This is a genomic window from Paenibacillus sp. SORGH_AS_0306 (assembly GCF_030819345.1).
GTDB classification, from domain to species: Bacteria; Bacillota; Bacilli; order Paenibacillales; family Paenibacillaceae; genus Saccharibacillus; species Saccharibacillus kyungheensis.
This window is the reverse complement of record NZ_JAUTBP010000001.1, coordinates 3282501-3340171: the sequence shown is the minus strand read 5'-3', so window position 1 is coordinate 3340171 and position 57671 is coordinate 3282501. Positions and strand designations below refer to the sequence as shown.

Annotated in this window: 53 protein-coding genes, 2 tRNA genes, 2 pseudogenes and 2 other annotated features (2 of these 59 cut by a window edge); of the genes and pseudogenes, 52 read left to right on the top strand and 5 right to left on the bottom strand. The window is 39.8% G+C overall.

Features of this window, described 5'->3' with window-relative positions:
• Positions 1–489 carry the 5' portion of a phosphatidylglycerophosphatase A family protein gene (locus tag QE450_RS14515; protein ID WP_273613405.1) on the bottom strand. The gene continues 96 nt to the left of window position 1, outside the view, so the window shows 489 of its 585 coding nt (coding positions 1–489); the start codon lies at positions 487–489; the stop codon falls past the left edge of the window.
• Between the two features lie 165 nt (positions 490–654).
• Between QE450_RS14515 and rph the strand changes: the two genes are divergently transcribed.
• The 7 genes from rph to QE450_RS14480 all read left to right on the top strand — a co-directional run bounded on the left by rph (position 655) and on the right by QE450_RS14480 (position 7593).
• Positions 655–1413 carry a ribonuclease PH gene (rph, locus tag QE450_RS14510; RefSeq protein ID WP_274172011.1) on the top strand — a complete coding sequence of 253 codons (759 nt, stop codon included), beginning with the start codon at positions 655–657 and terminating at the stop codon, positions 1411–1413.
• Between the two features lie 5 nt (positions 1414–1418).
• Positions 1419–2042, top strand: coding sequence for an XTP/dITP diphosphatase (locus QE450_RS14505; RefSeq protein WP_373462045.1), 624 nt, complete (start codon positions 1419–1421; stop codon positions 2040–2042).
• A 126-nt stretch (positions 2043–2168) separates the two neighbouring features.
• Positions 2169–3020 carry an STM4015 family protein gene (locus tag QE450_RS14500; RefSeq protein ID WP_274172012.1) on the top strand — a complete coding sequence of 284 codons (852 nt, stop codon included), beginning with the start codon at positions 2169–2171 and terminating at the stop codon, positions 3018–3020.
• A gap of 10 nt (positions 3021–3030) precedes the next feature.
• Complete coding sequence (locus QE450_RS14495) at positions 3031–4389, top strand: STM4014 family protein (protein ID WP_307300055.1); 1359 nt, start codon at positions 3031–3033, stop codon at positions 4387–4389.
• A 19-nt stretch (positions 4390–4408) separates the two neighbouring features.
• Positions 4409–5197: an STM4013/SEN3800 family hydrolase gene (locus QE450_RS14490; protein ID WP_307300052.1), complete on the top strand. Its 789-nt coding sequence runs from the start codon at positions 4409–4411 to the stop codon at positions 5195–5197.
• Positions 5198–5395: 198 nt separating this feature from the next.
• Entirely contained in the window at positions 5396–6706 is a 1311-nt protein-coding gene (locus QE450_RS14485; protein ID WP_307302716.1) for an STM4012 family radical SAM protein, read from the top strand.
• A 2-nt stretch (positions 6707–6708) separates the two neighbouring features.
• A complete protein-coding gene (locus QE450_RS14480) occupies positions 6709–7593 on the top strand; it encodes an STM4011 family radical SAM protein (RefSeq protein ID WP_307302714.1) in 885 nt (294 codons plus the stop codon).
• A 74-nt stretch (positions 7594–7667) separates the two neighbouring features.
• Here the strand turns inward: QE450_RS14480 and QE450_RS14475 are convergent, their stop codons facing one another.
• Positions 7668–9542 (bottom strand): flagellar assembly protein A, encoded by a 1875-nt coding sequence (locus tag QE450_RS14475; RefSeq protein WP_307300049.1) that lies wholly within the window; start codon positions 9540–9542, stop codon positions 7668–7670.
• Positions 9543–9834: 292 nt separating this feature from the next.
• Between QE450_RS14475 and QE450_RS14470 the strand changes: the two genes are divergently transcribed.
• A tRNA-Arg gene (locus tag QE450_RS14470) sits at positions 9835–9908 on the top strand.
• A 105-nt stretch (positions 9909–10013) separates the two neighbouring features.
• Here QE450_RS14470 and QE450_RS14465 read toward each other — a convergent pair.
• Positions 10014–10361 carry an aegerolysin family protein gene (locus QE450_RS14465; RefSeq protein WP_204826715.1) on the bottom strand — a complete coding sequence of 116 codons (348 nt, stop codon included), beginning with the start codon at positions 10359–10361 and terminating at the stop codon, positions 10014–10016.
• 249 nt (positions 10362–10610) lie between these two features.
• Between QE450_RS14465 and psiE the strand changes: the two are divergent.
• From psiE to QE450_RS14450, 3 genes and pseudogenes are all read left to right on the top strand, one after another.
• Positions 10611–11019 (top strand): annotated as a pseudogene (gene psiE / locus QE450_RS14460) (phosphate-starvation-inducible protein PsiE).
• Positions 11020–11057: 38 nt separating this feature from the next.
• Positions 11058–11501: a hypothetical protein gene (locus tag QE450_RS14455; protein WP_301263276.1), complete on the top strand. Its 444-nt coding sequence runs from the start codon at positions 11058–11060 to the stop codon at positions 11499–11501.
• 276 nt (positions 11502–11777) lie between these two features.
• Entirely contained in the window at positions 11778–12320 is a 543-nt protein-coding gene (locus tag QE450_RS14450; protein ID WP_301263275.1) for a GNAT family N-acetyltransferase, read from the top strand.
• A gap of 119 nt (positions 12321–12439) precedes the next feature.
• On the opposite strand, the gene QE450_RS14445 is transcribed toward QE450_RS14450, so the two are convergent.
• Positions 12440–13321, bottom strand: a complete 882-nt coding sequence (locus QE450_RS14445) for an AraC family transcriptional regulator (protein ID WP_307300043.1) — start codon at positions 13319–13321, stop codon at positions 12440–12442.
• A gap of 225 nt (positions 13322–13546) precedes the next feature.
• Here QE450_RS14445 and QE450_RS14440 point away from each other — a divergent pair, with 225 nt between their 5' ends.
• The gene (locus QE450_RS14440; RefSeq protein WP_307300039.1) at positions 13547–14845 is read left to right on the top strand and encodes a Gfo/Idh/MocA family protein; all 1299 of its coding nucleotides are present in this window, start codon (positions 13547–13549) and stop codon (positions 14843–14845) included.
• 217 nt (positions 14846–15062) lie between these two features.
• Positions 15063–16298: a DUF438 domain-containing protein gene (locus tag QE450_RS14435; protein WP_307300036.1), complete on the top strand. Its 1236-nt coding sequence runs from the start codon at positions 15063–15065 to the stop codon at positions 16296–16298.
• A 99-nt stretch (positions 16299–16397) separates the two neighbouring features.
• On the opposite strand, the gene QE450_RS14430 is transcribed toward QE450_RS14435, so the two are convergent.
• Positions 16398–16471 (bottom strand) — tRNA-Arg (locus QE450_RS14430).
• A gap of 276 nt (positions 16472–16747) precedes the next feature.
• Here QE450_RS14430 and QE450_RS14425 point away from each other — a divergent pair.
• From QE450_RS14425 to pheA, 39 genes and pseudogenes are all read left to right on the top strand, one after another.
• Entirely contained in the window at positions 16748–17638 is an 891-nt protein-coding gene (locus tag QE450_RS14425; protein WP_373461983.1) for a hypothetical protein, read from the top strand.
• Positions 17639–17777: 139 nt separating this feature from the next.
• Positions 17778–19094 carry a trigger factor gene (tig, locus tag QE450_RS14420; RefSeq protein ID WP_273613393.1) on the top strand — a complete coding sequence of 439 codons (1317 nt, stop codon included), beginning with the start codon at positions 17778–17780 and terminating at the stop codon, positions 19092–19094.
• A gap of 214 nt (positions 19095–19308) precedes the next feature.
• Positions 19309–19899 (top strand): ATP-dependent Clp endopeptidase proteolytic subunit ClpP, encoded by a 591-nt coding sequence (gene clpP, locus QE450_RS14415; protein WP_069325532.1) that lies wholly within the window; start codon positions 19309–19311, stop codon positions 19897–19899.
• Positions 19900–19913: 14 nt separating this feature from the next.
• A complete protein-coding gene (gene clpX, locus QE450_RS14410) occupies positions 19914–21170 on the top strand; it encodes an ATP-dependent protease ATP-binding subunit ClpX (protein ID WP_069325531.1) in 1257 nt (418 codons plus the stop codon).
• 126 nt (positions 21171–21296) lie between these two features.
• Positions 21297–22415: a flavodoxin-dependent (E)-4-hydroxy-3-methylbut-2-enyl-diphosphate synthase gene (ispG, locus tag QE450_RS14405; protein WP_204826707.1), complete on the top strand. Its 1119-nt coding sequence runs from the start codon at positions 21297–21299 to the stop codon at positions 22413–22415.
• A gap of 192 nt (positions 22416–22607) precedes the next feature.
• Positions 22608–24965 carry an endopeptidase La gene (lon, locus tag QE450_RS14400; RefSeq protein ID WP_273613392.1) on the top strand — a complete coding sequence of 786 codons (2358 nt, stop codon included), beginning with the start codon at positions 22608–22610 and terminating at the stop codon, positions 24963–24965.
• A 318-nt stretch (positions 24966–25283) separates the two neighbouring features.
• The gene (yihA, locus tag QE450_RS14395) at positions 25284–25973 is read left to right on the top strand and encodes a ribosome biogenesis GTP-binding protein YihA/YsxC (RefSeq protein ID WP_301263272.1); all 690 of its coding nucleotides are present in this window, start codon (positions 25284–25286) and stop codon (positions 25971–25973) included.
• 197 nt (positions 25974–26170) lie between these two features.
• Entirely contained in the window at positions 26171–26752 is a 582-nt protein-coding gene (locus tag QE450_RS14390; protein WP_273613390.1) for a non-ribosomal peptide synthetase module, read from the top strand.
• A 317-nt stretch (positions 26753–27069) separates the two neighbouring features.
• Entirely contained in the window at positions 27070–27474 is a 405-nt protein-coding gene (gene speD, locus QE450_RS14385; RefSeq protein WP_204826703.1) for an adenosylmethionine decarboxylase, read from the top strand.
• A gap of 278 nt (positions 27475–27752) precedes the next feature.
• Entirely contained in the window at positions 27753–29138 is a 1386-nt protein-coding gene (gene hemA / locus QE450_RS14380; RefSeq protein WP_273613389.1) for a glutamyl-tRNA reductase, read from the top strand.
• A gap of 140 nt (positions 29139–29278) precedes the next feature.
• A complete protein-coding gene (ccsA, locus tag QE450_RS14375; protein ID WP_273613388.1) occupies positions 29279–29980 on the top strand; it encodes a cytochrome c biogenesis protein CcsA in 702 nt (233 codons plus the stop codon).
• Complete coding sequence (locus QE450_RS14370; RefSeq protein ID WP_307300023.1) at positions 29977–30687, top strand: precorrin-2 dehydrogenase/sirohydrochlorin ferrochelatase family protein; 711 nt, start codon at positions 29977–29979, stop codon at positions 30685–30687. The genes ccsA and QE450_RS14370 overlap by 4 nt, the downstream gene beginning before the upstream one ends.
• A 26-nt stretch (positions 30688–30713) precedes the next feature.
• Entirely contained in the window at positions 30714–31664 is a 951-nt protein-coding gene (gene hemC, locus QE450_RS14365; protein ID WP_273613386.1) for a hydroxymethylbilane synthase, read from the top strand.
• Positions 31665–31668: 4 nt separating this feature from the next.
• Positions 31669–33219, top strand: a complete 1551-nt coding sequence (gene cobA / locus QE450_RS14360; protein WP_274172027.1) for a uroporphyrinogen-III C-methyltransferase — start codon at positions 31669–31671, stop codon at positions 33217–33219.
• Positions 33220–33341: 122 nt separating this feature from the next.
• Complete coding sequence (gene hemB / locus QE450_RS14355; RefSeq protein ID WP_307300019.1) at positions 33342–34346, top strand: porphobilinogen synthase; 1005 nt, start codon at positions 33342–33344, stop codon at positions 34344–34346.
• A gap of 39 nt (positions 34347–34385) precedes the next feature.
• The gene (gene hemL / locus QE450_RS14350; RefSeq protein WP_273613383.1) at positions 34386–35693 is read left to right on the top strand and encodes a glutamate-1-semialdehyde 2,1-aminomutase; all 1308 of its coding nucleotides are present in this window, start codon (positions 34386–34388) and stop codon (positions 35691–35693) included.
• On the top strand, positions 35690–36634 hold the full coding sequence (locus QE450_RS14345) for an RluA family pseudouridine synthase (RefSeq protein WP_307300012.1): 945 nt from the start codon (positions 35690–35692) through the stop codon (positions 36632–36634). Before hemL ends, QE450_RS14345 begins: the two co-directional genes overlap by 4 nt.
• An 82-nt stretch (positions 36635–36716) precedes the next feature.
• Positions 36717–36977: a binding site (T-box leader), on the top strand.
• Between the two features lie 62 nt (positions 36978–37039).
• Positions 37040–39709: a valine--tRNA ligase gene (locus QE450_RS14340; RefSeq protein ID WP_307300009.1), complete on the top strand. Its 2670-nt coding sequence runs from the start codon at positions 37040–37042 to the stop codon at positions 39707–39709.
• Between the two features lie 10 nt (positions 39710–39719).
• Positions 39720–41097: pseudogene (locus QE450_RS14335) on the top strand (bifunctional folylpolyglutamate synthase/dihydrofolate synthase).
• Positions 41098–41102: 5 nt separating this feature from the next.
• Positions 41103–42488 (top strand): UDP-N-acetylmuramate--L-alanine ligase, encoded by a 1386-nt coding sequence (gene murC / locus QE450_RS14330; RefSeq protein ID WP_307300007.1) that lies wholly within the window; start codon positions 41103–41105, stop codon positions 42486–42488.
• 171 nt (positions 42489–42659) lie between these two features.
• Complete coding sequence (locus QE450_RS14325) at positions 42660–42902, top strand: DUF4321 domain-containing protein (RefSeq protein WP_273613378.1); 243 nt, start codon at positions 42660–42662, stop codon at positions 42900–42902.
• Between the two features lie 41 nt (positions 42903–42943).
• On the top strand, positions 42944–43546 hold the full coding sequence (locus tag QE450_RS14320) for a Maf family protein (protein ID WP_274172033.1): 603 nt from the start codon (positions 42944–42946) through the stop codon (positions 43544–43546).
• 28 nt (positions 43547–43574) lie between these two features.
• Positions 43575–44264, top strand: coding sequence for a RadC family protein (gene radC, locus QE450_RS14315; protein WP_204826691.1), 690 nt, complete (start codon positions 43575–43577; stop codon positions 44262–44264).
• Positions 44265–44304: 40 nt separating this feature from the next.
• Positions 44305–45339 carry a rod shape-determining protein gene (locus QE450_RS14310; protein WP_069325512.1) on the top strand — a complete coding sequence of 345 codons (1035 nt, stop codon included), beginning with the start codon at positions 44305–44307 and terminating at the stop codon, positions 45337–45339.
• Between the two features lie 60 nt (positions 45340–45399).
• Positions 45400–46272: a rod shape-determining protein MreC gene (gene mreC, locus QE450_RS14305; RefSeq protein ID WP_274172034.1), complete on the top strand. Its 873-nt coding sequence runs from the start codon at positions 45400–45402 to the stop codon at positions 46270–46272.
• Positions 46272–46802 (top strand): rod shape-determining protein MreD, encoded by a 531-nt coding sequence (gene mreD, locus QE450_RS14300; RefSeq protein WP_273613375.1) that lies wholly within the window; start codon positions 46272–46274, stop codon positions 46800–46802. Before mreC ends, mreD begins: the two co-directional genes overlap by 1 nt.
• 111 nt (positions 46803–46913) lie before the next feature.
• Positions 46914–47588 (top strand): septum site-determining protein MinC, encoded by a 675-nt coding sequence (minC, locus tag QE450_RS14295; protein WP_274172035.1) that lies wholly within the window; start codon positions 46914–46916, stop codon positions 47586–47588.
• Positions 47589–47591: 3 nt separating this feature from the next.
• Positions 47592–48386 (top strand): septum site-determining protein MinD, encoded by a 795-nt coding sequence (minD, locus tag QE450_RS14290; protein WP_273613373.1) that lies wholly within the window; start codon positions 47592–47594, stop codon positions 48384–48386.
• A gap of 6 nt (positions 48387–48392) precedes the next feature.
• Positions 48393–49538: an FtsW/RodA/SpoVE family cell cycle protein gene (locus QE450_RS14285; RefSeq protein ID WP_274172036.1), complete on the top strand. Its 1146-nt coding sequence runs from the start codon at positions 48393–48395 to the stop codon at positions 49536–49538.
• A gap of 145 nt (positions 49539–49683) precedes the next feature.
• Positions 49684–50931: an Rne/Rng family ribonuclease gene (locus QE450_RS14280; protein ID WP_307299998.1), complete on the top strand. Its 1248-nt coding sequence runs from the start codon at positions 49684–49686 to the stop codon at positions 50929–50931.
• A gap of 56 nt (positions 50932–50987) precedes the next feature.
• Positions 50988–51073: a sequence feature (ribosomal protein L21 leader region), on the top strand.
• Between the two features lie 14 nt (positions 51074–51087).
• On the top strand, positions 51088–51399 hold the full coding sequence (gene rplU / locus QE450_RS14275) for a 50S ribosomal protein L21 (RefSeq protein WP_204826684.1): 312 nt from the start codon (positions 51088–51090) through the stop codon (positions 51397–51399).
• 13 nt (positions 51400–51412) lie between these two features.
• The gene (locus QE450_RS14270) at positions 51413–51748 is read left to right on the top strand and encodes a ribosomal-processing cysteine protease Prp (protein WP_301263264.1); all 336 of its coding nucleotides are present in this window, start codon (positions 51413–51415) and stop codon (positions 51746–51748) included.
• 16 nt (positions 51749–51764) lie between these two features.
• Positions 51765–52076, top strand: coding sequence for a 50S ribosomal protein L27 (rpmA, locus tag QE450_RS14265; protein ID WP_069325503.1), 312 nt, complete (start codon positions 51765–51767; stop codon positions 52074–52076).
• A 179-nt stretch (positions 52077–52255) separates the two neighbouring features.
• Complete coding sequence (locus QE450_RS14260) at positions 52256–53107, top strand: Spo0B domain-containing protein (protein WP_307299989.1); 852 nt, start codon at positions 52256–52258, stop codon at positions 53105–53107.
• 10 nt (positions 53108–53117) lie between these two features.
• The gene (gene obgE / locus QE450_RS14255) at positions 53118–54428 is read left to right on the top strand and encodes a GTPase ObgE (RefSeq protein WP_273613368.1); all 1311 of its coding nucleotides are present in this window, start codon (positions 53118–53120) and stop codon (positions 54426–54428) included.
• A 225-nt stretch (positions 54429–54653) separates the two neighbouring features.
• Positions 54654–55091: an ACT domain-containing protein gene (locus QE450_RS14250; protein WP_204826679.1), complete on the top strand. Its 438-nt coding sequence runs from the start codon at positions 54654–54656 to the stop codon at positions 55089–55091.
• A gap of 111 nt (positions 55092–55202) precedes the next feature.
• Positions 55203–56492 (top strand): homoserine dehydrogenase, encoded by a 1290-nt coding sequence (locus QE450_RS14245; RefSeq protein ID WP_301263262.1) that lies wholly within the window; start codon positions 55203–55205, stop codon positions 56490–56492.
• A gap of 47 nt (positions 56493–56539) precedes the next feature.
• Complete coding sequence (gene thrB, locus QE450_RS14240) at positions 56540–57535, top strand: homoserine kinase (RefSeq protein WP_307299982.1); 996 nt, start codon at positions 56540–56542, stop codon at positions 57533–57535.
• Positions 57532–57671 carry the 5' end (the start) of a prephenate dehydratase gene (gene pheA / locus QE450_RS14235; RefSeq protein ID WP_307299980.1) on the top strand. Its footprint extends 739 nt past the window's final position, so 140 of the gene's 879 nt are visible here — the first part of the coding sequence; the start codon lies at positions 57532–57534; its stop codon lies off the right edge, out of view. Before thrB ends, pheA begins: the two co-directional genes overlap by 4 nt.

Sequence of the window (57671 nt, the reverse complement as noted above, 5' to 3'; positions counted from 1 at the left end):
ACTACTTGCTGCCGCTGCAATCGCACCTACAATATCGTCAAAAAACGTATGGATGGGCCCGATACTTTTATCATTTAATCGTCCCAATACACCTGGTTTTAATTTATCGACATATCCATAATTGGTAAAGCCGATACTTCCATATACATTTACAATCGCAAATGCCAAAATTTCATCGACACCATACAATCCTTCATCATTTTCAATCATTTCTTGTAATGGAGAGATCAATTTACCTTCTTCTGCCAGAATATCTAATTGGATACCGGTCAGAACAGCATTTTGCACTTCACGCTTTAATAGTACTTTTTCGACACTTTCTACGCACTCTTCTATCGTAAGCGAAGGATAGTAACTTTTTTGAAGAAACATTACAATGTCTGCTATTTCCAAAATCGTAACCCCACGTTTGAGCAACCATTCTCTTGTCGCTTGTTCTACATTTAGACTGCTTAGATTATAAGGAACTTTGCTTGGTTGGGATTCCATAGATAGCCACCTCTTTCATAAATAACGTTATACAGTATTAACCGATTTTTTATGAAAAACTCACATATCCGCTGTAGCATCATAATCAATCGTCAGATAAGGATGCTTTTACAAGTTAGGTTTGTTAGAATAAGAAGGTGAATATGACGCAGGAGGCAACCATTTATGAGAACAGACGGACGACAACCGAATGAATTACGCCCGTTAACAATAACACCGAACGTGAACAAATATGCAGAAGGTTCTGTCTATATTGAAGTAGGCGATACCAAAGTATTATGTACTGCTTCTGTAGAAGAACGTGTACCGCACTTTATGAAAGGTCAGGGTAAAGGCTGGGTAACAGCAGAGTATTCGATGCTACCTCGTGCTACACATACCCGTAACCAGCGTGAAGCAGCAAAAGGTAAATTGGGCGGACGTACGATGGAAATTCAACGTCTGATTGGACGTGCACTTCGTTCAGTTATTGATCTACAAGCATTAGGAGAACGTACGATTACAGTCGACTGTGATGTGATTCAAGCGGACGGTGGCACACGTACAACATCGATCACCGGTTCTTTTGTTGCGTTAGCAATCGCTATGAACAAATTATCGACCCAAAATAAACTAACTAAATTCCCTATTACAGATTATTTAGCTTCTGTTAGTGTGGGTGTAGTCGGAGATCGTGCTTTACTTGATTTGAACTATGAAGAAGATTCCAAAGCCAAAGTAGATATGAACGTGGTAATGACAGGCGCAGGACAATTCGTAGAACTTCAAGGCACAGGGGAAGAACGTCCATTTTCTCGTGAAGAGCTAGATCAATTGCTAGTACTGGGTAGCGAAGGTATTGAGAAAATGATTGCGATGCAAAAAGAAATTCTTGGCCCGATCGCTTTGAAAATTGGTTCCGGTCAAGCTGGTACACAAGTATGAATCTGATGAGTAGCTCTATTGTCGTTGTTGCTACTCAGAATAAAGGGAAAGTTAGAGAGTTTGCTCATGCTCTAGCTCCTTTCGGCAAAGAAGTGCGCAGCATGTTTGATTATCCTGATCTGCCTGAAGTGGTAGAAGATGGAGCCACATTTGCTGAAAATGCACTCAAAAAAGCCAAAACTGTCGGCGATGCTTTAGGTGTTCCTGTACTTGCTGACGATTCAGGTCTATGTGTGGATCGTTTAGATGGAGAACCTGGAGTGTATTCGGCAAGATATGCAGGCGAATCGGCTACAGATGCTGATAACAATGCCAAATTGCTAGATGCACTTGAACGTTTACAAATGGGTGAAGATACCGATCAGACATTGCTCAGTACAGCGCAGTTTGTATGTTGTCTGGTATTGTATGATCCTGCTACAGGCTTAGCAGTAACAACAGAAGGATCAGTAGATGGTTGGATTACATCTCAACCTTCTGGCAACGCTGGCTTTGGGTATGATCCATTATTTTATTTACCGACTCACGACAAAACGATGGCAGATATTACGATCGAAGAAAAGCAAGCGATTAGTCATCGTGGTGAAGCGTTACGTAAATTAGTTGATCAATTGAATCTTAATTCTTAAAGTAGAAACAGCTTAACCTGAACAATAGAGGTTAAGCTGTTTTTATATCAATAAGCATTCTTTTTTTGATTATAGAGAGATTTCTATTGTAAAATATAACAAATAGAATTGAAGGAGGGTTTAATAATGGAAGTGAAATTATCGGTTGATTATGATCAGAATGAAAATGGGGTCAAGCTAAAAGATTTGATCACAGAACTCGTTGCTGATGTAGAAGCTTGCAAAGCCATTACCAGCTTGATTATAGGGGATTGGGGCGCAGCTTATGAAGATACGATGGATGATGCTATTCCAGCTCTGATTGAAGCAAGCCCGATATTGCCGAATTTAAAAAGCCTTTATATTGGCGAGATGTCTTCAGAAGAATGTGAAGTTTCGTGGATCAATCAGACCAATCTAGGGCCTGTACTTGCTGCTTATCCACAGATCGAATCGTTTACGATTCAAGGAAGTACAGATTTATCGTTAGAACCTTTACATCATGATAAATTACATACATTAACTATTATTTGCGGAGGATTGCCCAAATCCGTTTTGAATGAGATTTATAACGCGCATTTACCTGAATTAACTACACTTACTTTATATCTAGGAGTAGAAGATTATGGATTTGATGGTTCTATAGAAGATATTTTGCCATTTTTGAATCAGAATCCTTTTCCTAAATTAAAATATCTAGGTCTAACTGATAGTGAAATTCAAGACGAGATCGCTATCGCAGCGGCAAATGCGCCTGTACTTGAGCAACTAGATACACTCGACTTATCGAATGGAACACTATCTGACAAAGGGGCAGAGGCACTTATCAATAGTGATGCGGTCAAAAAGCTTAAACATTTGAATTTAAATTATCATTATATGTCTGACAAGATGATCAAGCGCTGGAAAGATACAGGCTTGTCTGTTGATACAGGTGACCAACAAGAAGTAGATGAAGATGGCGAGTACGAATGGCGTTATCCTGCACTTACGGAGTAATGAATTTGATATGAATAGATCTACATCGACTTCTTATCAACAATGGCTAGCTTCTGCGTCTGCTTGTATTTTGTTTGGTAATCCTAATAACAAGCGGACAGCAGGCTGGCAACAAGCAAGAGAACAATATGATCTGTCTTCTGCATTGGTCGTTCCTTATATTCGTTTATTGCATAGTATTCGTGCAGGAGAATCGCTGGATGATCTGTTACAAGCAGTATTTCAAAGACAGACTCATCATCAGCATCCTATTCGTGTGAGTGAACCCAAAATCGGTATTGATGGATGTTCAACATCCTCTGGTGTAGAGTCATCTTCGTTCTATCCATCTTCATTATTATTGCGTCTGGATGCACCTGGTGATCATTTTGCGGTCGAACGTGAATTGATTGCATTAGGTGCAGTAGATGCAGAAGGCGATATAGATGATGCGTTAGTGCCGTTAGATGCTTATACAGTAGGTTCTTCAATCTCAGCAACAGCAGCACGTCGATTGCAACCTCAACATGGACGTATCTGGTATCCTGCTCAGTGGTTTCGCGGGTATTGCCGATTGTTATCGTGGCTTCAGCGTGAAGTATCATTGTTATTACCACACGCAAAATGGATGAATGATCCTGCTGATATTGCTATCATGTTTGATAAAAGGCGCTGTCATCAGTGGCTACATACAGCAGGTGTAGCGGTACCTCCACTTGTACCTGATCTGCTAGGAAAGCATACTGGTTATGAACAACTTCGGCAAAGTATGAAGCAACACCGAATTCATCGCGTATTTATCAAATTATTTTGTGGATCTGCGGCTTCGGGTGTGATCGCTTATCAATACAATCCCCGTACAGGGGCAGAGATTGCGACCACTACAATCGGAATAGATAACAGTGGCAACGAATCTTATTATTATAACTCTGGCAAATTACGTCGTTATACAGACTCTGCAACTATAGCGCAGATTATCGATTGGGTAGGGCAAGAAGGTATGCATGCCGAACGATGGATCAGTAAAGCTAGCTGGCAAAATAAAGCTTATGATGTACGCCAGTTGGTATGCCGGCATGAAGCAGGGCATGCCGTTATGCGATTAAGCCATACCCCGATTACAAATTTACATTTGCGTAATGATCGGTTGGTAGTGTCTCAATCTCATTTGTCAGCAGACCAAATACATGCTATTGAACAGACAGCGATGGCCGGGCTACGTACGTTTCCTTATTCATTTTGTGTAGGAATTGATGTGCTTGTTCCGAGTCACGGTGGACAGCCTTATATTATAGATATGAACCCATTTGGTGATTTGCTGTATGATGTAGAGCATCGCGGGTTAGGCACTTATGCATGGGAGTTACAACAATGGTTAGCGCATGAGTGACAATGAAAGGATTATCGTTATGCTTAATATGAATGAAATTGTCGGTACACATGATATTTTGATGATTACACTGGATACGTTGCGATATGATGTAGCCAAGTTAGAAGAAGAGAACTGTCCTCATTTATGTGCAACAGGAGGATGGGAGAAGCGTCATAGTCCGGGTAGTTTTACGTATGCTGCGCATCATGCTTTTTTCGGTGGATTTCTACCGACGCCTGCTAATACGGACAAAGATTCACATATTCGATTATTTCATGGAAAACACAGCGGATTTCGCACTCATCCGTACACCTGGCTATTTGATGCGCCTGATATCGTATCTGGATTGGCGCAAGAAGGATACCGTACGATCTGTATCGGTGGTGTAATCTTTTTTACGAAAAAGAATAAACTGGCAAAAGTATTACCTGCTTATTTCCAGGAGAGTTATTGGCGAATGACATTTGGCGTGACCAATCCACGCTCTACCGAACATCAAGTGAATCACGCGTTACAATTGTTAGACGGAGCTGATCCAGAGCAACGTTTATTTTTATTTCTCAATGTATCTGCTATTCATGGACCGAATCATTATTTTATTTCGAATCATATTCGTAAAGACTCGATAGAGACTCAGCGAGCGGCTTTGCGTTATGTTGATAGAGAAGTAGGACGACTATTTGAGGCTTTTCGCAAGCGGAAGCGACCAACCTTATGTCTGGTATTTTCCGATCATGGAACCGCTTATGGGGAAGATGGATACGAAGGTCACCGGTTAGCACATGAAGTAGTCTGGAATGTGCCTTATCGTGAATTTAGATTATAGGAAATGTATATGAAATAAGCTGTGCATTGTATAAAAAGTATAAAATCATGTAAATAAAACAAAACATGAATCTGTTCATGTTAAGCGGTTATTGACAAAAAGGAGTGTTGTAGTATGAATTCGGAATCATTACAGTTACCGCTCCATGCGATTCCACCATCAGAATGGACACCTCAGTTGCAGGAATGGGAACAACAGATGAAGAGTGCTCCTTATCGTTCATATCTTTACTCTTATCCACATAAGACAGCGTATCGTGAACTCAGTCCGCCGTATTCGTTGCAACAATTATGGGAACAAGAGCAACTGGAAAGTTATTTTCTTTATATGCATATTCCATTTTGCGGAGCCCGTTGTGGGTTTTGTAATTTATTTACGTTGCCAGATAAGCGGGTTGATGTACATCAGCAGTATGTAGATGCGCTGGAGCGTCAAGCCAAGCAATGGGCACCACTTGTAGCCAGACGACCTTTTTCACGATTTGCGATTGGTGGAGGTACGCCTACTTTATTACAGCCAGATCAATTGAATCGATTGTTTGATATTGCTGAACATATTATGGGGCTTGATCCTACGCATGCTTCGATTTCTGTAGAAACATCGCCGGATACGGTAACTCCTGAACGGTTAGATATTTTGAAGCGTCGCGGAACTGACCGGGTGAGTATGGGGATTCAGAGCTTTGTTGAATCGGAAAGTAAAGCAATCTATCGCCCACAAAAACCAGAGTTAGTACGTGAAGCGTTGCGGATGTTAGGGGATTATGATTTTCCTTTACTGAATGTAGATCTGATCTATGGATTGCCTGAACAGACGGTAGAGACATGGTTATATTCAGTAGACCAAGCATTATCGTATAATCCAGGTGAAATATTTATTTATCCATTATATATTCGAGAAAATACCATATTGAAGCCAGGGCATACCGGATTAGAGCAAGATATTCGCTTAGAGTTGTATCATGCTGCTCGTACCCGTCTAGAAGCCGCTGGATATACACAGTACTCGATGCGACGTTTTGCTAAGCCGTTATCTTCCTCTAAGCAACTATTGCCGTATAGCTGTCAGGAAGAAGGGATGGCTGGACTTGGATGTGGAGCACGTTCCTATACTAGAGAGGTGCATTACGCTTCTCATTATGGAGTGAGCGCTGCCACAACACGTAGTATTATTGAAGACTATGTAGCCGCTGAACGTCATGATCAGGCGAATTATGGATTTGTGCTGAATCAAGAAGAACGCCAGCGACGCTTTATTCTCAAAGCTATTTTACATCGCGAAGGATTAACGATAGCTGATTATGTAGAACGGTTTGGTCAATCACCACTTACTCATTTTCCAGAATTGCACAATTTAATCTGGACAGGGATGGCTGAACTTGTAGAAGACGAGCAACAATCTCAAGTGTTACAACTAACCACTGAAGGGTTAGCTTATTCAGATGGTATTGGAGATTGGTTTATTTCAGACGATGTGTATGCATTAATGGAAGGATATGTAGGCTCATGAGTATGCAGGCAACTATTTATTATCGGGGCAAATTATCTTCGTGCAATTATAGTTGTCCCTATTGTCCGTTTAGTAAAACAGTCGATAGCAAAGATACATTGATGCAAGATCGTGAACAATTGTCACGCTTTATGGAGTGGGTACGTGAACAACAGCATTATGGTCATCAGCTTTCTATCTTTTTCAATCCTTATGGAGAAGCTCTTGTACATTCATGGTACCGGGAAGCGATGATTGAATTGTCTCATATGAGTCATGTGAACAAAGTGGCTGTACAGACCAATCTGTCTGTGAAGTTAGATTGGACAGCTCAACTGAATCCGACTAAAGTATCGTTTTGGGCAACGTATCATCCAGAACAAGTCCGTGAAGATCGATTTGTGGCTCAAGCGATGACATTGTATCAACAAGGCATAGTATTTAGTGCAGGTACAGTCGGATTACGGGAAGCTTTTCCAGCGATTCATCGTTTGCGTGCTCGATTGCCTGAAGATGTCTATGTATGGGTCAATGCATTCAAAGATCGCCCGCATTATTATAACGAAGCAGAAGTAGAAGAATTGAGCGGAATCGATCCTTATTTTAGATACAATCTGCAAGATTATGATAGTCTCGGACAAGCTTGTCAGGCGGGGGAGCATGTTTTTTATGTGCAAGGTTCAGGGATTGTAAAGCGTTGTTATCAAGATAAGCGCGTGATTGGACATCTTTATCGTCATTCTTTGGAAAAGTTATCGCAAGATCGTCCGTGTCAGATGAAAACATGTGGTTGTTATATCGGTTATATTCATATGAAAGATCAACCGTTTGATTCTATGTATGGGTCACATTTGTTAGAACGTGTACCTCAATCGTATCGTACATTATCTACAGCTATGCAACGATAAACAAAACCGGAATGGAATATATCCATCACCGGTTTTTGTTTTTTTATCGATTCTATTGGTAAAAGAGTATACGTTTATGAAGAAGAAACGCTGGTTTGTTGAGGTACTTGTTGTTGATTTAACATGTACTCCATATTGAACAATTGTTTTTCGACTTTTTCCCAGACGTTTAATTTATAACTATCAATCATAATGCAACCGTTATGCATATTGTTCACATACACATGAGTACGTGCTTTGAGTACGCAGTGTGCATTGCTACTACTACCTACATTTTGAGCAACGATTCGATCCATAGCTTCCAGTTGAGAACCACGACATACGGAATGTTCATCTAAAAAAGCGATACTGCCCGCAGAATACAATTCACTTTGGATCACACCTGCTTGTGTAACTACGATATCGCCATTTGATTTGATAATAGCATTCTGACATTGAGCCATTTCGATACTGACTTTGGTCTCTTGCATACTGGCTACATTGGAATGAAGCTGTTCTAACAATAATCTCATTCGTCCCAAAGTCTGTTCGCAGAAAATATCTGCTACTTGAGCGGATTGAATGATCTGTCGAAGCAATAGCAATAATTGTTCATTTTGTTCAGTCTGTACTTGTTGGATACTTGCAAATACTTGTAACAGATCACGAGCAAGATCAGGAATAATCTTAAATTTGCTTTCTAGCAACAACATAATAACCTGTCCATAACGTACCGTTTGTTTACGTGCACGTATTTCATTAGTCAGCAATTGAGCAGCAATCTCTAAGCGTTCCATTTCTTGCTTGAGTTGCTTGGAAACCATATACATTCGATTGAACATCACTCCGAAATACCCTGAATACAGCTGACCACTAATCACATTTCCTTTAACTAGAATACTTCCTGTCGCTGTGATTGTAGAATTATACACATTTCCATGAACATAGACATTGCCAAGCGATTCAATAATCATATGATCGGTGACATGGCCATGAATAATCACATCACCCGAAAAGACAATATTACCTGTACTAAGATCTACATTGCCTTCCACGATAAAAGCATTAGAAATATCGAATTGATGTACTTTTTTGCCCGTTAAGCGTGGTCTGCCCGGAGTGAGAGCAATAATTTCACCTTTGTCATTCATTTCCGTTGATTCTTTAGCGACCACTATAAGATCTTGAGCAGGTGTAGGAGGAAGCATATCTCCATATACGTTATAGCCTGGAATCCCATCGACCAATGCATGTTTGACAGCAATCACATCACCTTCATGAACAGAAGGGATACGGCGATGACTGCGATAATCGATCACACCACCAATTTCATGGAAGATCGTTTCAACTTGTTCAGGAAAAAATAACTCTAATCTTGCATCGATGCCCGGTGTTGACGCTTTGCCACGAGCTACCACCACAGGTTGGTGAGTAGGATGTTCCAATTCTTCCATAATAGCAGCGGTATCCACATGTTTGCGAATCCCTAGCTTCTCAAGTGTATTGATAATATGATTGAATTGCACCACATCAATTACCAGATATTTGTTCGGTGCAACTTTAATAAAAGCACGATCAGAAGCAGGCAAATCTTGCAGTTCCCATGTATATTTTTCACGCGAATATAGAATCAATGAAGCTTCCATTTGATCGCGAGACACTTTAATTTCAAATAACGGTGGGTATTTAATATCCCATGTAATAATATCGTCTTCGGTAACTTCTGTTGCTCCATTTAAAGGAATCCCGTTGATCAATAATGTTAAAGGGGAGACTGCACAAATAGTGGCCGGCTTTTTACCTTCATCTGGTGAAGTGACGATAATCTGATGATTCTCCACCTGAATCCATCCATTACCATGAAAAGAATCCGATGCAACAGACTTACGATCTACAGAAGCAGACGATGAATCCAAGTTCATTCGGTTAATAAGTAAGCCCAGTTCCTTTTCGGAGATGGGTGTAGCCATAGGGAATACCTCCATTTCAATTGCTGATAGATACTATAGGAAAATGGAACCGACATGAGTATGTTTGAAAAAATAAGTGGGAGCGTTTGCAAGTAGGAAAAGTATGTATGCGTGGGAGATTCGATATAGGTATATTAATCCACTTTTTTCCAATTGAAACTTATAATTGAATATAAAGTACCACGTATTTCATAAAAAAAACAGGTAATTCTAAGTATATAATAATTTTTTTTGAAATTAAATACATAATAGAGTATAATCAATAATGTTGTATTACATACATAACCTATTTGTCTCAGTAGCTCAGCTGGATAGAGCAACGCCCTTCTAAGGCGTCGGTCGGGGGTTCGAATCCCTCCTGGGACGTAAAAAAAGAAGTCTTCTCATTATACCAATGGGGAGACTTCTTTCTATATTCAATAATCATAAATAAAAACAGTAAGCATACAATCACTTAACGATAGATTTCACTTATGTGTTACTAACTAGATAAGTCACATTACATACATTCCCACTACCACCAATCACCTGAACCGTATAAGCAGGTGAACTACTTTGTGCAGAAAATCCGTCTGAACCCACGTATGGATCATCAAAGTACAACGTAATTTCCCCTTGAGGTAACTTGTAATAAATTGTTCCTTCTACCCCTGTTGCGAATCCATCAGAATCTGCTTCAAAATTAACAGGCTTAGCATTGTTTGTTACATTGGTCGGAGAAACCACCCATTCTCCATGAGCTAAATTCGTTTTACTTTCCAAAACCAATTCGCTGTCAGTTACATTAATTACAGAAATGTGTACTTCGCGTTGAGACATACGAAAATCACTCCTCTAATATAAAGTGGTCTTGCAGAACTATAATAATTTAATTTACTAATTTAATCAATATATTTATTTTAAAACATTTTTGGTATAAAAAGTAAAATGTAAGTATGAATGTAAAGCTTTGAATAGTTTCATTGCGGGTTCTCAATTCCGATTGTATAATCTATGGATAGACGAATATATACAAATAAAAGATCGTAGATCGTTATAGAATAGAGGAGGATCACCTTGAAATCGTGGATGAGTCATATTTATAAAATACCTGCTATTTTACAAGGAATATTGAATACTACACTTGTTTTTAGTAGGTTTTACACTAACGTTTTTTCTTCTTAAAGAAACATGGTATATTTTTAGCTTTATGTTTATTGATTCAGATGTGGGTAAAACAGATTATGAATTTACAGAACAGCTTTTAGTATTCTTTTTGTATTTCGAATTTATTGCACTGATTATCCAGTATTTTAAAAGTGGATTTCATTTCCCGTTACGCTATTTTATTTATATTGGGATTACTGCGATTATTCGTCTGATCATTATCGACTACACCAACGCATCCAATACATTATTGTGGTCGATCTCGATTGCTGTATTACTAGGTGCACTGGTACTCGCCAACATGAAAGTTGTACGAAGAGACGAGCATTAAAGACTTATTCATCTAACCCTAATTCTGGAGGAATCCGTATGAGTGAACAAGTGAAAGTATCGCAACGTACCGCATTGATTTTAGAGCGTCTACGTCGTGATGGAATAACGCAAGAGCAATTGATCGATGCTTTGGAACGCCAGGATATCGCTCCATTAGAGCAGATCACATCATCACAGACTGATTTTCAAGAATGGTTTACTTATGCAATAGAGCATAATGAACCTCTGGTACAAGCAGTAAAAGAAGGATACCGAATCACATTTAATACGATTCAAGGACTGAAAATGTGGTTGGATTATCGCTTTTTGCTTGAAGAAGATGATGATTATACAGAAGGCGAAGGTCGCTTGGATGAGATTACATTGACTGCTGACCAGATTGAGCAATTAAAAGAGGCTATCGCTGTAAATTGGGTAGTGTTAGAACAAGAAGATGGTACAGTATCTCTTGCGCTACGAGGATTGTTACCTGCTTCATAAATACATGTACAATAAAAAGACTTCTATACTCACACTTAGATGATATATATCGGTGGAGATCGAAGTCTTTTTATTTTGTTTGGTTTGCGGCTTTTTGAAGCTAGCTTTTTAATTTCAACTTTCTTTGGATTTTAACTTTTTAATTTCAACTTATAGCTATGTGATTTTAATAAGTGATCATTTTAATCTATCTTATGCTTCATTTGAACATAGCATTTCATTACGATATGGTATACATAGACTCAAATCAAAAAGAAAAACAATAGGAGATTGATGATGCAAAATATAGAAACACAGCGATTACGATTGAGACATTTTATCGAAGCAGATGCGCAAGGACTTTTAGAATATTTAGGACAGCCGCGGGTAAATTGTTTTCTCGATGATAAAATCAATACATTACAAGAAGCTCAATTAAAAATTCAAAAAAGAAGCAAAGATGATTCATATATCGCTGTCTGCCTCAAAGAAACGAATGAGTTGATCGGAGAATTATTTGCGTTAAAAGAAGAACCGGATACGTATTGTGTCGGTTGGAACTTCAATGCTCGGTTTGAAGGCAAAGGGTATGCTAGTGAAAGTGTGCAGGCGTTGTTTCAATACTTATTTACACAGATGCAAGCGAGAAGATTATATGCTTATGTTGAAGATGATAATTATAGATCACAGAAATTATGTGAACGATTCAAAATGCGTCAAGAAGGTTGTTTTGTAGAATTTGTATCTATGACTACGTATGAAGACGGCACTCCTAAATATGAGAATACTTTTCAATATGCATTGCTCAAAAAAGAGTGGTTACAACATCAGTCTATGTAGTCACCATTTAATTGTATATTCAAAAATCGCATATGCAAAAGAATGTTTGTAGATAGAAGTTTCTTTGACAGAAATATTAAAATACATGCAAAAGGTAGCTCATCTCATACACTGCATGTTTATCTATTTATCCCTATATGTTTGGCAGAAGCCCGGTATTCTCGAGGACTGACCTGAGATAAATGCTTAAACATTTTACCAAAATGCGAAAAGTTGCCGAAGCCTACTGTATTTGCGATATCGATAACTTTAAGCTCAGATTCTCGTAACAATCGTTGTGCTTCCTGTATACGAACTGTATTCAAATATTCGGTGATACTGAATCCTGTTGTTTTTTTGAAAATACGACTAAGGTATGACGGGCTTAAATGAAATTGCTCTGCTAGTAAAGGTAAAGAGATCTCTTGCTGATAATGAGACTTGATATAGCGAGCGACTTCAGACATATGTTGATGAGCTTCAGTTCCGATAGGGGTAGGAAGCTGAGGCTGTTCGCGATGTAGACGAGCACAAGTAATTAGTAATTCAGTTACAATACACTGCATACATAATTCATACCCTGTTGCTTGCACAGTTAACTCACGCAATAGTTGTTGTACAAGAGGATTCAGATGAGATTGTTCTCGTGTAGATAAATGAAAAACAGGTTGTTTGGACTGGAATAAAGATAATATCCATGCACGATGTCCGGCAAAATGTTGTTCAGCAAAATGATCATTAAAGTACATCACAATCCGTTCATGTTCAGGCAGTTCAGCAGGAAGTGTACGATGCAATTCATTTTTGGCGATAAATACAAGATCTCCTTGTTGTACACGATAGATCTGATCTCGTATAAAATAATGGCGCTCACCTGATAACAAAATATACACTTCATAATGAGGATGAAAATGTTCATGAGTCATCGCAAAATAATCGCTTCGTCCCGCATATTCTACAGTAAGCGCATTCGGCGTCTGCGTATCAGTCAAGCTTGATCCTGTCTTATATCCATGATTCATATCTAGCTTCCTCCTGCTCGATAAAATCCATCAGCTTTTATGTGCCATATCTATTTATCTAGTCTATCTGTCTATCTACATATCTGTAAGCGTTATCTTTAAATGAGTATATCACAACAAAATAAGCGGTATATATGAAATAAAACAAGATTTGCGGAGAAATATAATGCTTTATTTGCTACTCTTTTTATAATCAATGATAAAGTAATGAGAGGGGAATATAGCATGACATTGAAAAAATATGTATTAGTAGGTACAGGTGGACGGGCTGAATTTTTTTATGGAGCTATAGCAAATACATATCGAGATACGTCGGAATTAGTGGGACTATGTGATATCAATCTCACTCGCGCCCGTCATGCTAATCAATTACTACAAAATAAATACAATTACCATGCTGTAGATCTATATACCGCAGATCAATTTGAGCAAATGATTCATGACAAACGTCCAGATGTTGTGATCGTGACCAGTGTCGATCGTACCCATCATCGTTATATTATCAAAGCACTGGAATTGGGATGCGATGTAATTACCGAAAAACCTATGACAGTAGATGAACATAAATGTCAGGATATTATTGATGCTGTGGAACGCACCGGTCAGAAAGTAAGAGTGACATTCAATTATCGTTATGCTCCTCATCATACCAAAGCACGCGAATTGATCGCAGATGGTACCATTGGTGATATCACTTCTGTTCATTTTGAATGGTTGCTCAATACAGAACATGGAGCAGACTATTTCCGTCGCTGGCATCGAGACAAGCGCAACAGCGGTGGATTATTAGTCCACAAATCTACCCATCATTTTGATCTGGTTAACTTCTGGATCGGTTCACAACCGGATACGGTATTTGCGATGGGAGACTTATTGTTTTATGGTCGTGAAAATGCAGAAGAACGAGGCGAAACGAATTTCTATGCACGTTCTACAGGAAGCGAAGTCGCTAAAAATGATCCATTCGCTTTACCACTAGACACCAATCCTAATCTAAAAGCGATGTATCTGGATGCCGAACATGAAGATGGTTATATTCGCGATCAGAGTGTGTTTGGAGATGGAATTAATATTGAAGATACAATGAGTGTTGTGGTTCGTTACAAAAATAAAGCGATGCTAACCTATTCGTTAAATGCGTATATGCCCTGGGAAGGATACCGTATTGCTTTTAACGGAACCAAAGGACGTATCGAAATGGAAGTCGTCGAAAAATCTTATGTCAATGCAGGCGGGGAAAAAGCAGACGAAGGTGCTCTCAAACGCAAAACGATCAAAGTGTTCCCGATGTTCTCTGAAGCCTATGAAGTGCAAGTGGAAGAAAAAGAAGGCGGTCATGGTGGAGGCGATCCTGTGCTTCTAAACGATCTGTTCGGCGAACCTGTCGAAGATCCTTTCCACCGCGCAGCCGATCATGTGGATGGAGCACGCTCGATCCTAACAGGAATCGCAGCTAACCAATCGATCCGTACCGGTTTACCTGTCAAAATCGATGGATTGGTTCATTTTAATCAATCCAAGTGATATGCAAACATTATCAATTTAGACATCAAACACAATAGATAAGAAAAAGCCCTCCTCTCTTCAATTAAGAAGGGCTTTTTTCTATGTCTATTCATCCTCCTCATAGTGATTACAATCACTACCTTGAATACAGGCACATGTTACGATTCATTTGAGAATAATTCTCAATAAACAGAATGATAGCCAAGCATGATCGATAAGGAAGGATTGAACTATAATGAGTGAACTGATCAACAACCGGGAACATCGGAGTCCCTTAGAGGATACACGTCAACAGATGCTAAAAGAAATTATTAAAGAGCTGCATCAAGGTAAAAGTACTGAAGAAGTGAAAGCCCGATTTACAGAAGCAGTAGGTGATATTACGGTCGAAGAAATTTCTAGCTTGGAACAATCATTAATGCAAGATGAAGGCATTCCTGTCGAAGAAGTGCAACGGTTATGTAGTGTACATGCAGCGATTTTCAAAGGATCGATTCAAGATATTCATCGTGTTCACAGACCAGAAGAACAACCCGGACATCCTGTTTATCTATTAAAAAAAGAAAATGCAGAATTAGAACGGTTATTGCATTTCTCTATCAGTCTGCATCTAGATCAATTTCGCAAATCAGATGCCGAGCATAACCGTCTTAAATTACTGGAAGATTTGAGCTTATTGTATGATGTAGATAAGCATTATAGCCGTAAAGAAAATTTGATCTTTCCATTTTTAGAAAAGTACGGTATTTTCGGGCCGACCAAAGTAATGTGGGGTGTCGATGATGCGATTCGTGGAGCGATCAAAGAAGCCAAACGGTTGTTAACGACTTATCAAGGCAATGCTGATGAAGTGATTGCTTGTATAGAGCAAGTCAGCCGCGAAGTTAGCGAAATGATTTTTAAAGAAGAACATATTTTATTGCCGATGGCATTGGACAAATTAACAGAAGATGAGTGGGTATCGATCGCTCGTGAAAGTGATCAGATTGGATTTTGCTTAATAGAATCGGATTCGCAGTGGAATCCTGATCGTCAGCCATTACCTCTATCCTCTACAGAAGAGCATTCAGGTTATATTCATTTACCAACAGGTATACTTTCGGTACAACAACTTGAACTGATGATGAATCATTTACCTGTAGATCTTACATTTATAGACGAAAATGATGTAGTTCGTTATTTCTCTCATGGCAAAGAACGGATCTTTGCACGAACCAAAGCAGTGATCGGCCGCACGGTACAAAATTGTCATCCTCCGCAAAGTGTACATGTAGTTGAAGAACTTTTACGAGATTTCAAAGCAGGGATTAAAGATATCGAAGATTTCTGGATTCCTTTAAAAGATCAATTTATCTATATCCGTTATTTTGCTATTCGTGATGAAGTAGGCACCTATATGGGAACATTAGAATTCACCCAAAATATCAAACCTATTCAAGCGCTAGAAGGAGAAAAACGCATTTTATCCTGATCATATATGTATGAAGGATATAATAAAAAAGAACAGTACTCCGATAAAAAAACAAAAAAAGAAGTATTCTATAATGAAATAGAATACTTCTTTTTGGTACGTCCCAGGAGGGATTCGAACCCCCGACCGACGCCTTAGAAGGGCGTTGCTCTATCCAGCTGAGCTACTGAGACAAATAAAATATGCGTTTGAAGCGCAACAAAAATATTATAGCATAACATAAATAGGTAAGACAACACTTTTTTTAGATTGTAAAATAACGTAATGCAACGAGGGAAGAACGATTACATACTTTTTGAAGCAGGGACAAGCTATGTTATAATCATAAAATCGTAACGCTTATATTGATATTTTCGTAATATTAAATATACAGTTAGCATTGAAATGTAGGAGGTGCTATTATAACGGACTCAACGAATTCACATACAGAATCATCTGGAAATGTTATTTTGTTTCCCAAAACGTTAGATTTTTATCAGATTGAATTAACGAATATGTTAGAAACCGAACGTTATGGCGAAGCGATGTCTTTGCTTGATTTTTTACTGCATTGTCAGGGACAAAGCGACCAGCAAATCGAAGAGTGGGAATCGCTATTAGGTTGGTTACGGATGAGCTTTCCAGAAGCAGCGATCCAAAATAGTTCTTTGGATCAACAAGAAGAGGAAGAGAACCATCCAGATAGTGATACGATGATGCGAGATCGTATCAAAGGGAAACAATCAGCAGATCATTCGTATGAATCCCAACTACTGGAGACAGCTATGCAACAGCCTGTCACTGAGCGCACGTTGTTAGCACTTGAACAGCTATCTTATTTGGATCAGCCAAAGATTGATGATGAGTTGATTGAATGGTTGCAGACAGGTAAGCAACATCCTTTAATTCAATTCCGTATTTTGCAAACGTTGCGTAGACGTGGGCATTTGGGTAATGTAAGCTTTGAACGTGATCATGAATGGATTGAAGTCGAAGTGGAAAATGTTCCGTTAGAACCTGCTGAGTTTCCTTTACCGGTTATTCAGATTTTGGAACGTGTCGCTGATAAGACGGAAAGTGATGCACCGAACTTATTTTACTTTGCTCAAGAATTATGGTCACAGTTTATGATGGGCATATACGGTACATCTAATTATCAGTTGATCGCAAGAGGCGATGATGCTGAACTTGATATTTGGGCAGCGGCTCTTCATCAGACCGTTTCTGAGACATTAGAAGGTAGCAAGGAAGAAGAAAGTATCCGTTTACTATACGGGGTAACAGATAATATTCGCTTCCGCTATGAACAAGCTTATCGCGCTATGCACCAATTTGTGTCAGGACAATTGCCACGTTCTTGATCTAAGAACAGAGAGTCCAGACCATCAAAGGAATCACGCTTGAAAAACCATCGATAGTTGTATATACTATAATGGTTATTCTGTACGTGAAATTAACATTTATACAATGTGAAATATTTTTTGGAGGGGAATACTTGAAATGACAGCAAAATGGGAAAAAACAGAAAAGAACCTTGGGGTTCTTGAGGTAGAAGTAGGTGCAGAGCGTGTAAGCGCGGCACTTGATAAAGCATTCACTACAGTAGTTAAAAAAACCAGCATCCCTGGTTTCCGCAAAGGTAAAGTGCCTCGGTCTATTTTTGAAGCACGCTTTGGCGTAGAAAGTCTTTATAACGATGCAATCGATATCTTGCTTCCAGAAGCTTACTCTGAAGCTGTTGACGAAGCAGATATTTTCCCTGTGGATCGTCCTGAAATCGAAATCGAGCAATTCGCAAAAGGCGAAACTTTCAAATTTAAAGCTAAAGTTACTGTAAAACCTGAAGTTAAATTGGGTGAATACAAAGGACTAGAAGTACCAGTTGCTAAAGCTGAAGTTAGCGAAGAAGACGTGAACGAAGAATTGACACGTTTGCAACAACGTCATGCTGAATTGTCTGTACTTGAAGAAGGCGCTGCTGAAAATGGAGACGTTGTTGTTATCGACTTCGACGGTTCTGTAGATGGCGTTCAATTCGAAGGTGGACAAGCAGAGCGTTATTCTCTTGAATTGGGTTCTAACTCCTTTATTCCAGGATTTGAAGAGCAAGTAGTTGGTATGGCTACTGGCGACTTCAAAGACGTAAGTGTAACTTTCCCAGACAGCTACCATGCGGTAGAACTTGCTGGTAAAGATGCAGTATTCAAAGTAAAAGTTCACGAAATCAAACGCAAAAATCTTCCTGAATTGGACGATGAGTTTGCTAAAGATGTAAGTGAATTTGATACACTTGATGAGTTCAAAGCAGATTTGAAATCTCAAATCGCTACTCGTAAAGAAAACGAAGTAAAAGCAGCAAAAGAATCAGCAGCAGTAGAAAAAGCAGCTGAAAATGCTGAAGTAGAAATTCCAGAAGCAATGATCAGCTCCGAAACAGAAAACATGGTTCGTGATTTTGACAACCGTCTTCGTCAACAAGGTATGAACCTTGAGATGTACACAGGATTCTCTGGTCAAACAACAGATGATCTTAAAGAGCAAATGAAAGAAGAAGCTTCCAAACGCGTTCGTAACAACCTAGTGTTGGAACAAATCGCTAAAGAGGAAAATATCGAAGTTTCTGAAGAAGAAGTAACTGCGGAATTGGAAAAAATGGCTGGACAATTCCAACGTGATGCTGAAGAAGTTCGTAACATTCTTGCTGCGAATGGTTCTCTTGCAAGTCTTTCTGACGAAATCAAATTGCGCAAAACAATCGAAATCTTGGTAGACAACAGCAAAGAAGTTGAGCCTGTAGCTGCTGAGAAAGCTGAGTAATTTTTAACTTTATATGAACGTTGCAAATATTTGCAACCTTTTCAGATAAGGCACGTATACATTTGCGTGCCTTATTTTTACCTATTTATAGATAAAATGATTAGCACTGAAAAAATGACATGAGACCTTGTACATGTTAAAATGGTTCTGTGTCATTATTTCTATGCATTTTTATATGCCCTATATTTTATGACAAAGAAAAGAGGTTGGTCTTATGAGTCTAGTACCTATGGTTGTCGAACAAACCAGTAGAGGTGAACGATCTTACGATATTTATTCAAGATTGCTCAAAGACCGTATCGTGTTTCTGAGCACGGCGATTGATGATGATGTAGCCAATCTCATTATTGCACAACTATTGTTTTTAGCTGCGGAAGATCCAGAGAAAGACATTCATCTATACATCAACTCTCCTGGTGGTTCTGTCACAGCAGGGATGGGTATATACGATACAATGCAATTCATTAAGCCAGATGTATCCACGATCTGTATCGGTATGGCTGCAAGTATGGGTTCACTGTTGTTAACAGCAGGTGCACCAGGTAAACGTTATGCATTGCCGAACAGTGAAGTGATGATTCATCAACCGCTTGGTGGTATTAGCGGACAAGCATCAGATATGAAGATCCATGCTGAATGGATTATCAAAACACGTCAAAAATTGAACCAAATTTATGTAGAACGTACGGGGCAATCTTTAGACAAGATTGAAAAAGATACCGATCGCGATTATTTCTTAGAAGCTGAGGAAGCGAAAGCTTACGGAATTATAGATCAAATTCTCACTCGTCCGATCACAAGCTAAAGAGGGGTGCTTACATGTTTAAATTTAATGATGAAAAAGGACAGCTTAAATGTTCTTTTTGCGGAAAATCTCAAGATCAGGTCCGTAAGCTTGTAGCAGGTCCTGGTGTTTATATATGTGACGAATGTATCGAACTTTGCACAGAGATCGTAGAAGAGGAATTGGGACATGAAGAAGAGTTAGATCTTAAAGATATCCCAAAACCACAAGAAATCCGTGCGATTTTGGATCAATACGTTATCGGACAAGATCAAGCTAAAAAATCATTGTCTGTAGCTGTATATAATCACTACAAACGTGTAAATTCACAAAGTAAAATTGAAGATGTAGAATTGCAAAAAAGTAACATTATGCTTGTAGGACCAACAGGTTCTGGTAAAACGTTACTTGCGCAAACAATGGCTCGTATTTTGAACGTACCATTTGCGATTGCAGATGCAACTTCATTAACAGAAGCTGGTTACGTAGGGGAAGATGTTGAAAATATCTTGCTCAAACTAATCCAAGCTGCTGATTATGATGTAGAAAAAGCAGAACGCGGTATTATTTATATCGATGAAATTGATAAAGTAGCTCGTAAATCTGAAAATCCTTCAATCACTCGTGATGTATCCGGTGAAGGTGTTCAGCAAGCATTGCTGAAAATCCTTGAAGGTACGGTTGCTTCTGTTCCACCACAAGGCGGACGTAAGCATCCTCATCAAGAATTTATTCAAATCGATACCACTAACATCTTGTTTATCGTAGGTGGTGCTTTTGACGGTCTTGAGCAATATATCAAACGCCGGATCGGTAAAAAAGTAATCGGTTTTAACTCTAATAATGAAGGTCAAAAAGAATTGAAAGCAGGCGAATACCTAAGTATGGTATTGCCAGAAGATTTGCTTAAATTCGGTTTGATTCCTGAATTTGTAGGACGTCTACCAGTTATTTCTGCTCTAGAACCACTAGATGAAGAAACATTGGTACGCATTTTGTCTGAACCTAAAAATGCATTGGTAAAACAATATTCCAAAATGTTGGAAATGGACAATGTAGAATTAGTATTTGAACAAGGTGCACTTGAAGCGATCTCCCGTGAAGCGATCAAACGTAACACTGGTGCTCGTGGACTTCGTGCCATCATCGAAAGCATTATGCTTGATGTGATGTATGAAGTACCGTCTCGTGATGATGTAACCAAATGTGTAATTACTCAGCAAGTTGTTGAGGATAAAGTGGTTCCTGAGTTACAGACAGGCAAAGATAAAAAGCAAGAAGAAAGTGCATAATAACTTAACGATTAATGGTTGAGTATGCGTTTCTTCTATGATGTTCATAGATAACGCGCCGGCCTTTTTCCTTTGCAGGATGAAGGCTGGTTTGCGATTAAGCCCACATGTAAGGGAGCAAAAAAAATGTTTTTGAGAGAAAACACAAGACCGGTCAAAGTCGGAGATTTGACAATTGGCGGCAGTAATGAAGTTCTGATTCAAAGTATGTGTACCACCAAAACAGCAGATGTAGAAGCGACTGTAGCTGAAATACTACGTCTGGAAGAAGCAGGTTGTCAGTTGGTTCGTGTAACAGTCAACAACGAAGAAGCAGCAGCGGCAATCAAAGAAATCAAAAAACGCATTCATATCCCTCTTGTAGCGGATATTCATTTCAATCATAAATTAGCTTTACTTGCGATTGAAAATGGAATCGACAAAGTACGTATTAATCCGGGTAATATCGGTAGACGTGATAAAGTCGAAGCTGTTGTACGTGCATGTAAAGAAAAAAATATTCCAATTCGTATCGGAGTTAATGCCGGTTCACTGGAAAATCATTTGCTTGAGAAATATGGTTACCCAACACCAGAAGCAATGGTAGAAAGTGCATTATTCCATATCGGTATTTTGGAAGAATTGGATTTCCATGATATTATCGTTTCACTTAAAGCATCTGATGTGCCTATGGCGATCGAAGCTTATAGTCAAGCAGCGAAAGTGATTCCTTATCCGCTTCATTTAGGAATTACAGAAGCAGGAACATTGAATGCAGGAACGATCAAAAGTTCTGCGGGTATTGGTGCACTTTTAGCATTAGGTATCGGTTCTACTGTTCGTATCTCATTAAGTGCCGATCCTGTAGAAGAAGTAAAAGTAGCTCGTGAGCTACTCAAAACATTCGGCTTGATTACGAATGCAGCAACATTGGTATCTTGTCCGACTTGCGGACGTTTGGATATTGATCTGTTTTCAATAGCCAATGAAGTTGAGGAGTATATTTCCAAATTGAAAGTGCCGATCAAAGTATCTGTACTGGGTTGTGCGGTAAATGGACCAGGTGAAGCGAAAGAAGCCGATATCGGTATCGCTGGTGCTCGTGGAGAAGGACTTCTTTTCCGCTATGGTAAAATGATCCGTAAAGTACCAGAAGCAGATATGGTTGTAGAATTGAAAAAAGAAATCGATGCAATTGTTGTAGCGTTTGAAGCGACAGGGAAAATTCCGGGTCGTGAAGAGCGTCATGCACCTGCAACGAAGTAAATGTATAGACTAATGTAATAAAGCATACGTAAAGATACTGGTGGAGGAAGTTGCCTCAATCAGTATCTTTTTTTACATGAATTTCTGCAAAATCAGATCGGTTGGAGGATCATTGGTTTTTCAATGTGATATTTGGTAAACTAGGAATGATATAGGCACTATGATACGCACAAGCATAGGAGGATGAAAGCGATGGGACCAAATAAAAATAAGGGGCGTCGTTTTCCTTTACTGCCTTTGAGAGGACTACTTGTCTATCCAAGTATGGTATTACATCTGGATGTAGGACGAGATAAATCTGTAAAGGCATTAGAAAAAGCGATGGTTGACGATAATTTAATTCTTCTTTGTTCGCAATCGGAAGTCAGCATCGAAGAGCCGAGCCAGGATGAGATTTTTAGAATCGGAACGGTAGCTAAAGTCAGACAAATGTTGAAGCTGCCTAATGGAACGATTCGTGTACTGGTGGAAGGTTTGGAACGTGCAGAGATTATTCAATATATTGATAATGAAGAATACTATGAAGTGCAAGCAAAAGAACTACCGGAAGAAGAAACCAATGATCCGGAAGTCAGTGCATTGATGCGGACCGTATTGACTCAATTTGAACATTATATTAATTTGTCCAAAAAGGTAACGCCAGAGACATTAGCAGCGGTATCTGATATCGAAGAACCTGGTCGATTGGCAGATGTGATTACCAGTCATTTGTTGATCAAAATCAAAGACAAACAAGATATTTTGGAAACGGTTGATGTTCGTGCGCGTCTGGAACGTTTGTTAGATATTTTGAACAATGAACGTGAAGTATTAGAATTGGAACGCAAAATCAATCAACGTGTCAAAAAGCAAATGGAAAAAACGCAACGTGAATATTATTTGCGTGAACAAATGAAAGCGATCCAAAAAGAACTAGGTGAAAAAGAAGGTCGAGCTGGCGAAGTCGAAGAGTTACGTCAACAATTATCCGAAATTTCGGTACCTGAAAAAGTACAAGAAAAGATCGAAAAAGAAATCGATCGTCTTGAGAAAATGCCTGCCAGTTCTGCTGAAGGTAGTGTTATTCGTAACTATGTTGACTGGTTGATCAGCTTACCGTGGTCGAAATCGACAGATGATGATCTGGATCTTCATCATGCAGAAGCGATTTTGAACGAAGATCATTATGGACTTGATAAGCCCAAAGAACGGGTACTTGAATATTTAGCAGTACAGAAATTAGTGAAAAAGCTAAAAGGACCTATTCTTTGTCTTGTAGGGCCTCCGGGTGTTGGTAAAACGTCATTAGCACGTTCGATTGCCAAGTCTTTAGGACGCGAATTTGTTCGTATCTCACTTGGTGGTGTGCGTGATGAAGCTGAGATTCGTGGTCATCGTCGTACGTATGTAGGAGCAATGCCTGGACGTATTATTCAAGGGATGAAAACAGCAGGTTCGACCAATCCTGTATTTCTGATGGATGAAATCGACAAAATGGCTTCTGATTTCCGCGGAGATCCTTCAGCGGCATTGTTGGAAGTGCTTGATCCCGAGCAAAACAATACGTTTAGTGATCATTTTGTTGAAGTGCCATTTGATCTATCCAACGTTATGTTTGTGACAACAGCAAATAGTGTGCAAAGTATTCCTCGTCCGTTATTAGATCGGATGGAGATGCTTTCTATTCCTGGATATACTGAACTTGAGAAAATGCAGATCGCTAAGCAGTATCTATTGCCTAAGCAGACCGAAGAACATGGTCTAACTCCTGAGCAATTAGAAATTGGCGAAGATGCACTTTTACGTATGATTCGTGAGTATACACGTGAATCGGGTGTACGTAATCTAGAACAACAAGTCGCTGCACTTTGTCGTAAAGCAGCCAAAGCAATCGTCTCTGATAATTTAGAAAAAGTCTCTATTGAACCGGATCAAATCAAAGATTATCTAGGTGTACCTAAATTCCGTTATGGTCTGATTGAAAAAGAAGATCAAGTCGGTAGTGTCACTGGACTTGCTTGGACAGAAGTAGGCGGAGAAACGCTAACGATTGAAGTCACCGTTGTACCGGGTAGTGGTAAATTAATGCTAACAGGTAAATTAGGCGATGTGATGAAAGAATCAGCGCAAGCTGCATTCAGTTACACACGTTCCAAAGCTAAAGACCTGCATATTGCAGACGATTTCCATGAGAAAAATGATATCCATATTCATATTCCAGAAGGCGCTATCCCTAAAGACGGTCCTTCTGCCGGTATTACGATTGCAACTGCACTAATCTCGGCTCTAACCGGTCGCCCTGTATCTAAAGAAGTCGCCATGACAGGTGAAATCACACTGCGTGGACGTGTACTCCCTATCGGTGGTCTCAAAGAAAAAACATTAGCTGCTCACCGTGCAGGATACAAAAAAATCCTACTTCCGATGGATAACGAACGCGACTTACGTGATATCCCAGAAAGCGTAAGAAACGATCTTACCTTTGTTCCAGTATCTCATATGGATCAGGTGCTAGAAGAAGCTCTTATCGCTCCCAAAGAAACACCTGAAACGATCCAGCCTTTAATCTAAACCACTCAATTTAATAACAAACTACCAACGGAATCGTTCTATAAGCAGTAAAATAGAGCGATTCCGTTTATTTGATGTGCTATACTATTACTAATCCGTTGATGGAGCAGAGTATCTTTTGTAGCACGGAACGAAGCAAACGGAATTATTCGATAGAAGCGAAGCGCTCGCCTTTAAGATCGAATATCTACTGCGACCAGCAGTATTTCAAGATATTTGATCTTAACAGCGATCGACAGAATAATCCGTTTGTGAAGTGGTCAAGCTACTTGATCCGATGTTTACCTTCAACTTCTAACTAAAGGGGAACTTGTAATTATGAAAGTAAATAGCGCGGAATTTATTATTAGCGCGGTGCGTCCGAACCAATACCCGGAAGATGGGTTGCCAGAGATTGCTCTAGCAGGACGATCTAATGTAGGTAAATCTTCTATGACTAACCGTTTGATTAGCCGTAAAAACCTGGCACGTACCAGTGCAACACCGGGTAAAACACAACATCTAAACTACTATATGATCAATGAATCGATGTATTTCGTCGATTTTCCTGGATATGGGTATGCCAAAGTTTCCAAAAGTCAGCGTGAAGCATGGGGTAAAATGATTGAAAAATATTTACTCGAACGCGAAACGTTGCGTATGGTTGTACTGGTGATCGATCTTCGCCATCCACCTTCCAAAGACGATGTAATTATGTACGAGTGGCTTAAATACTATGAACGGGATGTATGTATCGTTGCTACCAAAGCCGATAAGATTCCACGTAGTAAATGGGACAAGCATATCAAAATCGTTAAACATGGTTTGAGCTTTGTACCGGAAGATGATTTTGTACTGTTTTCATCTGAAACAGGATTGGGTAAAGATGAACTATGGTCCGTCATCGAACGTTATGCTTTTGCACTTCCTGAGTCAGAAGATGATGAAGAAGTAGCGCAAGTGGAGACAGAGAACGAAGATCATCCGTTAGAAATGGAAGAGTCCAAACCCCCTCAAAGCAATCAATAAAGTCACGAACAGGTCAGCAAAACGAAGAAGTTTGTATAGAAAAGTGAGTATTCAGGCCGTTCTTTAGAACTTTACGGGGATTGTTCCGTTTTTTTCTGGAATATGGTGAAAATAGTTCATCTTGATCACAAGCAAGGCGTTTCGCAGATGATGTATAATGAATATATTGGAATGTTAAAAGAATTGAGGAGATTTTTATGGCTCAGCGGTTAGCCACAGAATATATTAAAGCCAGTTTACAGTTGTCGAAAGCTCAAATGTCCCAGTTTGTCCATTATGCCGAAGATCCTCAGATCCACCATCGAGTAAAAATACTTGATAACGGAAATCAGGAAATTGTTCTCGGAGTGAAAAACGGAGAAGAAGTGCATTTACCTTTTGACCTCAGAGAAGGAAGCTATGTCTGTGAGTTATCTTTCCGCTTGGTAAATCCGCAGTTAACCAACATCATTCGCAAACTATTTGTTGCTTTCAAAGGCAACGGAGTAGTCAATCGAATCTATGATGGATTTATCATGAGATACCATTATCAACAAGGCTCTGTTCGTCAGATTGTTGAATGTATAGGCGAACAAGAGAAAATGATCTACCAACACAAACATACAGCAATAGATATGAAAAGCCAGTGGCAATCTGTATCTGTTGAGACTGATATTGAATTGGTACGAAGTATTGTAGATCGTCTGTTGGACCAACGTTTAGCTTCACAAGGTCCGTATGAACAGATTGATCAAGAGCTACGTATTCAATCCCAAAGATTGTTCGGTATGGAAGCTTAACTACGAATCATAGTGTCTGTTTTCCTTTTGAGGAAAGCAGGCTTTTTTATTATAAAAATATTATATTTATACATAAAAATGCATGCTAAATCAGATAAAATAAACAATCTTTAAATATTTAATAAATATTGCAAAAAGGCTTGCATTTCATGTCGATAGATGTTATTTTTAATCTCGTTGAAAATAATATTAGGAACCAGGATTCACTCAGGACATAGTAATGTTGCGAGAGATAAGACCCTCGGGAAGTGAATGACGTAGGTCCTAGCGGATGAAATTTTTCAAACATTTTATTCCTAGGAAGGGGGAACCGGAAGATGGAATACTCAACTTTCGGAAGACACGTTGCTGTTGATACTTGGGGTGTAGATTTTGATATGCTGAATAATGCTGAGGTTTTGCAAGCTCATATGGTTGATGCAGCTGAAGCATGCGGAGCAACAGTAATGTCTGTTCAAGCCAAACAATTCGAACCACAAGGTGCTACAGTACTTGTTTTGTTGTCGGAGAGTCACCTCTCGATTCACACATATCCTGAGAGAGGATTCGCGGCTATTGACTGCTATACCTGCGGAGAGACCGTAGATCCACAGTTAGCTATTGACTACCTGGTATCCGTTCTGAAACCTGAAAAAACGTATGCCAAAAAATTAGTTCGCGGTTTGGGAGAACTTCAAGTGGAAACACCTGAAATCAAATCGGTTGAACTTATCAATCAATAATATAAACTTTGCTTTGTAGAAGCAAAAGATTAAAATGAAATAAGATCTAAACAATAGCCATGGGGGTTACCTATGGCTATTTCTTTTTAAGTCCATCATTTGACGATATGAAATCATTTGATTATGGTAGGGATAAAGAAATTGTGTCTATATTCCGATGATGATTTCATAAACATTTCATAAAAACGACGAAATTCGTAATTTAGCTGTGATATAATTAACGTATTGTTAATGAACGTATAGAGATATGACTTTTAGATTAGGCAGGTGAACTTGCAATGCACATCGTTGTTGTCGGATTGAATTACCGCACAGCACCCGTTGAAGTGAGAGAACGGTTTGCTATTGCGGACGAAGATTTACCGCAGGCGCTCCGGCAGCTCAGAGAAACTAAGAGTGTGTTGGAAGGGACTATTGTAGCGACTTGCAACCGTACGGAGATTTACGTGGTATTAGATCGTCTGCATATGTGTGGACATTTTATTCGTACCTTTATGGAGCAGTGGTTCGGTATTCCCCGTCAGGAATTTACACAGCATTTATATATATATGAAGATGAACAAGCGATTAGTCATCTTTTTCGTGTAGCTTGTGGATTGGATTCGATGGTGCTGGGTGAGACTCAGATTCTGGGTCAAGTAAAGCGTTCATTCCAATGGGCGCAAGAAAATAAAGCAACAGGTACATGGTTTAATATGTTGTTTAAGCAAGCTGTGACACTGGGTAAACGTGCACATTCAGAAACAATGATCGGTGAAAGTGCAGTTTCGATCAGTTATGCAGCTGTAGAGCTAGGCAAGCGCATTTTCGGTGCTTTTCATAATAAAGTGATTATGATTCTAGGTGCTGGCAAAATGAGTGAGCTTACTGTGAAACATCTATATGCGAACGGTGCGGCTGAAGTGATTGTAGCGAATCGTACACTTGGACGTGCTCAAGAATTGGCGCATAAGTTCAACGGTACACCATGTACTATTGAACAAGCGATGGATCGTTTACATCAAGTAGATATTCTGATCAGTTCTACAGGAGCACAAGGATATGTACTGAATGCAGATACACTTGCTCAAAGTATGAAATTGCGTAAGTCTCGTCCTTTGTTTATGATTGATATAGCGGTTCCACGTGATATCGATCCAGCAATTGGCGATATTAGCAATGTGTTTTTATATGATATCGATGATCTAGAAGGTATTGTAGAAAGCAATATGGAAATGCGCCGAGCAGAATCGATTAAGATTGAGCGTATGATTCGCCAAGAAGTAGAATCGTTCAATCAATGGCTCAAAACATTAGGTGTACGTCCAGCAATTCGTGCTCTACAAGAACGTGGAGCAGATATTCATGCAGAGACACTGGAGAGTTTATTTAATAAATTACCAGAGTTAGATGAACGACAACGTAAAGTGATCAGTCGTCTAACCAAAAGTATCGTAAATCAAATGAATCATGAACCGATTCATCGGATTAAAGAAATGGCTGCCGAGAAAGATGGGGCTGAAGCACTTGATTTGTTCACTCGAATATTTGCTTTAGAAGATCAGCTTGAACATTCAGCAGATCAAGTCAATCAAAGCGAAGTTTCTGAAGCACAGTCGCCTGTGCAAGCTAATAAATTGGGATTAGAAGGTAGTTTTGGGTCTTTTGCTCCCGCAACCCTATAGGCAGGTGATTCGCTTTGACGCTTTTTAACCTGTTATACGATATTATTATTTATTTATACGCCCTGAGCCTTCTGTTTTATTTCTCGGATTGCATTCGTCGCAATCCGAGGGCGAAGCGGTTAGGCACAGGGTTTCTTATTTTGGTATTTGTTATTCAGATCGTCAGTATTACGATTCGAACGATAGAGGAAAAAACATTACCGTTATTTTCAACGTATGATTTTTTCTTTGTACTGACTTTTATTTTAATATTAATTTCCTTTTTTATTGAAAAGGTATTGAAGACTGATTATGCCGTATTGCTGTTAAATGTAATCGGCTTTTGTGCTATGGTGCAAAATCGACTTCATTCACCGGGTGAAGGTGTACTCCCTACAGGTTGGGATACCGTTCATGGATTATTAATTTTACATGTAATATTTGCTAATATTAGTTTTGCTGCGTATACGGTAGCTGCTGTGTTTGCTTCGATGTATCTCTTTTTACATCGCAAATTAAAACAAAAAAAATGGGATAATACAGTACGCCGTTTACCTAGCTTAGAAAGTATGGAGAAGTACACTTACACAGCGATGTTAATCGGTACACCGGTATTGATCGTTTCGTTGATTGTCGCTTTGATGTCGATTGTTGCAGAAGGAAGATATATTCTTTTGCTGGATTCCAAAGTGGTGTTTACGTTGTTAGCATTATGTGTGTATGTTGCTTTTTTTGCTACCAAAAAAATGCGTAACTATTCAGCCAACACAATGGCACTATGGGCAATCTTAGGATATATTTTGTTTATTTTAAATTTTGTTTCTAATTCATGGTCTGCTTTTCATCAATGGGTGGGTGTATGAGTGATTTTATTCATTATCTGCCTATTATGCTGGATTGTAGAGATCAAGATTGTCTGATTGTAGGTGGCGGTAAAGTGGCTGAACGTAAAAGTATCTCTTTGCTACAAGCAGGAGCCGTACTCACGATAATCAGCCCTACTGTAACACCAAAATTGCAACAATTAGTAGATCAACAGCAGATACGCTGGCATGATCGCGAATATCAGAGTGGTGATATCGCTAATCGTGTTCTTTCCGATGAGAAACTTAGTGAATTTGGTTACAGACCTTATTTTTTGGTACATGCGGTTACATCAGTACCTGAAGTTAATAATCAAGTTGCCAATGAAGCACGTTCTTACCGCATTCCGGTAAATGTTGCTCATCAGCGTGAACAGAGTACTTTTATTAATCCAAATGTGATTCGTCGTGGACGGTTAACGATAGCGGTAGCGACTTCTGGAGCTGGACCTTTAGCAGGTCGTCATATTGCGAAAGAAATCAATCAACATTTTGGAAATGAATATGAGATGTATATTGATTTTTTGTATCATTTACGGGAAACGATTGCTACACAAGTTAACGATGAATCATTACGCAAATCATTGCTACATCAAGCGATGTCGCTTTCTATTTTAGAAGATATTCGGCAGGGTGTATTTGAACCCTGGAGTGAGCAACAAATACAACACTGGATCAACCAATCAATAGAGCAATTAGACTATTGAATACAATGGGATCAGGAGATGAATATATGCGTACGATCGTAGTAGGAAGTAGACAAAGTGCTCTAGCGTTAACACAAACAGGTCATGTGATTGATGCGTTAACCGCGATTAGTGAAGAGCAAGGTCTAGAAGTACATTTTGAAATTAAAAAGATCATTACCAAAGGCGACCGGATTCTAGATGTTACTTTGTCCAAAGTCGGCGGGAAAGGTCTATTTGTTAAAGAAATTGAACAAGCACTGCTTGATGGTGAGATTGATATGGCTGTGCATAGTATGAAAGATATGCCGTCTGAATTACAAGAAGGTCTTATCAATGGTGCTATACCACCAAGAGTCGATCCTAGAGATTGCTTGATTACACGTACAGGTTGTTCGTTAGAAGAGCTTCCGCAAGGGGCTAAGCTTGGTACAAGTAGTCTTAGACGTGCAAGTCAGCTTAAATTATATCGTCCTGATCTACAAATTGAATCGATTCGGGGAAATATTGATTCTCGTTTGCGTAAGCTTGAAACCGAAGGCTTTGATGCGATTATGCTAGCAGCTGCAGGGTTAGAGCGGATGGGTTGGTCGGATCGAATCACTTCCTTTTTACCGACAGACATCTGTCTGCCTGCTGTAGGACAAGGAGCACTTGGAATCGAATGTCGCGCAGATGATATCGAAATGTTGCAATTGTTGTCTTTGTATAATGACGATCTAACCGCAGTCACAGTCACAGCAGAACGTACATTTTTGGCTGAGTTAAATGGTGGCTGTCAGGTGCCTATCGGTGCATATGCGGTTCGTCTTCAAAGTTCGGATGTGCCGGAAGAGCAAAGTATTATACAATTAACAGGAATGGTGGCTACACCGGATGGCAGTATTATGCTGAAAGAAACGATGCAGGGTACAGATCCTGTAGCACTTGGTATTGCTGTAGCGGCACAACTGAAAAGTCAGGGAGCAGATCGGATACTGGCAGAAGTAAGGGGATGAGTGTATGACCGGTAAAGTGTATTTGGTGGGGGCAGGTCCTGGAGCGTTAAAGTTAATTACGCTTCGGGGCTGGGAATGCATAGGGCTTGCAGATGCGGTAGTCTATGATCGTCTAGCAAGTCCACGGTTGCTCAAGCAAGCCAAGCCAGGAGCAGAAAAAATTTATGTAGGCAAATTGCCTGATCGACATACGATGAAGCAAGAAGAGATTAATCAGTTGCTGGTTGATCTGGCGTTACAAGGGAAAACGGTTGTCCGTCTAAAAGGTGGCGATCCGACGATTTTTGGTAGAGTAGCGGAAGAAGCTGAATTGCTACGCCAACATCAGATTCCTTATGAAATTGTACCGGGGATTAGCTCTTCGATTGCGGTTCCTGCATATGCAGGTATTCCGGTCACTCATCGTGACTTTGCTTCATCTTTATCTATTATTACAGGGCATGAGAGTCCAGATAAATTGGATCAAAGTATTCACTGGGATAAAGTGACTAACGCTACAGGAACACTTGTCTTTATGATGGGTGTTGCTAAGATCGGTTATATTAGTGAGCAATTGATAAAGCATGGACGACCGACATCTACACCTGTCGCTTTGATTCGTTGGGGAACGCGAGCTGAACAAGAGACACTGGTCGGTACACTTGAAGATATCGCTGCTAAAGTAGAAGCTGCTAACTTCAGACCACCTGCTGTCATTGTAGTCGGTGAAGTGGTGAATCAACGTGAGCATTTGAAATGGGTAGAAGATTTGCCTCTATTCGGTAAGCGTATTTTGGTAACTCGTGCACGTAGTCAGGCGAGTGAATTGGTTAATCGTATTGATGAGCTAGGCGGAGAACCGTATGAGTATCCAGTGATTGAGACAAGGCTGTCTGTAGATGAAGAAAGCACTCAAAATATCGCCAATGCTTTATCAAATTTGCCTAAATATGATTGGGTATTCTTCACCAGTGTTAATGGAGTAGAGTACTTCTTTGAACATTTGAAGCTACATGCTCAAGATATTCGAGCATTGTATCGTGCCAAAATAGTAGCTGTCGGTCCTGCTACATTAGAAGCTCTACGATTGCATGGGATTGCTGCTATGCCCTTGCCTGAGAAATTCCAAGCAGAAGGCTTGTTAGACAGCTTAGAAGGTCAACTACAAGCCGGACAGCATGTTTTACTACCCCGTGGTGATCTAGCACGCTCATGGTTACCGGATACACTTCGAACGATGAATATAGAAGTGACCGAGATCGATACGTATGAGACAGTTATGGTCGGAGAAGATGATATTGAGTTACGTAAGTTATTAGAGGAAGAAGCGATTCATGCTGTTACATTTACCAGTTCTTCGACAGTAACTAATCTTTTAGCAGCTTTGAAAAAGATGGGCATTGAAGATCCTGTACAAGCATTGCAACATTCGATGATTGCTTGTATTGGACCGCAGACTGCTTTAACAGCCGAGCAAGCAGGACTCAAAGTAGGATTATTGGCTGAACAAGCAACGATTGAAGGATTACTAGATGTGCTTTGTCGTTGGAATGCTGATGTATTAATAGATGTTTAAGTTATAAATTGATGATCGACATCAGATATGCCGACCTTGCAAGTGCTGGTCGGTTTTATTTATCTAGGGTAGTAAGAATATGTTGTTATTTATGATGTATACATTCAAGGAGGAATATGATTATGAGTCAACCCTTTTCACGTCACCGTCGTCTTCGCAAAACGCCTGCTATTCGTAGCATGGTAAGAGAAACGATTTTGCACAAAAGCGATTTTATTCAACCGGTATTTGTAACATACGGCACAAATGTAAAAGAAGAAATTTCGTCGATGCCTGGCGTATACAATTTCTCATTAGATACTATGCAAGCAGAAATTCAAGAAATTGCTGAATTGGGCATTCCAGCAGTCTTATTATTTGCTGTTCCTGAAGTGAAAGACAGTGTAGGTACAGGTGCTTATGCTCAAGATGGTCTGGTACAACAAGCGACTCGTTGGATTAAAGCTAATTATCCGAATCTGCTAGTGGTTGCAGATACGTGTCTATGTGAATTTACCGATCATGGACATTGCGGTGTTGTACATGCACATGAATGTGATGGTCATATTGAAGCTGAAGTCGATAATGATGAATCGTTAGCATTGTTAGTCAAAACAGCAGTCTCTCAAGCAGAAGCAGGAGCAGATATTATTGCTCCTTCTAATATGATGGATGGATTTGTATATGCGATTCGTGAAGGCTTAGATGCAGCAGGATACAAAGATATTCCGATTATGTCGTATGCTGTGAAATATGCTTCAGCATTTTATGGCCCATTCCGTGAGGCTGCTCAATCTGCACCTCAATTTGGTGATCGTAAGTCTTATCAAATGGACCCTGCTAACGTGCGTGAAGCATTACGGGAAGCTGAAAGTGATGTAGCCGAAGGAGCAGACATGTTGATGGTCAAACCTTCTCTTGCTTATATGGATGTATTGCGTGCTGTACGTGAGAACTTTGATCTACCATTGGTGGCTTATAACGTAAGCGGTGAGTACGCTATGGTCAAAGCAGCTGCGCAAAATGGCTGGATTAATGAACGTGGGATTGTAACTGAAATGATGCTTGGCTTCAAACGTGCAGGAGCAGACATGATTATCACGTATTTCTCCAAAGATGTTGTACGTTGGTTGCGTGAAGAACAATAATTTAATCTCAAATAAATTGATTGATGGAGGTATTTGCTCATGGAATCTACTCATTCTGTTCGTCGTGATGAGCGTTCACGAGAAGCTTTTGAAGAAGCAAAACAATATATTCCTGGAGGCGTGAACAGCCCTGTTCGTGCTTTCAAAACGGTAGGCTTAACACCAATCTATGCTGAACGTGGTGAAGGTTCAAGATTGTATGATATCGATGGTAATGTATTTATCGATTATATCGGCTCTTGGGGACCACTCATCATGGGACATGCGCATCCTGATGTGGTGCGTGCTCTCCAAGAAACAGCAATCAAAGGAACAAGCTTTGGTGCACCTACTGAACTGGAAACAAAAATGGCGAAGCTTGTCGTAGAACGTGTTCCATCAATGGATATTGTACGCATGGTCAATTCAGGAACAGAAGCGACCATGAGTGTGATTCGTCTTGCTCGTGGATATACAAAGCGCAATAAAATTTTGAAATTTGAAGGTTCATATCATGGACATTCCGATAGTCTGCTGATCAAAGCAGGTTCAGGTGTTGCTACTCTTGGTTTACCTGATAGTCCGGGTGTTCCTGAATCAGTAGCAACCAATACGATTACAGTTCCTTACAATGATCTGGAATCTCTAAAGTTAGCGTTTGAACGTTTTGGAGAAGAGATTGCTTGTATTATTGTAGAGCCTGTTGCTGGAAATATGGGAGTGGTTCCACCGCAACCGGGATTTTTACAGGGATTACGTGATATTACGACTCAATATGGTAGTTTGCTTATTTTCGATGAAGTGATGACAGGTTTCCGTGTTGATTTGAATTGTGCACAAGGACGTTATGGTGTTACACCTGATTTGACATGTCTGGGTAAAGTCATCGGTGGTGGATTGCCTGTAGGTGCTTATGGTGGTAAACGTGAGATTATGGAGCAAGTAGCGCCAACAGGCCCTATTTATCAAGCAGGAACATTGAGTGGTAATCCACTGGCTATGGCAGCAGGGTACACCACACTTAGTCTTTTAACTCCAGCAGTTTATGAGCGTTTGGAGACAATTTCTGCTCGTTTGCAAGCAGGATTTGAAAAGAATGCGGCTGAGTTTGGGATTCCGTTGACTGTCAATCGTGTAGGATCGATGGTATGTCCATTCTTTACAGCAGGTCCGGTAACAGATTATGATTCTGCCAAAGCTAGCGATATGGATATGTTTAAACGTTACTTTGGAGCCATGTTAGATCGCGGAATCAGTGTAGCTCCGTCTCCATTTGAAGGTATGTTTGTATCGGGTGTTCATAGTGATGAAGATATTGAACAGACGCTTGCAGCTCATTATGAAGTGATGAAGTCTTTGCAATCATGATGAATGTATCCGATCCTAAGCCATCTTCTATTCTGGCTCAGTGTTCTATAAGAGATGGAGAATGGTTACAAATCACGCCAGATCATGATCTTCTACAGGCAGAAGGCAATGCCAGACACAAAGCGGTGATGCAGTGGTTAGAACAAGTATCGGTTCCGGTGAAATTAATCGGTCGACTGCATTCCAAAGGTGAAGTGAAAATAGACGGAGAGCATATTCGGCTTCGTCTGTTTCCACCGATGGATTATGGATTTGATCCTCGTCCACATGATCGCGCGAAAGTGCTCTATGAAGATGATTATGTTCTGGTGATGCATAAGCCAGCAGGTATGAATGTTCATCCTTCGGAAGCATCTGATCCAACGATTACATTAGCCAATGTAGTAGCCGATCATTATCAACAAACAAATCAGCAATGTGCTGTTCGTCATGTGCATCGTCTGGATGAAGATACCACAGGCCCTGTTTTATATGCCAAAAATGAATTTGCTTTATCCAAATTAGATGAGCAAATGCGTTCTAAAACGATTGATCGTAAATATATAGCTATTGTACAGGGCAAAGTAAGTGACCAATTAACTATCATAGATCAACCGATCGGTAAAGATCGCCATCACAAACAGCGTCGACGGGTGTCTCCGACAGGGCAAGAAGCGATTACTCATATTGAGAAAATATACAGTTCAGCCAGAGCGAGTCTTGTGCGGTTAACACTAGAAACAGGACGAACTCATCAAATTCGTGTGCATATGAGTGATGCCGGTCATACGCTTATCGGGGATGTTCTTTATGGAGGTAGTCAAGAATTTTATCGTCAGGCGCTTCATGGAGAACAATTAACATTTGAACATCCTTTTACAGAGGAAATAATGACTGTTAATGATCCTTTACCTGAGGATATGATCGAATTATTGGATCAATCAGGCATACCTCGCCTTTAAGTCAGCTCTATGACAGGTTTTTTATTGACTTTGATAGGAGCAACGGGTATGATTTGGAGTAAATATTGATTTATTTATGATCTCAATAACCTTGAACGGGAATAGTAGATTATATCGTCCTCAAGAGAGTAGAACTGTTGCGCTGAAAGGTTCTATAGGATCCGGTAGATCGAAGTCGCCTGGGAGTTGTTTATTTGAATTTCAGTAAACCTATTAGATGGATACTGAAGGTAGAATAAACCGGTAGCAGCCGTTATCTGCCTCGGAGTGTCGTTCATAGGCTTTTTTATGCATGGACGAAACAAAGGTGGTACCGCGAGAGCTAAGTCCTTTCGTCCTTTGAGACGAAGGGCTTTTTTTATTGAGAATTTTAGCAAAATGACTACGAATATGGGGGTATTTACTATGGCAGATACGCATGAGAATCAAGCAACAACTTCAATGCCGACAACTTATGATCCTAAATCGGCAGAACGTAAATGGTATGACTATTGGATGGAAAATGATTTTTTCAAAGCAGGGCAACGTCCTGATGCGAAGCCATATACAATTGTTATTCCACCTCCTAACGTAACAGGTATGCTTCATATTGGACATGCACTTGATTTTACATTGCAAGATATTATGACTCGTACCAAACGGATGCAAGGTTTTGATGCGCTTTGGCTTCCAGGAGCAGATCATGCAGGGATTGCAACACAGACCAAAGTAGAGCAGAATCTGCGTGCAGAAGGTATCACTCGTCATGACTTGGGACGTGAGAAGTTTGTAGAAAAAGTATGGGAATGGAAAGACAAATACGCAGCTAACATTCATGAGCAATGGGCGAAAATGGGCTTTTCTCTTGATTATTCACGCGAACGTTTTACATTGGATGAAGGTTTATCCAAAGCGGTTCGTGAAGTATTTGTAAAGCTGTACAACAAAGGTCTCATTTATCGTGGTAAATACATTATTAACTGGGACCCTGAAGCACGTACAGCTTTATCAGATATCGAAGTAGAATACAAAGAAGTGAACGGACATCTGTATCATTTACAATACCCGCTTCAAGATGGTAGCGGACATATTGTAGTAGCAACGACTCGCCCGGAGACAATGCTTGGTGATACAGCGGTAGCCGTTCATCCCAAAGACGAACGTTACAAAGATATGATTGGTAAAATGCTAGTGTTGCCAATTACCGGACGTGAAATTCCGATTATTGCTGATGATTATGTTGACCGTGAATTCGGTAGTGGCGCTGTAAAAATCACTCCTGCTCATGATCCGAATGACTTTGAAATGGGGCATCGTCATGATCTGCCTCAGATCGTAGTCATGGATGAGACAGGCACGATGAATGAAAATGCAGCCCAATACCAAGGATTAGATCGTAGTGAATGTCGCAAACAGATCGTTAAAGATCTAGAAGCAGCAGGCGTTTTGATCAAAATCGAAGATCATGTACACCAAGTAGGACACAGCGAACGTACAGGCGCAGTAGTTGAACCGTATTTGTCTACACAATGGTTTGTAAAAATGAAACCACTTGCTGATGTTGCGATTAAAGCGCAAAAAGAAGGCGAAGGTGTTAACTTTGTACCGGATCGTTTTGAAAAAACGTATTTGAACTGGATCGAAAATGTACGTGACTGGTGTATCTCCCGTCAATTATGGTGGGGACACCGTATTCCAGCATGGCATTGTGAAGAAACAGGCGAAATTATTGTAGCAACAGAAGATCCAAGTCATTTACCTGAACATGCAGGTAAAACATTACGTCAAGATGAAGACGTATTGGATACATGGTTCAGTTCTGCATTATGGCCGTTCTCTACACTGGGCTGGCCGGATGAAACAGAAGATTTGAAACGTTATTATCCTACTGATTTACTTGTAACTGGATACGATATTATCTATTTCTGGGTATCTCGTATGATCTTTACAGCACTTGAATTTACAGATCAAATTCCATTTAAAGACGTATTGATGCACGGTTTAGTGCGTGCTGCGGATGGACAGAAAATGTCCAAGTCGCTAGGTAACGGTATTGATCCACTTGAAGTGATTGAGCAATATGGTACAGATGCGATGCGTTATATGTTGTCTACAAGTAGTACACCAGGACAAGATTTGCGTTTCCGTCTGGAGCGTGTGGAACAAGCACGTAACTTTGCAAATAAAATCTGGAATGCTTCCCGTTTTGTTTTGATGAATATGGAAGGCTTCCGTTATGAAGATATCGACTTGAGTGGTGATCTTAGTACAGCAGATCGCTGGATACTACATCGTATGAACGAAACAGCACGTGATATTACACGTCTAATCGATTCATATGAATTTGGTGAAACAGGTCGCCTATTGTATAACTTTATCTGGGATGATCTATGTGATTGGTATATCGAAATTGCTAAGTTGTCACTATATGGTGAAGATGCAGTAGCGAAGAAAACAACGCAATCGGTATTAGCTTATGTGTTGGATCGTACATTGCGCATGATTCATCCATTTATGCCATTTATTTCAGAAGATATCTGGCAACATTTGCCGCATGAAGGCAATACAATTACACTTGCAGCTTGGCCTGAATTTGATCCGGCTTTAGAAAACAAAGCTGCGCAAGAAGAAATGAATTTGTTGATCGACTTGATTCGTGCTGTTCGTAATATTCGTGCAGAAGTGAATGTACCGATGAGCAAAAAAATCGAATTGATGGTTAAAGCCAAAGACCAAAAAACATTGGATATTATTCAATCCAACGAAGGATATATTCGTCGCTTCAGCAACACTTCTGAGTATCAATCTGGATTGGATCTAGCAGCACCGGATAAAGCGATGACAGCGATTATTACCGGCGCAGAGTTGTATTTACCACTTGCGGGTCTGCTTGATATCGGTCAGGAAATCGCTCGTCTGGAAAAAGAAGTAGCGACTTTAACTTCTGAAGTTGAACGTGTTGATAAAAAGTTAGCTAATCAAGGCTTTGTAGCTAAAGCACCTGCTAAAGTGATTGAAGAAGAACGTGCTAAACAAGCCGATTATTCGGAAAAACGTGAAAAAGTTCTTGCCCGAATCGCAGAATTGAAAGGGTAAGGTGAACAGGATGGAACATGGAACATCAGAGGGGCATCAAGCCCCTTTTCACACTTATGAGCAAGCTGTTGAATGGATAAATAGTCTGATTCCTTTTGGGATTCGTCCGGGGTTATCTCGTATTGAAGGTCTGATGGAGTTATTGAATAACCCGCATCGTAAGCTTAAATTTGTACATGTTGCAGGGACGAATGGTAAAGGAAGCACGTGTGCTTTTTTAACAAGTGTTTTGATACAATGCGGCTATGATGTCGGTACATTTACATCGCCGTATATCACCAAATTCACCAATCGTTTTCAATATAACGGTATAGATATTCCAGAAGAGACATTGTGTCGCTTAGCTAATCGTCTATATCCTTTAGTGGAGCAAATGGCAACAACAGATTTGGGATCACCAACGATGTTTGAAGTATCAACAGCACTTGCCATTTTGTACTTTGCTGAAGAATGTTATCCTGATGTGGTGATCTGGGAAACAGGTCTTGGTGGACGAATGGATGTAACCAATATTGTTCATCCAATATTGTCAGTCATTACAAATGTAGGCTATGATCACACTGATATTCTAGGAGATACATTAGAGCAGATTGCTAGTGAAAAAGCCGGTATTATCAAGCCGGGCGTACCTGTAGTGAGCAGTGTAGATCAACCGGAAGTGATCGAAGTACTTCGTGCTAAAGCAGCAGCTTGCAAATCAACGCTTTATTTAGCAGGTGAACAATACACAGCAGAACGTCTATCTGGCGATGAAGCGGAGCAAACGTTCCGTTACAAAGGTCTTTTTCGTGAAATCGATATTACGATCTCTATGCAAGGAGAACATCAATGTACCAATGCAGGTGTAGCGATGATGGCGTTAGAAGTACTGCGTCAATATTCAGCTTTTGTATTGGATGATGAGCTGTTGCTGAAGGGATTTAGACATACTTTTTGGGCAGGACGCTTAGAGAAAATGCCCGGGTGAGCCAACGATTGTACTGGATGGAGCACATAATCCTGAAGGAGTAGCAATGCTTGTCAAAAGTATACCGCAGACTTATCATTACAAGAAGCTTCATATGCTTGTCGGCATGTTAGAAAACAAGCATCATGAGCCTGTATTTAGACATCTATTATCAATTGCAGATACAATTATTTTGACAGAACCCGATTTTCGACGCAAAATGGATGCAGATCAATTGGCACAATTAGTGATCAGATTACAACAAGAAATGAACAGAACAGAAGTAAATGTTATAGTGGAGCGTGACTGGCGGCAAGGTATTCAGTTGCTTCAATCACGAACAGAACGGGAAGATCTAGGGGTCGTAACCGGAACACTGTATTTAATTTCGGATGTAAGAGCGACTCTTTTGCATCAAACCGATTCTGAAAAGGGCTGGTGAGTCAGATGAATAAGACAGAACATGTACATTTTATCGGGATTGGTGGGTACGGTATGAGTGCCATCGCCCGTGTTATGCTTGAAATGGGATACAAAGTAACAGGTTCCGATATGGCAATGAGCGCGTTAGCAGCGAAATTGCAACAAAAAGGAGCAGTCATTCATATAGGTCATGCGACAGAACAAGTTCATGGTGCTGATCTGGTAGTCTATTCTACAGCACTATCTGATGATAATGCGGAATGGGTAGAAGCGAAGCGTCTTGATATTCCAGTGATCCATCGTTCTGAAATGTTAGCAAGATTGCTTAATGAACGTAAAGGTGTAGCTGTAGCAGGTGCTCATGGCAAAACAACTACTTCTTCGATGATTGCACTGGTGATGGAAGAATGTGATACCGATCCAACGTATATTATCGGTGGAGAAATCGTTAACCTGGGTACGAATGCCAAAGCAGGTAAAGGCGACTATGTAGTTGCAGAAGCCGATGAAAGTGACGGTACTTTTTTACAATACCATCCTGCTATCGCTGTAGTAACCAATATTGAAGCCGATCATCTTGAAAATTATGATGGTGACTTTGCTAATCTCAAAGCAGCCTACGTGCAATTTTTAAGTCAATTACAAGCGGGTGGTAAAGCTATCGTTTGTGGTGATGATGAAAATATTCGCGAAATTATACCGAATATCGAAGGCACAACGATCACTTATGGTGTAGAAGCACAAAATGATTATACAGCGACAGATATTCAACCCGGTGATCGTAAAATTTCCTTTACTATGCAATATCAAGGAGCAGATTTGGGTCGGATTGAATTATCTGTGCCAGGACTGCATAATGTATATAATGCGATGGCAACTGTAATTTCATGTTTGGAAGCAGGAATTTCATTTACAGCGATTGCAGCAGCGATCGTTCAATTCCATGGCGCTAAGCGTCGTTTTCAGGTGGTCGGTGATGCTAGAGACATTTTGATCATTGACGATTATGCTCATCATCCTACTGAAATCGAAGCGACGATTGTGGCAGCTCAAGCAACAGGCAAACGTGTGATTGCTGTTTTCCAACCGCAACGTTATTCACGCACATTCTTTTTGTTAGATGCTTTTAGTCGTGCTTTTACAGGAGCTGACGAAGTCATTATTGCTGATATCTATTCACCAGCAGGAGAAAAGCAGATTGAAGGTATTAACTCTGCACGTCTGGTTGAACTGATTAAGCAAAATAGTAATGCAGGTGCGCGTTATATCGCACAAAAAGAAGATATTATTGCAGACTTATCTACTCGTATTCAACCCGGCGATCTTGTTATCACTATGGGTGCAGGCGATATATGGAAAGTCGCAGAAGCACTTGCTGCTGATTTGCAAGCCACGGAGAAAATAGAGTAATGTGATAAAAAAGGCTGTCTCCGGACAGTCTTTTTAACTGGAATAATAACAAAATGTTTGCGAAATGAAGGCGATAAGTTACAAAAAATTGTTACTTTCATTTTTGTTTGTATTGATGTGGGAATAAACGTATAATGATGAAGTGTCAAATTAAAGGCAGGAGAAATAAGAATGAAAAAGAATGCAGGTATGCTTATTTTATTTTTATTGCTAGGCTGGTTTATTGGCACATGGGTAGCCACTTTACTTGAACCTGTAGCGATGGTATCTTTTCTCACGCGATCGACAACGATTGATTGGGAGCCTAGCGCTAATTTAGACATGATTCGTTATCATCTCGAGATTCATTTCAAAGTGAGTCTACTTAGTTTGATCGGTATTGTTGCTAGTATTTGGGCATATCGCAAACTGTAAAGAACCAATCTGACTTTTAACACAAAGGAGAGGACCTTTCGATGAACAGAGAATCAACACGCCGTCTCATTTTGGCGTCCGCTTCTCCAAGGAGAAAGGAATTAATGACCTCTTTACAACTGGAATTTGAAGTGTTACCCAGTGATACAGACGAATCGGTGCCTGAAGACTGGTCACCAGAGCAAGTCGTCAAAGAGCTTGCACTGCGCAAAGCTACTGCTGTTCAACATCATTATACAACCGAGGTAGCAGATAGCATTATTATAGGCAGCGATACAATCGTTGTTTTGGATAAACGTATATTTGGTAAGCCTCGTGATCATGATGAAGCTGTAGCGATGTTAGATGCTTTGCAAGGAAGAAGTCATTATGTCTACACAAGTGTAGCTTGTATTGATACTTCTACTGGCGTAACTCGTGTGGAATACCGGCGAACTCTTGTACATATGAAGCCGCTCACCCCTTCCAAAATTCAATCATACGTACTTAGCGGTGAACCTGCTGACAAAGCTGGAGCTTATGCTATTCAAGGTCTAGGTTCGACGTTGATCGATAAAATAGAAGGCTGTTATTTTACAGTCGTCGGATTGCCTGTATCACTTTTGAGCGATATGTTGGAACAATTTGGTGTGCAGATTATTTGAATCTGTCGTGGAGAAGAGGAACATATTAATGGAGGCGCCACAGTACCTTTTACGTGATGTTCCACTGGAAGAAAGACCCCGGGAACGGATGATGAATTACGGTGCAGAGGCGCTTAGTCATGCAGAATTACTAGCGATTTTACTGCGCACAGGCACAAAAGATGAATCGGTGATGCATTTAGCGAACCGAATTATGCGTCAAGTAGGCAGTATCCGGCAACTGGTTGATCTCAGTATTGAAGAATTAACAGAGATCAAAGGAATCGGAACAGCCAAAGCAATCCAGATCAAAGCTGGGATCGAGTTAGGTAGACGTATTACTCGTACTGGTAAAGAAGAAGTCAAAGCTATTCGCAGTCCGCGTGATGCGGCTGATTTATTGATTGAACAATTACGATATCTTCAAAAAGAACATTTTGTATGTCTGTTTCTAAACACGAAGAATCATATTATTTCCCAGGAAACATTGTCGATGGGTAGTTTAAATGCGTCTATTGTTCATCCGCGTGAAGTTTTTCGAGCAGCGATCAAATGTAGTAGTGCATCTGTTATTTTTGCACATAATCATCCTAGTGGTGATCCTACACCAAGCCCGGAAGATGTAGCACTGACCAAACGGCTTGTAGATGCAGGCAAAATTATTGGAATTGAAGTACTGGATCACCTTGTGATTGGTGATATGAAATTCGTAAGTTTGAAGGAACAGGGCTTAATGTAATATAATAGTCGAGATTTAGGAAGAAAGGGAGTTAATAGTTATGTTGGGTGGCTTTTCAAAAGATTTAGGGATTGATTTAGGAACAGCAAACACGTTGGTATATGTAAGAGGTAAAGGTATTGTTGTCAGAGAACCGTCGGTTGTGGCGATTCGTACAGATACGAATACAATCGAAGCAGTAGGAGAATCTGCAAAAAAAATGATCGGTCGTACACCTGGAAATATCCGTGCAATTCGTCCGATGAAAGATGGCGTTATTGCTGATTTTGATACAACAGCTACGATGATTAAATATTTTATACGTCAAGCGCAAAAACAACGTTCGATGTTCCCGCAACATCCAAACGTAATGGTTTGTGTACCATCAGGTATTACAGCAGTAGAACAACGTGCTGTTGAAGATGCAACCAAACAAGCTGGTGCGCGTGAAGCTTATACGATTGAAGAGCCTTTTGCAGCAGCAATCGGTGCTGATCTTCCAGTATGGGAACCAACAGGTAGTATGGTTGTTGATATCGGTGGCGGTACAACAGAAGTAGCTGTTATTTCTCTTGGTGGTATCGTAACAAGTCGTTCTGTACGTGTAGCCGGCGATGAAATGGATGAGTCGATTATCCAGTACATCAAACGTCAATACAACTTAATGATTGGTGAACGTACATCAGAACAATTGAAAATGGAAGTGGGTTCTGCAACTCCGTTTGAAAAAGTAGAAACGATGGAAATTCGTGGTCGTGACCTTGTAAGTGGTCTACCAAAAACATTAACAATCACTTCAGACGAGATTGCTGAAGCATTGTCAGATACAGTAGCTGCTATTGTAGAAGCTGTAAAAGTAACTTTGGAGAAATGTCCTCCAGAACTTGCAGCAGATATTATGGATCGCGGTATCGTATTAACAGGTGGTGGAGCATTACTTCGCAATCTGGATAAATTACTTGCTGGTGAAACAGGTATGCCTGTAATCGTTGCTGAAAATCCTTTGGATTGTGTGGCAATTGGTACAGGAAAAGCATTGGAGAATATCCACCTGTTCAAATCACGTAGTAGTTCGTCACTTCGTTCAAAACGCTAATTTTCGGCCAGGTATGGTCAACCCCTGCTAGGGAAAGAAAAACCGTTAATTAAGAGGGTGTTGAAACTGTTTAAGCTGCTGGGTAACAAGAAACTGTTTATCCTGCTTGTAGGACTCATTTTATTTATCGCTTTAATGGGATTTACGTTGACGAATCGTACATCTTTGTCCTGGCCTGAGAAGTTCGTCCGTGATACTGTTGGTTTTGTTCAAGGTGTGTTTTACAAGCCCGCTTCTTACATGGCGGGCTTGTTTGAAGATATCGGCAACTTGAACAACCTTTACGAGGAAAACCAAGAGTTGAAGTTAACAGCGGCGCAGTATTTACTGCAACAAGCTAGTTATAACAAATTAGTACAGGACAATAAGCGTTATAAAGAAGATCTTAAATTTACACAACAGCAACTTGCTCAAAACCAATTTGATCTTCGTATTGCAAATGTAACGAGTGTCGATACAGATGCAGATACAGGAACGATTGTGATTGATCTGGGGCAAAATGATGGGGTACGTAAAGATATGCCTGTTATTTCCACAGAAGGTATGGTTGGAATTATTAGTGAGACAAGTCCGTTCCATTCAACAGTGAAGCTGTTAACGACACTTGATCCACTGGATTCTAATTCCAAAGCGATTGCTGCAACTGTAGTAGGTAAAGAAAATGAATCTTTCGGCATGATAGAAAGCTATGATAAAGCAACAGGTATGCTCACAATGACACAAATTAAAGAAAATGATCCGCTCAAAAAAGGCGATGAGATCGTTTCATCTGGTAGTGGTGGATTATTTCCAAGTGGCATGATTATTGGTAAAGTCGTTAGTCGTCAAGTTGGTGATTTTGGATTGACCAATACAGCTACAATTCAACCAGCGGCAGACTTTAAAGACTGGAAAGAAGTATTTGTAGTGTACACCAAGGAGACTCAGGAATAATGGTACGTCGTATCGTATTGCTGTTGTTGTTATTTCTAGTATTTGTCTGTGAATCAACCATTGTGCCATGGCTGATTCCAGATGTATTGCATACTAGATTGATTCCACATTTAGCGTATATTTTAATTTTGTTTGTAACAGTTTATTATCATCGTCATACAGCGCTTGTGCTAGGATTGGTGTTTGGATTATTGCATGATGTTGTATTTTACGGTGATATGATTGGTGCTTATTCGTTCTCTATGGGATTGTCTGCTTATGTATTAGGGCTGCTGTTCCAATCTCCTCGAGCACCATATCCACTAATGATGACAGTGGTATTAATCGGTAGTTTGTTACTGGATAATATGCTGTATGGACTTTATTTGGTATTTGGTTTAACTAGAGAACCTTACAGTTGGGCGTTAGGACATTATATGTTCCCGAATTTGCTGCTTCATTTTATATTTGCTTTGCTGGTGTTTGTACCTGTTCGTCGTCAACTGGAGAAAGTAGCCAAGTTGCGTAAACGGGCTGCCGAAGATGAGTAAACGTATAATATTCCCACATGCAGAGACATTCAGTTCCTGCTTAATTTGCGGATGAAGCAGGAAAATCCCGCGACTAGCACGAACTGATAGTAAGGTGGGGGTGACAGGTGAATGGCTGTAAAATCATCAAGATATGTAACCATCAAAGGAATCAAAGATGGATTGATTTTTCAATTTGATGATCAATGTGAATTTAATGACCTTGTAACAGAGCTGACGTATAAGCTGGAACATAGTCATCAAAATATTTTAACAGGCCCGCTAGTTCATATTGATATGAAATTAGGGAAACGGGAAATTACAGATGAACAAAAAGATACATTGTTAGATATACTTAGTCAAAAAGGAAATCTGATTGTTCGTTCATTTGATTCTCCGCATGAGGAACCTGTAGTAGCACCTTTGCCAGAAAAACATATGGTCAAAACGATCAGTGGTATGATTCGTTCCGGTCAGGTACTTGAGCATGAAGGAACCGTTCTATTTCTAGGCGATGTTAATGCAGGAGGTACGATTATTAGTACAGGTGATATCTATATTTTGGGAGCACTTCGCGGAATGGCTCATGCAGGTATAGATGGTAATGAACAGGCTGTAATCGCTGCTTCTTTTTTCTCACCTACACAGATTCGGATCGCGGATATGATTAGTCGCCCGCCAGATGAAGGTGAAAGTCGAGAATCTCATATGGAATTTGCTTATTTGCAGGACGGAATTATGAAGATTGATAAAATGGCTAATATTGCTCGACTTGGTCGGGATTTCAATGTGTTCAAAGGGGTGTAGTACATGGGAGAGGCTATTGTCGTCACTTCAGGCAAAGGCGGAGTTGGAAAGACAACCACTACTGCTAATATAGGTACCGCGCTCGCGCTTCTTGGTAAAAAAGTCTGTCTAGTCGATACAGATATCGGTTTACGTAATCTGGATGTTGTAATGGGGCTGGAAAACCGGATTATTTATGATCTTTGTGATGTAGCGGATGGTCGTTGTCGGTTAAATCAAGCATTAGTCAAAGATAAACGGTTTGATGAGTTATATATGCTTCCAGCTGCGCAAACAAAAGATAAAAATTCTGTATCACCAGAACAAGTCAAAGAAATAATTTTAGAGCTCAAAAAAGACTTTGACTATGTAGTGATTGATTGCCCGGCAGGTATAGAGCAAGGATTCAAAAATGCGATTGCAGGTGCAGATCAAGCGATCGTTATGACAACGCCCGAAAATGCTTCTGTTCGAGATGCAGATCGAGTAATCGGATTACTTGAAAATTCACATATTACAGCACCCAAATTGATTGTGAACCGTATTCGTCAAAGTATGGTCAAATCAGGAGATATGCTGGATATTGATGAAGTATTACAAGTGCTGAATATTGATCTTTTAGGTGTTGTACCGGATGATGAAATGGTGATCAAAGCTGCCAACTCAGGGGAACCTACAGTAATGAATCCTGAATCCAAAGCAGCGATTGCTTATCGTAATATTGCTCGTCGTATTTTAGGTGACACAGTTCCTTTGATGCCACTGGATCAAAAGAAAAGTGCATTCACTCGCTTTAAGAAGTTTTTTGGAATGGGTTGATCGATTTTGCTTAACAAGCTAAAAAAGCTAGACTTGGGTATTATTACTTTACTCGTTGTTTTTATGGTGTTTAGCACGTTGATCGTGCGCAGTGCAATTGCTCCTGATCCCAAATTTCAGGGCTATGATACGCGGACGATCATTTTCTATGTCATCGGGTTTATCGTTTTATTTGCAGTCAGCATATTTGATTATCGCATCTTATTACGCAAACACTGGTATTTATATGGCTTAGGTTTACTTTCGCTGTTGTTATTGTATCCGTTTGGTTCAGAGATTAATGGTGCCAAAAGCTGGTATGCTTTTCCAGGAGGGTTACAATTTCAACCTGCCGAAATGGTCAAAATTGTGCTTATCTTAACGATGGCTCATATGTTAAGTAAAAGAGACGGAGATCCTCTTCGATTTCGTTCTGATCTGATACCAACGGCTTTTATTGCATTGGTACCTTTTCTGATTGTATTGATTCAACCCGATTTGGGAAATGCGATTATCTATCTTATTATACTGGTAGGTATGTTGTGGATCGGTAACACCAAATATACCCATGTACTCATTGGATTAACGACAATTGTAGGTGGACTCATATTGGTTGTAGTGATGTTTACTACATTTAATACACAGATTCATGATTACTTAGAAAGCCATAGTAAGTTGCACTGGTATCAACGCATCAATACATTTATAGATCCAGCCCAGGCTTCAGATGATGATAAGCATCAATCTAGTTATGCATTGATTGCTGTAGGATCAGGCGGTTTGCTAGGCGATGGTTATATGAATGGACAATTAAAAAATAATAAATTTGTACCTTATCCGTATTCAGATTCTATCTTTGTCGTTATTGGTGAAGAATTTGGGTTTATCGGAGCATCTATATTATTACTTTTGTATTTCTTACTCATTTATAGGATGATTTTGATTGCATTGCAATGTTATGATCGGCGAGGTTCATATATTATTATCGGAATTGTCAGCATGTTCGTATTTCAGATTTTTGAAAATGTGGGTATGATGATTGGTCTGATGCCTATTACAGGAATCACGTTACCATTTATTAGCTACGGCGGTACTTCATTGCTTTTGAATATGTTTAGTATCGGGCTTGTCCTTAGTATTAAGATTTATCAAGAAAAATACGAATTAGAATAGCCGGTACCGGAAGGTGCCGGTTTTTTGTTAACACTATAGTGATGATGAAACTTTTTACTTACAGATAACGTCTAGACATCAAGGGAACGTATAAGGTTCGTTAGATAAATAGTAGCCTTGATGAGAGATAGAGGTGGAACATATAGTGAAGCAAATGATTGTAAACTGTGGTGTCAAAGATACACGTATGGTACTGCTTGATAATAGTAAATTAGTAGAATTTGCTTCAGAACAATCATCAGGTAGCGGAATTGCTGGAAGTTTTTATAAAGGAAAAGTGATGAATGTTCTGCCGGGGATGCAAGCTGCATTTGTAGATATCGGTCAGAAAAAAAATGCTTTTCTATATATTGATGATGTTTTGCATGCTCATTTAGATAAACAACCGAAAGTCAAACCAAGTATTGCTGATCTATTAAAACCCGGTCAAGAAATACTAGTACAGGTGACCAAAGAACCTTATGCTAACAAAGGGGCACGTATTACCACTCATTATTCATTGCCAGGGCGATGGATTGTCTATATGCCGGAAGCTGACTATATTGCTGTATCCAAAAAGATCAGTACCGATGGAGAGCGGGCAAGATTACGTCAATTGGGTTCACATCTGAAGCAAGGTGAAGAAGGGCTTATTTTACGTACTGTAGCTGAAGGAGAAAATGACGAAGCCATTACAAATGATCTGAATACACTAAGACAACACTGGCAACATATTCGTGAATCTTTTGTTCAGAAATCGGCTCCAGCAGAATTACATCGTGATCTAGGGATGGTGGAACGATTAATTCGCGATGTATTTAATCCATTACAAGATCAATTGATTATTGATAATCAAGAGCGAGCTACTTCTGCTATTCATTTTCTGCAAACCTTACTTCCTGCTGGCGTACAACCACCGGTATCTATTTATACGGAGAAAGAACCTTTATTCCATGCAATGAATATCCACGAACAATTGCATCGTGATTTTCAACGTAAAGTATGGTTGCAAAGTGGCGGTTATATTGTATGGGATCAGACAGAAGCTTTTACGGTGATTGATGTAAATACAGGTAAATTCACAGGTGGAATCACACTGGAAGATACAGTAACGCAGACTAATCTTCAAGCAGCTTCAGAAATTGCACGATTGCTTCGGCTACGGGATACAGGCGGAATCATTATTGTGGATTTTATAGATATGGATAATGAAGCTAATCGCCGATCAGTAGTAGAAGCTTTAGAGCAGATTTTACAAAGAGATCGAACCAAAACGCATATTGTTGGATGGACACGATTAGGACTTTTAGAATTAACTCGTAAAAAAGTTCGCGAAGAAACAGGTGGCTTTTCATATGAGACCTGTACCGTCTGTCAGGGAACCGGTAAAATAGCATCATGGATAAAAGATTGATTTCTTAAAATGGCTGTGATAGAATAGTCAAGTATGTGTCTGGTTCATAAGCTTTTCACATGCTGTAACCGCTCCGATGGGGTCACAAGCTTATACGTTGTATAACGTATGACACCTGCATTAGGCGAGTCTGAGACATGAGGAGGTGCAATTCAAATGTACGCAATTATCGAAACAGGTGGTAAACAATACAAAGTTCAAGAGGGCGACGTATTGTTCATTGAAAAGTTGGACGCTAATGATGGCGACAGCGTAACTTTCGACCGTGTTCTAGCAGTATCTAAAGAAGATGGTTTGGTAACTGGTTTACCGTTGGTAGAAGGTGCTTCTGTAACAGCGACTGTCGAGAAACACGGCAAAGGAGCTAAGGTTGTAGTTTACAAATACAAACCTAAGAAGAACTATCACGTGAAACAAGGTCATCGTCAACCATATACAAAAGTAACTATCGGAAAAATCCAGGCATAAGAAGGTGCGGTAATTGATTATCGTGCGAATCGAACGTAGACCAGATGGTACGATTGATGGTTTTTCATCCCGAGGACATGCCGGTTATGCCGATCCTGGTGAAGATATTGTCTGTGCTGCTGTTTCCGCTATAACAATCGGAACAGTGAACTCAGTTGAAGCTTTAACAGGAGTAGTCATGAAATCAAGAATGAAAGACGGGTTTCTAAGTGCGCGTTTACCGAAGCTTTCGGAAAATGCAAATATGGAACAGATTCAACTGTTACTTGAATCTATGCAGGTTATTCTTATTGGAATTGAAGATGAATATGATAAGTATATAAAAATAAAGCAAGTCACAATCTCGTAAGAAGGAGGTAGACCACATGTTAAAAATTAATTTGCAGTTATTCGCATCGAAAAAAGGTGTAGGTTCCACAAAAAACGGACGTGATTCTCACTCCAAACGTTTGGGAGCAAAACGTGCTGATGGACAATTCGTAACTGGTGGTAATATTTTGTTCCGTCAACGCGGTACAAAAATTCACCCAGGAACTAATGTAGGCATCGGTAAAGACGATACACTATTTGCAAAAGTGGACGGCGTTGTTAAATTCGAACGTTGGGGCCGCGACCGTAAAAAAGTGAGCGTCTACCCGGTTGACGTTGCACCAGTAGCAGCAGCAATCGAAAATTAATCATAAACCTGATAGGTTAGATTAGATAAGCCTCCGGTACTTGATGTGCCGGGGGCTTATTATATTTGCATATAAGTTGGACGTTAACGTAATTTTTAGTATAATAATGTCATAAAATTCTGCGCTATATGTTATACTTGTTCTTGGTTAAAAAGCCATTGAAAGAATGGAGAGAAACCATGAAGCAATCCAATCAAGTACCCACGCTTTTACTTATTTCTATTATCATCCCATTAATTATTGCTTATTGGACGCAATCTTGGATTGCTTACATCGTACTCGGCATCTGGATTGTTGCAGCCTATGCAAAAGGTGTACAATATACACGTCGTTTTTATGAAAAGCGTGAGCAAGTGCAACTTGGAGAATACCATAACGGACAATCCAAAATGGCTGTGAAAAAGAAACAGTATCAAGCAGAACATCAAAAACAACGTGCAGTCATTGACCAAGCTCATACAAAATTAGATGAAGTCTATGCAGTAGCAGTTGATGCTTTAAGCCATCATCGGCATGACTGGATGAATGAACTCCAATTATTGTACGGTTATGTTCAATTGGGCAAACGTGATAAGCAAGTCGAATGTGTTGAAAGAATTAAAGAGCAAATGCTAGCAGAGAGTCGCGTTTCCAAACTGGGTATTCATTCCCTTGTTTTTTATTTACAATCTTTTAAAGCGGTGAATCGTTCGATTCAATTAGAAGTTGAATTAAATGACGGAATCACGCTTGCAGATCGATTGGGAACGGAACAGAGTGAGGAATTGACCCGAGTCATCAAAGAGACGGTCTCTGCATATGAGCAATTTGGTGGATCGTCCTGGGGTGAGTGCCCCACACTATTTCTGATGGTGAGCGAATATGAAGGAGCAGTTCATTTTATATTTGAGCCAGAAGAAGAGTATCCTAATCCTGATGGAGTATGGGAAGCTATTGATTTGATTGTTCAAGACACCCAGATCACAGCAACTCGAACGGAAGAAGATCCTGCCTCCATTTCTCTGCAAGTGTTAGTGGATTCTAAAAATTAGAGGTGTAATCATGTTTGTAGATAAAGCGAAGATTTATGTAAAAGGCGGTGACGGTGGAGATGGTATTATCTCTTTCCGTCGTGAAAAATATGTACCTAATGGCGGCCCGGCAGGTGGCGACGGTGGACGTGGTGGAGATGTCATTTTTCGTGTAGATGAAGGTTTGCGAACATTGATGGATTTCCGGTACCAACGTCATTTCAAAGGCGAACGTGGCGTTAAAGGTCGTAATAAAAGTCAGCATGGTGCGAATGCAGAACATACGATTGTTCGTATTCCTCCAGGTACAGTGATTTTGAATGATGATACAGGCGAAGTGATTGCAGATTTGACCCGTCACGGTCAAGAGATCGTTATTGCTAAAGGTGGACGTGGCGGACGTGGTAACGTTCGTTTTGCTACAGCAGCGAATACAGCTCCTCAAATCGCTGAAAATGGTGAAGAAGGACAAGAACGTTATATCGTACTTGAACTTAAAGTAATGGCTGATGTAGGATTAGTTGGCTTTCCAAGTGTAGGTAAATCTACACTGTTATCTGTAGTATCTGCTGCTCAGCCCAAAATTGGCGCATACCATTTTACAACAATCACTCCGAACTTGGGTGTAGTTGATGTAGGAGATGGACGCAGTTTTGTGATGGCTGATCTACCTGGATTGATTGAAGGTGCACATGAAGGCATAGGGCTTGGACATGAATTTTTACGTCATGTTGAACGTACGCGTGTAATTATTCATGTGGTAGATATGTCCGGTTCAGAAGGACGCGATCCATTTGAGGACTGGCAGAAAATCAACGAAGAATTAAAACTATATAATGCAGAACTTGAAAATCGTCTACAAATTATTGCAGCTAATAAAATGGACGATCCACAAGCTCAAGAAAACTTAGAAGAATTCTCTAAAAAAGTACGTGAAGTTCGTTCAGATATTGAAATTCTTCCTATTTCTGCGTTGACTCGTGATGGTATTCAAGAAATGCTTTACAAAACAGTCGATATGCTTGATAAATTACCAGATGCAGTAGCGGTAGAAGAAGTAGAACAAATTGCTGAACGTAAAGTGTACACGTTAGAAAAGAAAGAAGACGATGGCTTTATTATTCGTCGCGAGAACGATACTTTTGTTGTGGAAAGTGCCAAAATTGAGAACATGATGAAACGGATGCAGTTGAACTCTCATGATGCTATTCTCAAATTAGGACGCACACTTCGTCATATGGGTGTAGATAGCGAACTTCGTCAACGTGGTGCGAAAGATGGCACATTAGTACGTATCGGTGAGCTTGAATTTGAATTTGTTGAAGGTAGTAGTTACTTCTAAACCCAATCTATATCAATATCAAAAACCGGACATGGATCATCATGTTCGGTTTTTTTGTTATGATTTTAGAAGAAAGCTAATCGTTTTACTATATAAAATAGGTAAGGAAATAATATTAAAAAAGTTGTACAAAATGACCTTTCTTCGTAATATAGTTGCCTAACACGAATGGTTACTTTATAATGTCCACTATACGAATACATGAGTCTTTGAGGAGAGGACGTTGTGAAAGAGCGCTATTATTTAGTTCGAGAAGATATTTTACCAGAAGCAGTGATCAAAACGATGCGTGTGAAAGAACTGCTTGCTGCTGGAGAGACTCGGACGATTAACGAAGCAGTCGAAAAAGTTGGTTTAAGCCGGAGTGCTTTTTATAAATACAAAGATGGGATTCATCCGCTTAACCGTTTGGAAAAAGATCAGATTATTACGATCTCATTTGATTTAGAGCATCGTTCCGGTATTTTGTCTCATGTACTGGGTCTGATGGCAGAGTACGGTGGAAATGTATTAACGATTCATCAAAGTATTCCTCTTCAAGGTCGAGCGAATGTGGTACTCTCTGTAGAGATTTCTCGCTTAACAGAAGATTTAGAAACGATGGTAGAAGCAATGGAAAATGTTCCGGGTGTCAAACAAATTCGGATTACCGGTCAAGGATAATCTTATCAGTGAATCTACTTTAATCTAGAAGCAATATAGGATAAGCTACAATAAAATAAATATCCTATAATAAAAGCTTGCTAATGAATAGTTCCAGGAGGGAAACAACATATGAAACCAGTAAAAGTAGGATTGCTTGGACTCGGTACAGTAGGTACAGGAGTTGTGCGTATCGTAGAAGGAAATCAAGAAGATCTAAGCAGTCAGGTAGGATCGCCTATTCTGATTGGTAAAGTAGCTGTAAAAAATATAGATAAGCTACGCAATATCGAAATTGATCCGTCCAAACTTACAGAAGATCCATGGGAAGTTATTCGTGATCCTGAGATTGATGTGATTGTAGAAGTAATGGGTGGCATTGAACAGACCAAAGAATATATATTAGAAGCTTTAAATCTTGGCAAACATATCGTAACAGCTAATAAAGATTTAATGGCACTGCATGGCTCAGAGATTTTAGCCAAAGCTCAAGAAAAGCAATGCGATGTTTTCTATGAAGCCAGTGTGGCAGGTGGTATACCTATTATTCGTACATTGATCGAAGGATTCTCTTCTGATCGTATTATCAAAATCATGGGTATCGTTAATGGAACAACCAACTATATTTTAACCAAGATGAGTCAAGAAGGAGCTTCCTATGAAGATGTGCTTAAAGAAGCTCAAGAATTAGGGTATGCAGAATCTGATCCTACAGGTGATGTAGAAGGATTGGACGCTGCACGCAAAATGGCTATTCTCGGTACACTCGGATTCCGTACAAATGTAGATTTGAGTGACGTAAGTGTCAAAGGTATCTCTTCGGTAACCAAAGACGATATTACGTATGCCAAAAATTTGGGTTATGAAATGAAGCTAATCGGTATCGCCGATCGCCAAGATGAACATATTACAATCAGTGTGCAACCAACAATGATTAAGCAGTCTCATCCGATCGCTTCTGTAAATGGTGTGTTTAATGCTGTAGTAGTACATGGTGAATCTGTAGGGGAAACGATGTTCTATGGAGCAGGCGCAGGAGAATTACCAACAGCCACATCCATCGTAGCTGATCTTATCGCTGTAATCAAAAATCTTAAATTAGGTGTAAATGGACTCAAAGCGATTGTGCCTTATAAGACGAAGAAACTACAAAGCGATGAACAAATCTTTTATAAAAACTTCATTTTGCTGCATGTAGATGATAAAGCAGGGGTACTCGCTCGAATTACACAGATTTTTGCAGAATACGATGTAAGTTTAGCTTCTGTTGTTCAACAACCTAATGAACATAATCCAGATGCAGAGATTATTATCATCACTCACAAAGCAAGCAAAGCCAATATGGACAAAGTACTTAAACATTTTGAACAGTTGGATGTTATTCAACGAATCAAAAGTGTATATCGTGTAGAAGATATTTAATTGTCTACCGATTCGTGGAATACATTTGAAGTAAGGAGTCATAGATTATGATAGAGCAAGACACTAAACAAGAACAATGGCAGAACCATACAGTACGTGTAGCTGTACCAGCAAGTACTGCTAACTTAGGGCCGGGATTTGATACATTAGGAATGGCAGTTAATCTATATTCTTGGATCGAGATGAAAGTGTCTACCGAGACCAAAATTACATTACTAGGTGATGAGCTTTATGGTATTCCGACAGACAAAAGCAATCTGATCTATAAAATGGCACAATTGGTTTTTCAAAAAGCACAAGTAACTATCCCGGACTTAGAAATCACAATGTACTCTGACATTCCACTGACGCGTGGATTAGGAAGTAGTGCATCAGCGTTTGTTGGTGGACTATGTGCGGCTAACGCTTTAATCGGTTTTCCTTTAACAGATAAAGATATTCTGAATATATCGACTTCTATTGAAAAGCATCCCGATAATGTAGCAGCTTCCTTATATGGAGGTATAGTAGTAGCGACATGGGATGGACAAGAAGCTAACTGCATCCAAATTACTCCACCAGAAGATTTGGAAACATTAGTTGTTATTCCAGAATTTCAATTATCTACTTCCAAAGCTCGTGAAGTATTACCGACCGGGTTATCTGTAGCAGATGCCATATTTAATATTAGTCGTAGCTCCTTATTGGTAGCTGCATTATCATTAGGCAAACTAGACATGATCAAAACAGGCATGCAAGATCGACTACATCAACCATATCGTGCTTCTCTTGTACCTGGCATGCAACAGATACTAGAGCAAGCTACAGAGCAAGGAGCATTAGGTATAGCACTTAGTGGAGCAGGACCTACAATGATCGCTTTTGTAGATCGTCATTCAGTGCAAAAAGAACAACTGGAGCAATATCTGGTAAATACAATGCAAGCGCAAGGAATCAGTGCACAAGCAATGTGGCTCAAGCCTGTAAATGAAGGTGTAATATACTATGATGATATAGAATCTCATTCATTCATGGATGTAATTAAAGGAGAAGTACGTTTATGATTCGTATAGCTGCTTTACCCTCTGGATCCGTTTCACATGAAGCACTTCTTCATATATTAGGAGATCAAGAAATCGAAATCTCTCATCATAAGCTTATCGCAGATGTATTTCTTTCAACGGCTGAAGGGAAAACCGA

Excerpts from the sequence above, each read along its gene's own strand:
- rph (WP_274172011.1), top strand. The coding sequence starts at position 655 with ATGAGAACAGACGGACGACAACCGAATGAATTACGCCCGTTAACAATA.
- QE450_RS14505 (WP_373462045.1), top strand. The coding sequence starts at position 1,419 with ATGAGTAGCTCTATTGTCGTTGTTGCTACTCAGAATAAAGGGAAAGTT.
- QE450_RS14500 (WP_274172012.1), top strand. The coding sequence starts at position 2,169 with ATGGAAGTGAAATTATCGGTTGATTATGATCAGAATGAAAATGGGGTC.
- QE450_RS14495 (WP_307300055.1), top strand. The coding sequence starts at position 3,031 with ATGAATAGATCTACATCGACTTCTTATCAACAATGGCTAGCTTCTGCG.
- QE450_RS14490 (WP_307300052.1), top strand. The coding sequence starts at position 4,409 with ATGCTTAATATGAATGAAATTGTCGGTACACATGATATTTTGATGATT.
- QE450_RS14485 (WP_307302716.1), top strand. The coding sequence starts at position 5,396 with ATGAAGAGTGCTCCTTATCGTTCATATCTTTACTCTTATCCACATAAG.
- QE450_RS14480 (WP_307302714.1), top strand. The coding sequence starts at position 6,709 with ATGCAGGCAACTATTTATTATCGGGGCAAATTATCTTCGTGCAATTAT.
- QE450_RS14475 (WP_307300049.1), bottom strand. The coding sequence starts at position 9,542 with ATGGCTACACCCATCTCCGAAAAGGAACTGGGCTTACTTATTAACCGA.
- QE450_RS14465 (WP_204826715.1), bottom strand. The coding sequence starts at position 10,361 with ATGTCTCAACGCGAAGTACACATTTCTGTAATTAATGTAACTGACAGC.
- QE450_RS14455 (WP_301263276.1), top strand. The coding sequence starts at position 11,058 with ATGAGTGAACAAGTGAAAGTATCGCAACGTACCGCATTGATTTTAGAG.
- QE450_RS14450 (WP_301263275.1), top strand. The coding sequence starts at position 11,778 with ATGCAAAATATAGAAACACAGCGATTACGATTGAGACATTTTATCGAA.
- QE450_RS14445 (WP_307300043.1), bottom strand. The coding sequence starts at position 13,321 with ATGAATCATGGATATAAGACAGGATCAAGCTTGACTGATACGCAGACG.
- QE450_RS14440 (WP_307300039.1), top strand. The coding sequence starts at position 13,547 with ATGACATTGAAAAAATATGTATTAGTAGGTACAGGTGGACGGGCTGAA.
- QE450_RS14435 (WP_307300036.1), top strand. The coding sequence starts at position 15,063 with ATGAGTGAACTGATCAACAACCGGGAACATCGGAGTCCCTTAGAGGAT.
- tig (WP_273613393.1), top strand. The coding sequence starts at position 17,778 with ATGACAGCAAAATGGGAAAAAACAGAAAAGAACCTTGGGGTTCTTGAG.
- clpP (WP_069325532.1), top strand. The coding sequence starts at position 19,309 with ATGAGTCTAGTACCTATGGTTGTCGAACAAACCAGTAGAGGTGAACGA.
- clpX (WP_069325531.1), top strand. The coding sequence starts at position 19,914 with ATGTTTAAATTTAATGATGAAAAAGGACAGCTTAAATGTTCTTTTTGC.
- ispG (WP_204826707.1), top strand. The coding sequence starts at position 21,297 with ATGTTTTTGAGAGAAAACACAAGACCGGTCAAAGTCGGAGATTTGACA.
- lon (WP_273613392.1), top strand. The coding sequence starts at position 22,608 with ATGGGACCAAATAAAAATAAGGGGCGTCGTTTTCCTTTACTGCCTTTG.
- yihA (WP_301263272.1), top strand. The coding sequence starts at position 25,284 with ATGAAAGTAAATAGCGCGGAATTTATTATTAGCGCGGTGCGTCCGAAC.
- QE450_RS14390 (WP_273613390.1), top strand. The coding sequence starts at position 26,171 with ATGGCTCAGCGGTTAGCCACAGAATATATTAAAGCCAGTTTACAGTTG.
- speD (WP_204826703.1), top strand. The coding sequence starts at position 27,070 with ATGGAATACTCAACTTTCGGAAGACACGTTGCTGTTGATACTTGGGGT.
- hemA (WP_273613389.1), top strand. The coding sequence starts at position 27,753 with ATGCACATCGTTGTTGTCGGATTGAATTACCGCACAGCACCCGTTGAA.
- QE450_RS14370 (WP_307300023.1), top strand. The coding sequence starts at position 29,977 with ATGAGTGATTTTATTCATTATCTGCCTATTATGCTGGATTGTAGAGAT.
- hemC (WP_273613386.1), top strand. The coding sequence starts at position 30,714 with ATGCGTACGATCGTAGTAGGAAGTAGACAAAGTGCTCTAGCGTTAACA.
- cobA (WP_274172027.1), top strand. The coding sequence starts at position 31,669 with ATGACCGGTAAAGTGTATTTGGTGGGGGCAGGTCCTGGAGCGTTAAAG.
- hemB (WP_307300019.1), top strand. The coding sequence starts at position 33,342 with ATGAGTCAACCCTTTTCACGTCACCGTCGTCTTCGCAAAACGCCTGCT.
- hemL (WP_273613383.1), top strand. The coding sequence starts at position 34,386 with ATGGAATCTACTCATTCTGTTCGTCGTGATGAGCGTTCACGAGAAGCT.
- QE450_RS14345 (WP_307300012.1), top strand. The coding sequence starts at position 35,690 with ATGATGAATGTATCCGATCCTAAGCCATCTTCTATTCTGGCTCAGTGT.
- QE450_RS14340 (WP_307300009.1), top strand. The coding sequence starts at position 37,040 with ATGGCAGATACGCATGAGAATCAAGCAACAACTTCAATGCCGACAACT.
- murC (WP_307300007.1), top strand. The coding sequence starts at position 41,103 with ATGAATAAGACAGAACATGTACATTTTATCGGGATTGGTGGGTACGGT.
- QE450_RS14325 (WP_273613378.1), top strand. The coding sequence starts at position 42,660 with ATGAAAAAGAATGCAGGTATGCTTATTTTATTTTTATTGCTAGGCTGG.
- QE450_RS14320 (WP_274172033.1), top strand. The coding sequence starts at position 42,944 with ATGAACAGAGAATCAACACGCCGTCTCATTTTGGCGTCCGCTTCTCCA.
- radC (WP_204826691.1), top strand. The coding sequence starts at position 43,575 with ATGGAGGCGCCACAGTACCTTTTACGTGATGTTCCACTGGAAGAAAGA.
- QE450_RS14310 (WP_069325512.1), top strand. The coding sequence starts at position 44,305 with ATGTTGGGTGGCTTTTCAAAAGATTTAGGGATTGATTTAGGAACAGCA.
- mreD (WP_273613375.1), top strand. The coding sequence starts at position 46,272 with ATGGTACGTCGTATCGTATTGCTGTTGTTGTTATTTCTAGTATTTGTC.
- minC (WP_274172035.1), top strand. The coding sequence starts at position 46,914 with ATGGCTGTAAAATCATCAAGATATGTAACCATCAAAGGAATCAAAGAT.
- minD (WP_273613373.1), top strand. The coding sequence starts at position 47,592 with ATGGGAGAGGCTATTGTCGTCACTTCAGGCAAAGGCGGAGTTGGAAAG.
- rplU (WP_204826684.1), top strand. The coding sequence starts at position 51,088 with ATGTACGCAATTATCGAAACAGGTGGTAAACAATACAAAGTTCAAGAG.
- rpmA (WP_069325503.1), top strand. The coding sequence starts at position 51,765 with ATGTTAAAAATTAATTTGCAGTTATTCGCATCGAAAAAAGGTGTAGGT.
- QE450_RS14260 (WP_307299989.1), top strand. The coding sequence starts at position 52,256 with ATGAAGCAATCCAATCAAGTACCCACGCTTTTACTTATTTCTATTATC.
- obgE (WP_273613368.1), top strand. The coding sequence starts at position 53,118 with ATGTTTGTAGATAAAGCGAAGATTTATGTAAAAGGCGGTGACGGTGGA.
- QE450_RS14245 (WP_301263262.1), top strand. The coding sequence starts at position 55,203 with ATGAAACCAGTAAAAGTAGGATTGCTTGGACTCGGTACAGTAGGTACA.
- thrB (WP_307299982.1), top strand. The coding sequence starts at position 56,540 with ATGATAGAGCAAGACACTAAACAAGAACAATGGCAGAACCATACAGTA.